Here is a 45,921-nt window from a genome sequence, read left to right as displayed (position 1 = left end):
AACCGAGGTCCACGGATTTGCAATCCGCTGCATAGCCACTCTGCCAAGGCGCCTTTTTTAATTCAACACTTTAGGGACTTAAGTAAGCCGCACCGCTGTGTTCGGGTGCCTACTTTACGGATTGAGGGGAGATAGTCAAACAAAAAAGTGAATTTAAATTCCGTTTGCTGACATTTAAATCAAATTGCTGCATGTTCGATCTCTTTAATCAAAAAACACACAGCAAAATCGAGTTAAACAAGATGTTCTAGCGCTACCACTTCTTCATGAAACGACCGACAAGACTCGGATGATACGCCCAGCAGTGGTCAAACATAGTCATAAGTTGAGGGTTGCCATACTTAGAAAGACTAACCGCATGGAAACGGTTTTTGTGTTCTTTCAACTTTTCAACCTGAGCAATCATTTCGTCTGATTGTTTCGGCGCAATAAAGTCAGAAAGTACGATTAAATCGGCATTCTTGTATTTATCACCAGTCATTAGGTCAATCGACTTCATGAGAACAGGTTCCAAATCCGTACCGCCGTGGAATGAGTAACTTAAGAAGTCGCTCGCTTCACGTAGGCCATCTTGCCTGGTTAACTCATAGGTAATCTGCTCAGAAGAAAAAAGAATCACATAACAGTCTCTCTCTTCTGCAAGAGCAATTTGCATTAAGGCATAAGCCATTGCTTTAGCAGACTGCTCAGGGAAACCACTCATAGAACCCGAAGCGTCCACACAGACGATAAACGGGCCCTTTTCAATATCGATGTTCTTGCTATCTGGTTTTTGCGCCTTCACTTTGCGTAACGTGCGTGATTTACCTTGCGAGCGATAGCTCAGTAAACGCTTGTCGGCCAAGTGCTTGTAAAAGATAACCTCAAGTTCAGGATAAGCTAAGAACATGGTTTCGTTTGGCAGCATCTTGTTAAGGTCATCACTTTCATGAATCCCGACAATATCATCGACCGCTTCATCGCTTTTCTCTTCAACCACCTGCAATTCTTCTACAGGGGCTTTGTGTAGCGAAGGATCATCTTCCTCACCAGCCATACGGCCTAGCTTTTCAGCGATCTCTTGCAAGCCCTTGTGCTTATTCAAGAACTCAGCATGACGTTTCATGATGGTAAGGTCTGTTTTGCTTAATTTGGCAGAAGCCATGTCCCACAAGCGCCCTACACTGCCTTCATCACCCGACTCAGTCACTTTATCCATGTTTTTCATGGTTTCCATGCGCTGATAAAGATCTGCTAAGACTTTTTCTTTGCTTGTTTCAAGTTCAGTTACTTGAGCTTGTTTAATCGCATCAGAAAGTGATTGGTACCATTGGTCGCAAAAGTAGTGTGGAAACATCGCGTTATAAACACCCTTGTTGTTCTCCATAAGGCGTCGAGCTTGTAGATAAAACGCTGAGTGCCACTCCAGCTTTTTGATAACGCTGTCAATCTCATCAAAGAACTGAGGTTCATCCCAGTAAATCACTTCTTGGTAAAGGGCGATTTCCTCTTGGAATCGATCAGTTTCACACACCTTAGTAACGCGTTTTTTAACTTTACCGCGCCATTTAACTAAGTGGTTTTTCACTGATGTTTTCACACCTTTGTTCTCTGCAGCCATCATGACTTGAGAACGAGCGATGAGATCATTCATCGCGGTATCAATGATTCCGGAATCAGCTACCATCAAAGCGAGGTTTAAGCCGTCTGCTCCTAACATATGCTCTCCTCTTACTCGAAGTACTGGCTCATAAACTTAATACGCTGAGCGATCTTGGCACTCTTCACTTTCGTGGTTTCAAGATCTTGCGTTACCGATTGCAAACTTGCTTCCATCGCTTTTGGTAAATCAGGGTCAATATAGTTATGAGGTAATGCATCATGGAATTCAGTACGAACGCGTTTTAACTTGAATTCAGCTTCAGTTAACTGTTCTAAGGCTTTCTCAGCGCCACTCAACCACTTGTTGTACAGTTCTTGGTCTAAACCGTCAGTAGTAACCACACTCACCAATACAGAGCGATTGGCGATGTCTTTAATCACTAATTGGTTTGATGCATCCAAGTCGAGTTTTAAACGGCATAGGTTTTTATTTTCGTTTACGTAACCGTAAATATCACCGTGACCTTCTTTAAGAACACGATCAAAATCGTCTTTGGCTACGTATACCCAACGGCTATCGCCTTTCTCAGATTCAGAAACCGACATGTTGCTTTGCAGCATAACCAGTTTCACTAGATTGTAAGCACTGCCCACGCTGTACATTTTCGCGTTCTTGATGTCATTCTGGTAAACATCTTTACGCAACAAGCCACTGGTTGACTCCATAGAAAGTGACACCGACAACGTTGATTCAACATCGTCTTGAATCTCTTCTAACTCTTCACGAGACATTTCAATTTGAGCTTTCGACTCTTGTTGATCAAACGCTCGGTTCAATGCAAAGTCTTTCACCACGCTACGAACCACATCACGTGATTCTGGGCTATGCCACAAACAATCTTGCAGAAGCATAATATCCAGCGGGTTCACGCTATCGCGACCACTGAAGAACGCACTCGCTTTCAATAGTTTAACGGCCTTCTTCCAGCGTCTGTCTGATACATACAATTCTGACTCTGAAGCAGAGCCTTGCTTCTTAACCGTCTCTTCAAGCATGGTTTTTAGTTCAAACAACTTATCAAACGAATTGTCTGTCAGTTCCAGCTTATCGAGCTCTTTCTGCCATTGATGGTATTCAATGTCCGTAATCGCCAAACCTTTTGGAATTACCGCTTCTTGAGAAGTACCCGTCGTCAGCATCGATTTGAAGTTTTGTTTGTTTTGAATACGGTTCACGAACACGCGTACCAACATACGGTCATAAAGTGCTTCCAAGCCGCTGTCTTCATCTGGAAGTTCGTTGGATGCCGATACTAGTAGACGCATCGGTACACGTTCAATATCACTGCCGTTTTTGAAAGTCTTTTCGTTAACGACAGTAAGTAGCGTGTTTAGGATTGCAGGGCCGGCTTTCCAGATCTCATCAAGGAATACAACTTGTGCTGTTGGTAGGTAACCTTCGGTCAGCCTTACATAACGACCGTTGTCTTTTAATTCTTGGATACTTAGCGGGCCGAACACTTCCTCTGGCGTAGAGAAACGTGTCATCAAATATTCAAAATAACTACTGTTGTCAAAAGCCTGAATAAGACGTTTTGCGATAAGGCTTTTTGCAATGCCCGGAGGGCCTAATAGAAACACGCTTTCACCAGCCAATGCAGCCAGTAAACATAGCTTAATCGTGTCTTCTCTTTCATAGACTCCATCAGAGAGAGCATGCGCTAATTTATTGATTCTTTCAGAGAGTAGCGCCTTGTCAGCATGTGAAGAAATAGAAGGGTTCATGCGTTACTCCGAAAATCTTTGAACAATTGAGAGTGTAGATATGTTTTTATACATTTGTTAGCACTTTGTTACAAGTGTATTTTATTATTGAGTTGCATTTATATCAGATGGTTACGTCGGTAATTTTGGCGCAATCATAGATTCCAATTATGAGAGTAACATCACGAACGGCGTGAAACTAAATCTATTGCTAAGCCTAATTTTTCTTTTATTTTCGACACCATAGACGTTATGGTGGTGCACGTCTTCCGTTATACGAAAAATTGGCAAGGAATGTGGCCAGACTGCATGAGTAAAGTTATCCATAAATGGAAAAGTATTTCTCTCATAGAAGAGAACGTGACGCTCCCTACGAACGTCGTGGTAAAACATACAACAATCAATCACCCTGGCGCGGCAGTTATTCTTCCTATCACTTCGTCTGGAAAAATCATCCTCATTAACCAGTTCCGCCCTTCTCTAAAGAAATGGCTTTTGGAACTACCCGCAGGCACGATGGAAATAGATGAGACACCTCTTCAATGTGCCCAACGCGAACTGGAAGAAGAAACAGGTTACAGTGCAACTTCTTTTCAAAGCTTGGGGCAAGTCACCCCTTTGGCTGGCTTCTGTGATGAGATACAACATCTGTTTGTCGCAAAAGACTTAAGCCTCACTACCCGCTTTGAATGCGATGACGATGAAGTAATAGAAGTGATCGAACTGAGTTTAGAAGAACTGCACGATAAAATACGACACGATCAAATCACTGATACCAAAACTATCGCTTGTTTAAGTAAAGCCCAACTATGTGGCCATCTATAGCCAATTATATGGCTACCTAAAGTACTCTAGGAGAGAAACATGGACTTTCGTTCTGATACCGTAACTAAACCTTCGCAAGCTATGCGTGACGCAATGGCAAACGCAGAAGTGGGCGATGATGTTTATGGCGATGACCCAACCGTCAACGAACTAGAACAGTGGGCAGCAAATGAGACAGGCTTTGAAGCGGCAATGTTTACCTCTTCAGGTACACAAGCCAACCTTCTTGGCTTAATGGCGCATTGTGAGCGTGGTGATGAATATCTGTGTGGCCAGCAGGCGCACAACTACAAATACGAAGCTGGCGGCGCTGCGGTCCTTGGTTCTATCCAACCTCAACCAATCGAGAATAACCCAGACGGTACTTTAGACTTTAAAAAGCTTGCCGCTGCGATTAAGCCCGACGACAGCCACTTTGCTCGTACCAAGATTCTTAGTTTAGAAAACACGATCAATGGTAAAGTGCTGCCAATGTCTTATCTAGCGGAAGCACGTGAGTTCGTAAACCAACACGGCCTGCAAATGCACCTCGACGGCGCGCGCGTATACAATGCAGCAGTAGCACTGGATGTTCACATTAAAGAGATCGCACAACACTTCGATTCAATGACGATCTGTTTATCAAAAGGCTTAGGCGCGCCGATTGGCTCTCTACTTCTTGGTAGTAAAGAGTACATCGCTAAAGCACGCCGCCTACGTAAAATGGTGGGTGGCGGTATGCGTCAGGCAGGTATTCTTGCCGCAGCAGGAAAAATGGCGCTCACGGAGAACGTGGCTCAACTTAAAGCTGACCACGACAATGCAAAAAATCTAGCGATTGGTTTAAACAAGCTAGAAGGTTTTTCTGTTAACCCTGATTTCATTCAAACTAACATTGTATTTGCTAAGTTAGATGAGTCTGTGGATATCAACCGAATCGCACGCGAACTGGGCGAACAAGGCATTACGATGTCACCAGGGAATCCTGTTCGATTTGTTACTCATAGAGATATCAGTTCAGAACACATCGCTACTTTCCTAACTAAGTTGGAAAATGCGCTTTAAGCCATACTAAATGTTCACCCAGAACAAATAAGACTTGAGCTTCCCCTTAGGGGAAGCTTTATGATCATGTTTTTACCGGAGTAAAAACGTGCATTACCCAACCTTCGCTCTAATATTGCTAGCTCTTTCCTCTAACCTTCATGCCTCTGATTTTGGCGACGCTGAACTAGGTAAAGTTAAATCACCAAGCTGCGTTTTTTGTCATAACCCTACCAGTCAATCGACTAATAACTCCTATCCTAAGCTTTCTGGTCAAGATCCAACCTATCTCTTTAATACAATGAAAGCGTATCAAAACGGAGATAGGCAGGGCGATTATGCGGATATGATGCGAGCACAACTGAGTAAGCTTAATGATCAAGACTTGAGAGACATAGCAGCTTTTTACGCTTCACAAGATTAGCGGCTCCCACCTTCATTAGGTCGATCATCAGCTAAATAAACATCACCAAGTCGCCTATACTTCAAGCAAACTCACTGAGCTCGTTGAAGGTCGGGATAGATATACCTTTACACGTATCATCCAACCCTTACAATGTGCAGCAAATATATTTATCAAGGTTTATCTCTATGTCTATTCAATGGTTTCCGGGTCACATGCATAAAGCCCGCAAAGAAATCGAAGAAGTTATCCCACAAGTTGATGTGATCATCGAAGTACTGGACGCTCGTATCCCGTTCAGTAGTGAAAACCCAATGATCTCTTCACTGCGCGGCGATAAGCCTTGTGTAAAAGTGCTGAACAAGCGTGACCTTGCAGATCCTGAACTGACTCAACGTTGGATTGAGCACTTCGAGAAGGAGCAAGGCGTTAAAGCGATTGCGATTACGACTAGCGTAAAAGAAGAAGTTAACCACGTTATGGAGCTGGTACGTAAACTGGCACCGCACCGTGAACAGATGGGCAAGAATATTCGTACAATGATCATGGGCATCCCGAACGTGGGTAAATCGACCATTATCAACTGCTTGGCTGGACGTACGATCGCGGTTACTGGTAACCAACCTGCGGTAACTCGTCGTCAACAACGTATCAACCTGCAGAATGGCGTGATCCTTTCAGACACTCCAGGAATCCTTTGGCCTAAAGTAGAAAACCCACACAGTGGCTTCCGCTTGGCTGCAACAGGTGCTGTAAAAGATACAGCAATGGAATACGATGAAGTGGCATTCTACACAGTAGAATACCTAGCAAAGCAGTACCCTAACCTTTTGCAAGAGCGTTACCAAATTGAAGAGCTGCCAGAGTCTGACATCGAACTGATGGAAGCGATTGGCCGTAAGCGTGGTGCACTTCGTGCCGGTGGTCATATCGACATTCACAAATGTTCAGAAATCCTGCTTCACGAATTGCGTAATGGCACTTTAGGTAAGGTAACGCTTGAGTTGCCAGAAATGATCACACAAGAGCTGATCGAAGTTGAAGAAGCGGCTGCGCTGAAAGCGGAACAACAGATTAAGAAAAAAGAAGAGCGTCGTAAGCGTTACCTGAAGAACAAGCGTTAATCGCGATTAGTTTTTATAATCTGCTTTAATTTCTGTTTACCACTCTTACACCAGCCTCTAGATATTCACGCTCTATCGATAATAGAGCGTGAATATTGCCCGCTACCGTTTGTTGATCTAGCTAACATACTGACAAATCTATAGAAATGGTCGTTTACAATCCCAAAGACTGTGACATACTACGCAAATTATTGTGTATCAATCTCGGCTAATTTCTCAATGCGCTCTTATTCTGGGTTCAAGAATCAAAGATTTAAAACCTATTTCGATAATGAAATTTATTTGCCGTACATAAATTTCATCTACATCCCTATCTCAATATTCTGTGCTTTTATCGTCACCGACTACATCCACTTTGGTAGCGAGTGCATTACGCCTATCATTTTCCGAGTCATACTTTTTTTATTGATGATGGCCGCCGCCAGATACTGTATTACAAACAAACCCAACGTTTTGAAACTCGTAGAAAGTGCCTTCCTTGTAATTAGCTCACTTTTCTTGGTCTATATCGGTCGACTAGCCATCGAGCTGAACAACTTCGATTACCAAGGTGGCATCATTTTAGTGATGATCTACATTGGTACGTTTTCAAGATTGTCAGCCAGATACAGTATATCTACGCTGTCGTTTATCTTTTTGGCTTATCTCATCGGCCTTGCGCCACTGCTTTATGAAGCGGAGCCAGAGCATGAAATAGAAACAATTTCCGTTTATATCTCGGCTTACATCCTAATCTCAGCGGCCTGTGTTAGACGTGACCTGGAAGTACACAAACGTTTCGCTCAATCCGAGCAACTCCGCAAACAAGCGATTCAGCTTCGCAAGCAATCTAATATGTTCGAGGCCCTTTCCTATCAAGACGCACTAACGGGCTGCTACAACCGCCTTTATCTTCATCAGGTGATAGAACCGAGCATAGACCGTCAGCGATCCATTACATCGCTCATGATAGATATTGATCATTTCAAATCGATTAACGACACCTACGGCCATCAAATGGGTGACATGGTGATTAAAGAACTGGCCGATGAGATTCAAAAACGACTACCGACTAGCAGTAACTGCTTTCGATACGGCGGTGAAGAGTTTTTGGTGCTGGTCCAAGGAGAAACCGAGGCTGCAATTGAATCGCTGGTTAATGCCCTTTTAGAATCCCCTACTCGCCTTAGATTAGAAGTAACAATTTCAATCGGTGTGAAACATGCCCATCAAGCCCTTGGTTCTGTCGAGCAGCTTATCGACGACGCTGACCAAGCACTCTACATTTCGAAAAAAGGCGGTAGGAATAAGATCACATGGTGTGATTAATCGCCCAATATTTCACGCATCTTTGCGAATCATTAAAACGACCACTAATTCAATCAAAAAAGCCCCGAGCAACTTAATACTCGGGGCTTTTGTCTTTGTTCTTCTGCTTTAAAATAGCTTCGTTAAGAACCTGCTACTCAGCAAAAAAACAGTATTCAACAAGAATCGACTAAGAATACACAACGCTCGCTGTTTTCTGTTCAAGTTCAACGGGAGAGCTCCAAGAAATCACTTTTTCATTCACTTGGCTGCCACATGGTGCGTTCCAAACTTGCTCTAGTTCTTCTTTGCCACCAATCGCCTGATAAAAAGCAATCGCTTGGTGGTTCTCAGACATCACCTCTAGGTAAAGCCCTGAGTCCGAATAGTATTGCTGCAACCACTTCGACAATTCAGACAACAGACGCTTGCCTACACCTCGTCCACGATAATTATTATCTACATGTAACGCATCGATGAACGTACCACGCTCAAAGTTGTGATTACCGAACGCGCAGACAAAACCAACCAGTAAACCGCCTTCCTCAAGCAATAAAACATGTTGGTTGAAAGGAGGATTAATCAAACGAGTCTGCCAAATAACAGATCTGTCCTCCAAAACATCATGTTCTAGGTAATCATCAGCAAGAATGCCACGGTAATATAGCTTCCAGCTATCCGCGTGTAATTGGGCAATCCGCTCATAATCTTTATATTCAGCTACCTTAATTTCCATTTATTAGCCCTTAGTACTTCCATTTATGACTTGCTACTACATTTCACACTACCTTTATACAATATTTAAGCAAAACATACTAATACACGTTTACACTTTCAATATTGACTTACACGTGTACGCTGATATTCTAGCGCACAGATGTAAGCCCAATGGAAATTTGCTAATGAATAGTGCCGACAAACAATCTACAAAAAAGCCGCCATTAATCTGGCTCAATATTTTTGTGTTCTCTTTTAGTATGCTGCTTGCTGTTGTAGCGGCTCCCGTTTATGGCTACTTTTTTGGCTATGGCATGGAGCACTGGATATGGCTAGCAATCTGCTTTACGTTCTGTAACCTTTCAATCACGACAGGTTATCACCGCTTATGGTCACATAAAGCGTTTGAAGCGCATTCAAGCCTAAGATTCCTGTTTGCATTAGGTGGTGCATTTGCCCTGCAGAACAGCGCGCTACACTGGTCTTCTGATCACCGTGTTCACCACAAGCATGTCGATAACAACGACAAAGACCCATACTCTGCAAAACGTGGATTTTGGTACTCACACATTGGCTGGATGGTTCGTAATTACAGCACCTCAATGTACGAAAACTACGAAAACTGCCGTGACCTTAAAAAAGATAAGATTGTTATGTGGCAGCACAAGCACTATGTTCTGTTAGCATTACTAATGAATTTCGGTGTTCCTATCACTTTAGGCGTGATTTACGGTGACGTGATTGGCATGTTGTTAATCGTAGGTGCAGTTCGTTTGGTACTTAACCACCACACAACATTCTTTATTAACTCTCTTGCTCACATCTGGGGTAGCCAACCTTTTACTGACAAAAACACAGCGCGTGATAACGGTGTGTTAGCAGTACTCACTTTCGGCGAAGGCTACCACAACTTCCACCACATCTTTGAGAACGACTACCGTAACGGCATCTACTGGTGGCAATACGATCCAACAAAATGGTTGATTAAGAGTGCTTCGTTGATGGGACTGGCAAGTAAGCTTAAGAAAACCCCTCAAGCTCGTATTGAGAAAGCTGAAGCGTCAATGTTACTTAAACGCACCCAGCAAAAAATCATGCATCGTGCCGACAAGCAACAAATCGCAGAGAAGCTTCAACAAGAGTTTGATGCTCTAGTATCAAACATGAACGAATATTACGAAGTTAAAAAACAGCTACTTGAAAGCAAGCGCGAAGACGTTGTGAAGAAGTACGAACACTCTGTTCTTAAGGTTCGTTATCAGCAAATCAAAATGAATTTCGAACAACAGAAGAAAAATTGGGCAATGACGGTTGAGCAATACGCTTAAGCTAAAACAGTACGCTTAACACCCCAGTAACAACACAGTTTGATTCTTATTCAAAAGCCCTCATATTGCTATTAGGGCTTTTTTTAATAAGCATAACCTACTCGGCTCTGGCCCTATGCTCTCGAGTTTGAATTGTGGATGGTAAGAACCATAGTTATTGGATTTCAGAACTCTTTCTTCATTCTAAATTTATTCTTATATTACTTAAACTTACCGAGTTTAAAGCGAAGGAATTGAAAATGAGCAAACTGACTATTATTGCAACGATCGTCTCTAAAGAAGACAAAACTGAGCTTGTAAAAGCTGAGATGATTAAATTGATCGATAAAACCCGTGTTGAAGACGGCTGTATTAACTACGATCTGCACCAAGATAACAGTAACCCTGCTCACTTCGTTTTTCATGAGAACTGGGAGTCTGAAGTTCATCTAGAGAAACACTTAGCGAGCCAACACATCGCTGACTACATGGCTGCGACTGAAGGTTGTATTGAAACCTTTGTGCTTAATAAAATGACGCACATTGCCTAACCAGTCACTCAGTACTAATTCAATAAAAAGCCCTGCTCTGATCGCAGGGTTTGTCTTTTCTACAAGCTTATATCTGCTCATTCTAATAATGAAAAAACCCGCCAGAGTAGCGGGTATGGTCAATAATCATGACTGTCAAAGACAGATAGGTAACAACCATCAATCCAATATTGAGTACCACTTTACAGTGGCACTCTGACATTTCTTTTGCTGATCGCTAGCACGGGGGCACTAGTTAAAAGCACGAGCCAAAATGCCATTCCCTTGATATTGGTAAACACTTGAATTACTACTTACAAAGACCGATTCTCCGGGCTTAAGAGAAACTGACCGCCCTTCTGAAGTGACGGTCGCCTCTCCTTCCACACAGAACAAGATCTCCGCGCTACGTAGATACTGTGACTTGCTCTCATCAGTCGCAGACAAGATATCAAAGCCAAAGTCATCCACTGGAATCGGATAACTCATCTTGCCCTCTTTCAATACAGGCTTAAGGCGGATATCTTCTGGCTTAATCGGCTCAAAGATTGTGTTGTCGATAAGCTCAGGGACATCGATATATTTGGGAGTGAGACCGGCACGCAGCACATTGTCTGAGTTTGCCATAATCTCTAAACCCGTACCTTGAACATAAGCATGTGGGGTTTCTGCGAACAGGAACATCGCTTCACCGGGCGCCAGCTCAACCGTGTTAAGCATTAATGGCGCAAATAAGCCAATATCACCTGGATAATGCTGTTTGAATTCGATGCTGTATTGAAGAGCTTCACGCCCCATGACCGTTTTGGCTGGTCGCGCATGTGCAGCATAAAGCTCATTAAGCGCAGACGCTTTGCGGTCACCTTCAAGAGACATAATGGCGCTAAAGAACGACTTCAAAGAATCACTGTCGGCATTGGCTTTTAGTACATTAAGCTCAATCGCTAACGAAGGAATATCCGCTTCTTCGAACAAGGCAATAATGTCGTCGATTGGACGAAAGCCATTCATCGCTTTGTAGAAGGTCAACGCATAAACCAACTCAGGTTTATGGTTTGGATCTTTGTAGTTGCGATTAGACGCATTCAAAGGGATACCAAGTGCATTCTCACGCTCAAAACCTAATTCTGATTTTCGCTTGTTCGGGTGAACCTGAATCGATAACGGTGTTTCAGCGGCCAACACCTTAAACAAGAAAGGCAATTCACCGAAACGAGCCGCCGTGTATCCGCCTAAGACATCGATTTTGTTTTCATCAATCATGTGAGAAAGCGATTCACCGGTATCGCCTACCTTTGAACAACCATTTGGATGAGCACCCATCCAAATTTCTGCTTGAGGTTCCTGGTTTGGGTTCACAATACCAAACAATTGGTTAATGGAGTCTTTGCTTCCCCATGCGTAGTTTTGAATAACGTTGTCGAGTTTAAATAGAGACATAATTACTTCTCATTAAAAATCTGGCTACCAAGCTTGAGCGTGGCGGCGATATTACGGGCAGTGCGAGTCAGGTTTTGATTCGCTTCTGATAAAACTTGGTCTAAAGACTGAGGTGAACGTACGGTTCCAAATAAGCTAGACATTGAGCCGTAAAGTTTTTCAACGTCTTGCCCCAAAGAGCCCGCAATTCCAATGGTTGGAATACTCAACTTTTGAGCTCGCTGAGCGATGCCGAAAGGTGTTTTACCTTGCAGGGTTTGGTTGTCCATCTGCCCCTCTCCGGTCACGACCAGTGAAGCACCTTCAAGAACCTTATCTGCATCCAAGGCATCTAATACCATCTCAATACCCGCTTTAATTTGGATATTGAATGCAAGACTTAACCCCAGAGGTGTACCACCAGCAGCACCAAATCCAGCTGTGTCGCGATGATTAGTACCCGTATGTGCTTGAGCGATATCGGCAAAGTGCCCGATCGCAGTATCAAGTTGTTCAACTTGAGCTTTTGATGCGCCTTTTTGCGGACCAAACACAGTACTGGCTCCGCTTTCGCCACATAATGGATTATTCACATCACACGCGACCACGAACGTCACTTCTTTGCATCTAGGGTGCAGTCCTTCAAGATCGATGCTTGCTAACCGGCTTAATTCGGCGCCGCCACCAGATAGCTCGTTGCCTTGCTTGTCTAATAACTTGCCTCCCAACGCTTGTAAGATGCCAGCACCTGCATCATTGGTTGCGCTGCCGCCCAAACCAATAATGATTTGTTCAACACCTTGATCTAGTGCATCTTTGATCAATAGCCCAGTACCAAACGAAGATGCGGTTAACGGTGCTCTTTCTTCTACGGTTAATAGGTCTAAACCCGATGCTTGAGCAAATTCCACCAAGGCAGTTTTTACGTTGGCGCCATCAACAGTCTGTTCCAACGAAGCCCAATAAGCCGTACATTCACGCCCGATTGGATCCGTCGTGTGCAGCCGTTGCTTCTTACCATTGAGCGCCTCTAGCAACACGTCTACCGTGCCTTCTCCGCCATCGGCGAGTGGCATTTTCACAAACTCTGCGTAAGGGAAAACATCGGCAAATCCACGCTCAATGCAAGACGCAACTTGATGAGCGTCGAGTGATTCTTTAAATGAATCAGGGGCAATTACAATTTTCATTGTCGTTCACCATTCCCGCCCACCAAGGTGAGCGGGTTATCGAAATTAGAATTTGATTTGGAATGTTTTTGCTTGGCAAGGTGCTATCTGGCCGAACTCTTCAGATGCTACATCACCTTCGCGTACGCGCTCGTCCATGCTTGTCTCTTTCCAGCTTGAAACCGCTTGAGTAAAAGAGATTGAATCCGATACTGAACCCGATTCTGCCGGGTTGTAGACACGCATGATCAGTGCATCTTCGTCTTCCGCTTTCTTCAGCACACTCAACACCGCGCCTGATTGTTGCTTAGACAGAAGGCTAAAACTCATAGGTAGGTTCTGCTCACCCACGTTGAGCTTCATCGCGTTGTAAGGGATCTTGTTGTAGCATTCGATTTGAGTGACATTGTCACGTGCTTGCGCCATGATGTTCGCGTCAATATGGTTACCAGAGAAACCGCACAACGTGAATTCACACACTAACTTACCGCGCACTTGCGAATCTGGTGTCGGAATCTTGATGCCTGATGGACGGCCTGGGCGAAGCAATAGCTCTTCTTTACCCAACACGCCGATACCACGGAACAGTGTCAGTGCGAAGGTATCTCGGTTTTCGTCACCTTGAGATGCAATCACCTCAAATTCACGTAGACCATTCGACATAATCGCCATGCCCGCTTTGCCGTTTTCTAATGCAGCGAAGTTCATCAGTTGGTAAACCGGAACCGGTGCTTCTTTCCACTTCTCTTCTTCCCAAACCGCCATTGCTGGGTCATTGGTTGGTCGAGTAATACAACCGAACTGGTTGTCTGCAACCACAGTTTCAGAAACGAATGGCGTTGGTACTAAGACACGTACACGGTGGTCGTCGGCTTGGTTGTCTAGTTCCATACGTACTTCAATGCGGCGAGAACCTTGCTTCAATACCACTTGGCATTGCGCTTCAACGAATCCGTTTTGACCCGTGCGTTCTTCACGCTCTGCAAGGTTTTCAGGTACGTTCATTCGGAAAGCGATGTTCGCTACCGAGTGGAAGCCTTGATGGTCAATCGATGTTTCGACTGGGAACTCGTCTGAATACAGTAACCATTCTTGACGAGATGGAGAGTAATCGTACTCATCACCGTCATCAGAACTGTCTTCCAAACGAAGTACTTGGTCGAATACTTGCTCTGTCTCTTTATCGAAAATAGTCAGAGTACCGTTGTCGTTTACATTGATTCGGTAGTACTCGTTCTCTAGTAAGTAGTCTTTTTGTTCTGCAACTTTTACTGCACCCTTCTCGTTACCTTGGATGTGTAACGTGGTGAAGCCCATCGCTGGCACAATGCGTTTGATTTGAATATCAAACTCCATGAACGGGTCGTAGTTACCGTAGTGAACGATTTGACGGTCTACTTTACCCGGGTCAATTTGGCGCTTGTCTTGGATGAAGTATTCAACTGGGTTTTCGTTTTCATCAAAGATAGAAAATTCTTGAGCACGGATAGTGATGGTTGTGTTCACCACTTCTTCACGCTCATACGGAGAAAGGTTAAACATCGCCAGTTTGTCGCAACCTTCGCGATCCGGCATATGGTCAACGATTTTACGTTTGTAGAAGTGGATTAGGTTTGTCGCCATGTCGTCCGCAAGGATGTAACGGTTTAGGATTTCAGCGTGTACCTTGTCTGAACAACAGCAACCAATAGAGTCATGAGCATGGTTCTTCATGCTCTCTTTCCACATTTTCTCAATCAAACCGTGGTGATATTCGAAACCTAATGTCCAAGCGATAGACGCTAGAGGTTCTAGGATGTTTACAATCTTGTTTTCGATTTCCGCATGGATCAGTTTGATGTCCATACGTGTTGACGAAATCGTGCGGTGAACACGCATGTATTTACCGTCGTTGAATTCGCCTTTGATTGTGTCGAGTTGGTCGCGCGCTGCTTCTACTTTCTCGAATACTTCTTCAAAGCGACTCATTGAGAACTCGCGATCTGGGTAGATTTCGCGAAGCTTGTCCATTACTTCAAAGATGTCTTTTTGAATCGGCATTTGGTCGTGGCCGTTCGGTAGCAAGATATCTTTAGTCACCGATGGCTTTTCTAGCACTGGGAAGTACTTATCTAAACGAGCACGCAAGCCTTCTTCGTCTTGTGGAAGGTATTTACCAATCGCGTAACCCAGCGGAAGCACTTGTGCCGTTACTTCACTGCCGTCATTAGACTGCCATAAGAATTCTGTTTTGTTGGTGCCATGACGCTCTGAACAACCACGCCAGAACATTGCACGCGTGATGTCGAAGCCGTTGTAGATCATTGGCAGCTGTGAGCTCATGCTAAATGAATCTGGTAGGTAACCAATCTTCATTGCATCGCCAAACTTCATACAGTCACGAATACCATACATCATGTTGCGTACAATTGACTCACCAGAAACTTGCATTGTGTCGGTTTGAGAATACCAAGGGCCAATAATTAACTTGCCCGCTTCAACCAATGCTTTTACGCGCTCTGTGTTTTCTGGTTTGATTGCGAAGTAGTCTTCTAAAACGGCGGTTTGACCATCTAGAACGTAGTATTTGTATTCTGGATCGCTCTCCAGACGGTTCATGATTTCTTCCATGTTGTTCACAAGAAGAATACGAGACTCTTCTGTTGTGAAATACCATTCACGATCCCAGTGCATGTGAGGAGTAATATGTACGCGTGATGTAGTCATAATCATTTACCTAAATGTGTCGCTTCGAGTAAAACTAAAGTTCGAACCCAAATACGACTAAATTGAATTTTTTCAAGGGGTTAAAATTGGCTGCCACTAAATTTAGGGTGCAGAAAACCACGCCCAGAATCTGTGTGAATAAAACCGTTAGGAGCACAGGTATTTAGGGCAGCCAGTTGTTTGTTATTTTTTATATATTGATTTCGCAGTGAGTTAGGAGCTAACTCAAAATTCAGTTAGTTCTGTGTTGCAGTACTTGCTTCAAATTTACCCTTTTTTACCGCGTGACCACGCCACATCAGAAGAGTAATGGTTGAAATCACTGTGCCGACAATCGCAGCACCGAACCAGATTGCAGCAGCAGAGAATGCGCCTAAACCAGAATCGTGTAACAAGAAAATAGAGAAGATACCTGCGCCCGGAGTGGATAGACCAATACCTGCCGCACCCACCATTGCACCTGTTACTACAGAGCCTAGTAAGAATGAGCCGATTACACGGATTGGATCTTCAATCGCCATTGGGATTGCACCTTCAGTAATACCCGCAAGACCAAGTAGCCATGTAGATTTACCGGTTTCAATCTCAAAGTCTTTGAATAAGCGTGGAGCAATCATGGTAGAAGCCGTTACCGTGAACGCCGATACCATTTTTACTGAGCCAAAGATTGCGTAAGGACCATAAACACCGTTTGCCATTGCACCTAAACAGAATGCGTAAGCAGCTTTGTTTACCGGACCACCTAAGTCGAATGATACAAACAGACCAAGAATCGCACCCAATAACAGCGCATTGGTGCCTGACATACCGTTCAACCAGTCCGTTAGACCTTGGTTTAGGAACGCTACAGGTTTACCGATAACAAACAGCATCAAGCTACCTGCCACCAAAGTACCGATCACCGGATAAAGGTAGAAAGTAAGGAAGCCGTTAAATGCAGGGCCTAAGCGAACATGCTCTTTTACCCAACGCATCACGTAACCCGCAATCAAACCACCAACAACACCGCCTAGGAAACCAGAGCCAATGATGTTTGCTGCAATACCTGCGGCAAAACCAGGACCAAGTGCCGGTTTATCTGCTAATGAGTAAGCTGTGTAAGCTGCCAGTACTGGCACCATCAATGTACCCAGTAGGCCGCCACCTAGTTTGCGATACATCCATAGCCAAGAATCTTTTGTTGCATAGAGCTCTTGCAGGTCAAAAATTTGCGCGATAAGAACAGCAACCGCAAGAACAGTACCACCAGCAACGATAAGAGGAACTGCGTAAGAAATACCAGAAAGCAGTGCTTGTTTGAGCTCAGTTTTCAGTGGCAGTTTCTTCGGTTTATCATCAGTAGCTACTTTACGCTCTGCACCGTTGCCTTTTTTCGACTCTTCGATCGCTTCGTTTAAAATGCGCTCACCGTGTTTAATCGGTTCTGCGACTGGCGTTTCAATACGAGGAATGCCGTTAAAGCGCTCAGATTCTTTAATCGCCACTTCAGCAGCAAACACACACGCTACAGCATTATTAAGTTGTTCCGCAGTTAAGCGATCTTCAATACCGTTTGCGCCCTGCTTTTCAACATGAACCTTGTAGCCAAGCTTTTTGCCGGCTTTTTCTAGGTATTCTGCCGCCATATAGGTGTGAGCAATGCCTGCAGGGCAAGCAGTAACACATACAATTGTCGGCGCATTTGTATCTAAGTTGTCTTGTTTTTCTTCTTGCTGATTATCGCCATCAAGAAGCGCGAAGATTTCATCAGCGGTTGTTGCTTTTAATACTGCTTCACGAACATCGTCATCAACCAATGTGGTTGTCAGTTCGGTCAGCAGGTGCATGTGGGTAGAACCCGCTTCTGCATTTGGAATGGCAATTAGGAAGATAAGATTCACATCTTCGTCTTCATCTAGGCCTTTCCATTTCATGTCTTCTTTCAATGTTGCAACAGCGAAACCAGCTTCTTTAACCGCGTCAGTCTTGCCGTGCGGTACTGCTAGGCCTTCGCCAAGCGCTGTCGGGCCTTGCTCTTCACGAGCAAATACTGCATCAAGATACTCTTGTTTGTTGTGCAGTTTGCCTTGCTGATTCAGTTGGTCAGCAAGTGCGTAAATCGCTTCTTCTCGACTGCTAAACGTAGTTTGCAGATTTACGAGCGACTTATTCGTTAGAGTAGTAAGTTTCATAACCTTTGTCCCATAGTCACGGATTAGTACGACAGTCGTCCCTGTCGACGAGATGAATAATACAACTTCAAGACACTTAATCCGTGATCACGATCTCATCAATACATATTTGTATTTAATTTGTATTTAAACTGTATTGGTAAATCCTTTAAGAAAGCTTGTTATGTATCGTTTAATTTGTATTATATGTACTACAAAACGCCGATACGATGCTCACACTAACCTTTAAAGCAAAGCTTATATAGAGCAAATTTACGTATTTAAGGTACAGGTTGTTAATCAAAGTCTAGTTGTCCTAGCGCACAAATGAGGCAAAAATGGCAAGACTCCCTATGTATCGCCAAATCGCCGATGCAATAAGAGAAAAGATCAGTTCTGGTGAATATAAAGTTGGAGAAGCACTCCCAACGGAAGCGCAATTGCGTGAAGTATTCTCGGTAAGTCGTGTAACGGTTAGACAGGCGCTGAAACTACTGATCGAAAACGATGAGCTGGAAAGCGTTCAAGGTAGTGGTACTTACGTCAAAGAGAACAAGATCAATTACGACATCTACAAACAGTCGAGCTTTCAAGAAAAGTGGGCGCATTTGGATGTGGTTACACACAGTGAAGTTCTGGCCTTCGAAATGAAGCCGTGTTCTTTGGCGATGTCTGAACATTTAGATATCAAAGAAGGCGAATTGGTTTTCTACGTAAAACGTGTTCGTTTCATAGACAACAATCCAATCACGGTTGAAGAAACTTGGTTACCTGTTGCCCTATTCCCAGATCTCACCTATCAAGTGATGCAGACATCAAAATACGACTTTATTGAGAACACCAAAGGCATGGTGATTGATCGAAGTGAGCAGGAATTGGTACCGATTCTTCCGCCTGAAGACGTTGCTAAACAGTTAGGTATTGACCCAGCTCAGCCTATCATTGAAAAACGTACTCGCGGTTACCTCGCCAATAACACGGTGTTTGAATACAGCCGTAACTACTTCACGTCTAACGATTACCGATTTACTTTGGTCGCCAGACGCCAAAGATCAGGCTGAATCTAGCACCGCATATAGCCAACACAGAGGACGCCTGTTCTCTGTATTGGTGCGCATTCCCTACTCATCACACTGCTTTCAACCACTCCAAATATTCCTAAACCAATATCAAGTAACCTCACGAAAGATCATTCACATTCATTTAAATACTGTTCTGGCGCTTTGAACATAAACTAAGCGCCAAATTACAAGAACAACAGTCGACAGGAATGTAGATGAATACCAAACAACTTGAGGACGCTGTAAGTGAAGTGAGCTTATTCAATCAGCACCTCCACTTAATCCAATCCGTGCATACCATTCCGACCCCAAAAATGAATTGGGAGTCGATTGCGATGGAGCCTGCGCCGACAATACCAACGGTTCGATTCGATCACTGTCTACTCATCAGACTAACACTTAGTTCGTCGTGTTAAATCACTTTATATACAAAACCATTATGTCGAAACACACTATCTCACGAACATCGCACCCATTAGCAAATACAATTTCATACACACGATTCCTACCAAAGCTACCTTTAGTTCTAATCGCTTTCTCTATGCCCCTATTCGCAGAAGAAGTTGAAGAAGTGGTACTCGAGGACGAAGTCGTATTAAATGAAGGTTCTGAGTTAAACGAAGAAGCTGAAGAATCGCCTTATTATAACTTGTGTTTTAGCGCTTACTTATGGGAAGTAAGTAGGCGTTAAACATAAGTAATCTTTAAATGTAAGTAAGCTTAAAAGCTAAGATTCTCACCTCTTTACTCCGATAAACACCCACTTCGTTACACGTTTCCTTCCAAAGTACAAAAAATACTCGCGATTTATAAAATAACACCACCATATGCAAATAGAACAATCAAAGGTGATCCAAGTTATATTCTGACAAGCCACAAAATTTGTTTATTAACATCTAAACAACAGTAGTTATTCACAATTTACAACCACAATTAACATCGAAAAAATGTTTGTCTTAGATCATATCAACCTCAACTATGCCTCGTGCCACAGTGCAGTTTTCTGTACATTCATTGTCATATTCTGAAACACTTTCTTATATTTTTTAAACTTTGTGGAGATTTCTATGTTAGAGCTCTTGATCGGATTAGTGATTACTATTGCTGTTGGTTACTTTATTGTAAAAGGCTATAAAGCGGCGGGTGTATTACTAACTGCTGGCCTTGCCCTACTTCTTATCACCGGCCTTATTGGTCACACAGTCTTACCAGCTAAGGTAGCTTCAACAGGTAACATGGTTACCGACTCACTAGAATTTGTTAAATACATGCTTCAGTACCGCGGGGGCGGCCTAGGCATGCAAATCATGCTTCTTTGTGGTTTTGCTTCTTACATGACGCACATTGGTGCTAACAACGTGGTAGTGAAACAGTTCTCTAAACCGCTTGCTGCGATCAAATCTCCCTATGTACTTCTTGTTGCGGCTTACATCGTAGCGTGTCTGATGTCTCTAGCAGTAAGTTCTGCAACGGGTCTTGGTGTGCTATTGATGGCAACCCTATTCCCAATGATGACGGCAATGGGTATTTCTCGCCCAGCGGCAGTTGCAGTTTGTGCGTCACCTGCAGCCATCATTCTTTCACCAACGTCTGGTGATGTGGTTATCGCGGCAGAAAAATCAGGCATGTCTCTTGATGTGTTTGCTGTTCAAACGGTACTGCCTGTTTCTATCTGTGCGATCATCGTGATGGCGGGTGCGGCTTTCTTCTGGAACAAATACCTAGATAAGAAAGAAAACACACCAATGGAAAAAGTAGACGTTTCTGAAATCGAAACAACGGCGCCGGCTTTCTACGCTGCACTTCCATTCCTACCTATCATCGGCGTTTTCCTATTCAACGGTCGTACGATTCCAGGGCTTTCACTTGATATCTACACTATTGTGGTAGGTTCTATCTTCGTAGGCGCAGTTATCGATTACGTTGTTAAGAAGTTTGACGGCGAGAAAACACTAGAAGATCTAGACTCTTGCTACCAAGGCATGGCTGACGCGTTCAAAGGCGTGGTAATGCTGTTGGTTGCGGCGGGCGTATTTGCTCAAGGTCTAATGTCTATCGGTGCAATTGATAACCTAATCGGTCTTGCCGAATCTGCAGGCGCAGGCGGCATCGCATTGATGCTTATCCTCACAGGTCTAACGGTTGCTGCGGCAATTGCGACAGGTTCAGGTAATGCACCTTTCTATGCATTCGTAGAACTGGCTCCATCATTAGCGGCGAAAATGGGCTTGAACCCAGCGTTCCTAATCATCCCAATGCTTCAAGCATCGAACCTAGGTCGTACAATTTCACCAGTATCTGGCGTAATCGTAGCGACTTCTGGTATGGGTAAAATCAGCCCATTTGAAGTCGTAAAACGTACGTCTGTACCCGTAATCTGTGGTCTTATTACGGTTATCTTCGGTACGCTTGTATTGGTTCCAATGTCGGCGTAAGCCTTAAGTTTCTAATCTCAAAGAACGAAGAACAAACGAACACCAATACTGAATATAAAATGCGTAAACAAAAAGGCGCTGAACTTAATAAGTTCAGCGCCTTTTTTAATGTCACTTTCTCAACATCGTTAAAACTATCGAGACATGTACAAAATGTATAAACAGTCAGGCTTGAAATAGTGTTATCTCAAAGGAACAAGCCCTACTTCATTTCACCATAGCGTTCTAGATACAGAACCGTTGCAGCGGTACGGGAAGGCACTTGCAGCTTTTTCAACAAGCTTTTCATATGTACCTTAACTGTCGATTCAGAAATAAACAGGTGATCGGCGATCTGCTTATTACGGTAACCTTTCGCGACTTCTTGAAGGATCTGCATTTCACGTTCAGTCAGTTGTTCGAAGATATCATTGCGGCTTCCAGCATCATTTAGGTAACGAGCAACCACACTGCTGTAAGCCTTGTCACCGCTGTGTGCTTGCTTAAGCAGTTCAATTAACTCATCGGGTTCAGTGTCTTTCAACAAGTAGCCATCAGCGCCTGCTTTTACAATCGCTTCAATGTCTGCAGGGCTATCAGAAACCGTTAGAATAACAATGTTTGCGCTAGAACCGTCAGTGCGAAGTGCTTTCAAGGTATCTAAACCAGACATGCCCTTCATATTGAGATCCAAAAGGATCAAATCAGGTTCTTCTTCATGAGCAAGAGCAACCGCTTCAGTGCCGTTACTTGCTTCTGCAATCACTTCGAATTCGTCTTCAAAGCTCAGTAATTGGCTTATACCTCTGCGCATCAATGGATGATCATCAACCAGCATTACTTTACAAATCGTCAACTTTAACTTCCTTCAAACTTTTATATTTCAATATGACTGTACAGCCTTCACCTTGCGCCGCTTCAATCGTCAAGTCGCCATTCAGTCTTACCGCACGCTCATGCATAATGCTCATCCCGTAGTGGTTCATCTTAGAACTACTTGAGTCAAAGCCATCTCCATTATCTTTTATCACGACTAATACTTCACCGTCCTCATCGATACAGCATACATCTATCAAGTCGGCATTGGCGTGTTTTATTGCATTTATTGTTGCTTCACGAATCAATTGAAGCAAGTGAACCTGACTATGCGCATCAAGCTCGATCGATGAGAGATTATTAGTGAGGTTAATCTTCGCATCGGTTCTCTCGCTGAGCGCCTCAAGCATGGTACTTAAGGCGTCTCCAAAGTTGCCCTCTTTAATGGTCAACCTAAATGTGGTGAGTAGCTCTCTTAACTGGGTATAAGCGTCGGCTAAGCCGTTTCCGATCTCAGACGCGATTTGTTCAGATTGCTCTCGGTGCTGTTGCTCTGGCAGTTTGCCAATCACACGCTTTAATAGTGTAACTTGAATTTTCAAGTACGACAGTGATTGAGCCAATGAATCGTGGAGTTCACGTGCAATCGTGGCACGCTCTTCCATGATAATAAGCTGTTCAGCTTTCTTTTGAGCACGATTGTAGTAGATCGCTCTCGATAGCAGTTGAATGAAGCTTTCGATCAGAGCTTTAGTTGAGTGCCCGTGGTGATATGAACAGTATAAATAGCCGAGAATAAGTTCGTTATCGTCGAGTTTCATCTCAAACTTTTCGTAGTCTAAATTCGAATCGTAACCTTCATCCATAATCAATGAACGGCCTGAGTTATCGACAATCTCGAGCCTCAGTGATCCAATCCCTTCCAAGCTCACGAGATGCTGCAAGATAGCTCGGAAGTTTTCAGGAGCAATACGCGTCACCGTGAGCTCTTGTGACGAGTTATAAAGTGCCTGCAGCGACTGGTTCGCATTTTGCAGCTCAATCGTCTTTGCATCCACCACATCTTCAAGGTTTCGATAAAGCACGCCTAAATCTTTGGCCATCGAGTTGAAGGTTTTGGTCAAAATGCCCATTTCGTTGTTACTGGTCACCTTGAGTTCTACCTCGAAGTCGCTGTTTTTGATTCTTTGGCTCGCACCGACAAGAGCATGTAGCGGTTTAACAACCTGTTTACGTACAAAGTGAACAACAAAAAGAGATATGACCAGAATCCCACCAAGGCCGATACCACCAGCCCACGCTAACTTTATTAACTTGTCTTCAGAGAACTCTTGCAGCTTATAAACGAAGCCATCGATTTCAGCCACGAAGTTTTCAACCAACACGAGATAGTGATCGCGCTCTTCGCTATTCAAGACCTGTTTTAGCTCATGCCAACGGCCGATAATTAAATAGTAATCTTCTGTGATGTCTGTCGGAACATTCCAACTGACCAAATTAGTCATGGATGGCGAGTAAAGAGAACTTTCGAATTCACGAATATGAGATTCATAATCGACAGATTCTATTTGAATATCATGGGCTAAACGGTAGCTTTGCATTCGCATTGAACCGGCCACGTTAACCGCTTCCGCATCATTCAAACTTGAAGCCAAAGTAAAGATGGCAAAGCCAGTCGTAGCAACCGACAACAGCAGTATAGAGAGCAAAGATTTTGCTATCGTACTTGTTACAGATGAAACCGGTTTTATAAGCAAAAGTGCCTTCCTATTGATAAATGACTTGCCAGCGATATCGTATTGTCACACATCAAAAATCATAGCTCCATTCAATATGTGATCACTCGCTCCGTAATTTATTGATCTAAGACAATATATGCCCCCAATTAGCCCTTAGGGGGTATTTATACAATTGTTTCTAAAACTACACTACTTGTGAGGACTCATTACAAGATATTAATAGAATAATGACCTACAATTACAACATCTTAGTAACATCTATAGGTATCTAGTGGTAGATCTATCAAAACGCCGTCTTTTTTCAAGACGAAAAGTTGACTCAAGCCAGATTCGTTTGCCTTGGATTGACAGCCTAGAAAGCTTTACAGATGACTGTACTCGCTGCGGTAAATGCATCGAGAGTTGTGAGACTAAGATAATCATTGTAGGCGATGGTGGTTTTCCCACTGTAGATTTCTCTATTGATGAGTGTACGTTCTGCTATCAATGTGCAGATGTTTGTCCCGAACCCATTTTTAAGCCAAAGCAAGGAGAGCCTTGGCAAGCAAAAGCACAAATCTCTGATAAGTGTTTAGCGCAACAAAATGTTGAATGCCGAAGCTGTGGTGACATGTGTGAACCTATGGCCATTCAATTTGAACTTAGAGCAGGCAGTGTTGCTCTACCAAAAATCGAGTTAGATGAGTGTAGCGGTTGTGGGGCCTGCGTAGCAATTTGCCCTACTTCGGCTATTCTTGTGAGTAATGCATAAAACAAAAATAACGAGAGCAATTTATGGCACTAAATGAAGTGCATATATCAAGTTTAGTCGTGCATGTGAGCCCTGAGCATCTAAATGAGATCAAAGCGGAGATCGATCAATTCGATAACGCTGAAATCTACGGAGATAGCCCTGAAGGCAAAATCATCGTGGTCCTAGAAACTGAAAACCAAGGTTTTGTAACGGACACCATCGAAGCAATAAACAACATTAAGAACGTTTTGGGGACAGCTTTGGTTTATCACCAAATCGAAACTGGACTCGACGAAACGGATTTAGAAACTGGAAGTAACAATTCTCAACTTGAGGGTGAAGTATGAAAATGACAAGACGTGCGTTTGTGAAAGCAAACGCAGCTGCATCAGCGGCAGCCGTTGCAGGTGTAACTCTACCGGCAACAGCAACCAACCTGATTGCTAGCTCTGATCAAACAAAAATCACGTGGGATAAAGCGCCTTGTCGTTTTTGTGGTACGGGCTGTTCAGTACTAGTAGGTACTCAAAACGGTAAAGTGGTTGCGACTCAAGGCGATCCAGAAGCTCCTGTAAACAAAGGCCTTAACTGTATCAAAGGCTACTTCCTTTCAAAAATCATGTACGGCAAAGACCGTCTAGAACAACCTCTTCTTCGTATGAAAGATGGTGAGTTCCATAAAGATGGTGATTTCGCACCCGTATCTTGGGACAAAGCGTTCGACGTGATGGCTGAGAAATGGAAAGCTTCACTGAAGAAGAACGGTCCAACAGGTGTTGGTATGTTCGGTTCAGGCCAATGGACAGTAATGGAAGGCTACGCAGCCGTTAAGATGATGAAAGCGGGTTTCCGTTCAAACAACATAGATCCAAACGCTCGTCACTGTATGGCTTCTGCTGTAGTAGGCTTCATGCGCACTTTCGGTATTGATGAGCCAATGGGTTGTTACGATGACTTTGAACACGCAGACGCATTCGTACTGTGGGGTTCAAACATGGCAGAAATGCACCCAGTACTATGGACTCGTATTACAGACCGTCGTCTAAGCCACCCACACGTTAAAGTAAACGTACTGTCTACTTACTACCACCGTTCTTTCGAGCTTGCAGACACGGGTTACATCTTCGAACCTCAATCAGATCTAGCAATTGCTAACTTCATTGCTAACTACATCATTCAAAACGATGCCGTTAACTGGGACTTCGTGAACAAGCACACGAACTTCAAGCAAGCAACGACAGACATCGGTTACGGTCTGCGTGACGATGATCCACTACAGAAAGCAGCCGCAAACCCTAACTCAGGCGAAATGACTGCTATCTCTTTCGAAGACTACAAAGCGTCTGTTGCTGAATACACAGTTGAGAAAGCGTCTGAAATGTCAGGTGTATCTCAAGAAGACCTTATCAAGCTGGCTAAGCAATATGCCGATCCAAACATCAAAGTAATGTCACTTTGGACTATGGGTATGAACCAACATACTCGTGGCGTATGGATGAACAGCCTTGTATACAACATCCACCTTCTTACAGGTAAGATTTCTACTCCAGGTAACAGCCCATTCTCACTAACTGGCCAACCGTCAGCGTGTGGTACAGCGCGTGAAGTTGGTACATTCGCTCACCGTTTACCTGCCGATATGGTGGTTGCTAACCCTAAACACCGTAAAATTGCAGAAGATATCTGGAAACTTCCAGAAGGCACCATTCCACCGGTACCCGGCGCTCACGCTGTTCTTCAAGACCGTATGTTGAAAGACGGTAAAATCAACGCTTACTGGGTAATGTGTAACAACAACATGCAAGCGGGTCCAAACATCAACACTGAACGTCTGCCAGGTTACCGTAACCCAGATAACTTCATTGTATGTTCTGACCCGTACCCAACGGCAACAGCTCAAGCGGCTGACCTCATCCTTCCAACAGCAATGTGGATTGAGAAAGAAGGCGCTTACGGTAACGCAGAGCGTCGTACACAAGCATGGTACCAACAAGTGAAAACTGTAGGTGAAGCTAAGTCTGACCTATGGCAAATCATGGAATTCTCTAAGCGCTTCACTATTGAAGAAGTTTGGGGTGAAGAACTGGTTGCGAAAATGCCTGAGTACCGTGGCAAAACCATGTACGACGTGCTTTACAAAAACGGCAACGTTGATGCATTCCCACTGTCTGAAGCTCAAGAGCTTAACGACGATGCACAAGCTCAAGGTTTCTACGTTCAAAAAGGTCTATTCGAAGAATACGCAGCCTTTGGTCGCGGCCACGGTCACGATTTAGCACCATACGATCGCTACCACCAAGTTCGTGGTCTACGTTGGCCTGTTGTTGACGGTAAAGAGACACTATGGCGCTTTAAAGAAGGTTCAGATCCATATGCTAAGAAAGGTTCTGATTGGGACTTCTACGGCAAACCAGATGGTAAAGCACTGATCATCAATGCACCATACGAAGCGCCACCTGAAGTACCAAACGATGAATACGATATGTGGCTATGTACAGGTCGTGTTCTTGAGCACTGGCACACAGGTACTATGACTCGTCGTGTACCAGAACTTTACAAAGCAGTACCGGATGCACTTTGTTACATCCACCCTGCTGATGCTAAAGCTCGTGGTCTTCGCCGTGGTGATGAAGTTCTTATCGAAAACAAACGTGGTGAAGTACGCGTTCGTGTTGAAACTCGTGGTCGTAACCGTCCACCACAAGGCTTGGTATTCGTACCATTCTTTGATGCAAGAATTCTGATCAACAAGTTGATCTTGGATGCAACGGATCCTCTGTCTAAACAGACGGATTACAAGAAGTGTCCAGTTAAGATCACTAAGGTCGCTTAAGGACAATATGTTCTTACCACTTAGCTCGTAGATCTGACGTTTTTAATATTGCGACTGCTTTTTCGTTACTTTTTGAAAGAAGTAGTCCACTCAAAGAATTAGCCTTTAGGCGGAGAAATTAACCATGAAAAAACTGATTACTGCCCTACTATCAGCTGGTCTTTTGCTAGCTGGTGCAGTTCAAGCTGAAGCTGAAGCTGAACTGGATAACCCAGGCGGCATTGGTGGCGTAGAATCTCTACGTGGTGCAAGTGAACTTGAAGCAACTCGCGCAGCAGATGACTTCAAAAAGTTCCCTCGTGACCAAGTACTTGAGAGTGACTACGTATACCAACCACCTCTAGTGCCTCATACTATTCGTAGCTATGAAGTTTCTCTTAACGCTAACAAGTGTCTTTCTTGCCACAGCTGGAAAAACGCAAAAGAAATGGGTGCTACTAAAGTGAGTGTAACTCACTACATGAACCGTGAAGATGCGGTACTTGCAGACGTATCACCTCGTCGTTACTTCTGTCTACAGTGTCACGTACCTCAAGCTAATGCTAAGCCACTAGTTGAGAACGAGTTCAAACCTGTAGATTCACTGCGTTAATCGTAGCCGGACTGTAAGAGAGGCTATATATGATAAAATTACTTAAAGCGTTTTGGAAAAGACTTGCGACACCAAGCAAAGCAGCCGTAGGCGTTGTTTTGTTCTTGGGTTTCTCGGGTGGTCTTTTGTTCTGGGGTGCATTCAACACGGGTATGGAGGCAACCAACACGGAAGAATTCTGTTCTGGCTGTCACGCACCTATCGTTGCTGAAATCCAAGAGACAATTCACTACTCTAACCGTTCTGGTGTTCGTGCTATCTGTTCAGACTGTCACGTTCCTCATGAATGGACAGATAAAATTGTTCGTAAGGTTCAAGCATCTAAAGAGCTATACGCACACTTTATTGCGAAAACCATCAATACTGAAGAAAAGTTCAAAGCACGTCGTGCTCACCTAGCGGAACGCGAATGGGCTCGATTGAAGAAGAACGATTCGCTTGAGTGTCGTAACTGTCACCAGTTCGATTACATGGACTTCTCAGAGCAGAGCCCCCGTAGTGCGAAACAACACTCGACTGCGCTAGCTTCTGGTGAAAAAACGTGTGTAGACTGTCACAAAGGTATTGCACACAAACTACCAGACATGCACGGCGTTGAAGGCTGGCAATAAGGAGCGATTGAATGAGTACTTTAGAAAGCGTAATTTGGCACATCCTAGGTTACAGCGCTATGCCAGTTATCATTCTTGGTGGCTTTGCAGGTGTTGCAGCCGTATCTCTTTGGATTTTATCTATGGGTAAAGACAAAGAAATCGATTAACAATCGAGATTCCATCAACTTCTACCAGATAATTCTGATATGAGTTGATACGAAAAAGCCACTGATTTCAGTGGCTTTTTTATTATCTGACGTTGTGTATCTTTATAATTGAATGTGACTTAACGCCCTAAGCTTCGTTTTCTGGCGCTTCTTTCTCTGCGGTCTCTTTATCAACCTGCTCTTGATCGACAATCGGCAGCACCTGTTTTACATAGTTGCCTGGCGCTTTGCCAATCACAGGATTAAGCTCTGAGCCTTGATTGAAAGGTTCGATTTTTTCGTCAGTTTCAAAACCTTGTAGCCACTGATTCCAGTGTGTCCACCAAGACCCCTCATTATGAGTCGCATTAGTTAGCCACTCATCCGCCGAGTCGTCTAGGTTGTCATTCAGCCAGAACCCGTACTTCTTCTTATCTGGATGGTTAACAATACCCGCGATATGACCAGATTCACCAAGCACGAACGTCTTGTTGCCACCGGTATTCAAGGCACCACGGTAAGTCCCCTGCCAAAGCGCGATATGATCTTCTTTCGCTGAAATGAAGTAGCTTGGTATTTTTATCTTATTGAGATCAATCCAGACACCGCCTACTTTCACGCCTTTGTCTTGAACAAGTTTATTCTCAAGGTAAAGCTCACGCAGCAAGAAATTATGGCATTTAGCTGCAACGTTAGTGCTGTCACTGTTCCAGTACAACAGATCAAACTCCATTGGGCTGCTGCCTTTTAGGTAGTTATCAATGTAGTAGTTCCAGTACAGGCTGTTTTCACGAAGCAAACTGAATGTCACGCTTAATGAACGACCATCCATGAATCCTTTAGCATCGTTCTGTTTCTCAATGGCGTTAATGATCGTTTCATTGATATATGCGCCAACCTCTCCCGGCTGAGAGAAGTCTAATAGAGTCGTAAAAAAGGTCGCAGTTTTAATGCGTTTCTTCATTCTTTTAGCAGCATAGTAAGCGACCGTTGAAGCGAGAACAGTACCACCAATGCAGTAACCTGCAGCATTGATTTGCTCTTTACCCGTGATATCTTCAATTGCCGTCACGGCTTTCGCTACGCCTTCCGTGACATAGTCACCGAACTCTAAGTCTTTTTGCGCTTCACCTGGGTTGCGCCAAGACATCATGAAGACGCTGTGCCCTTGCTCAAGCAACCAACGAACCATTGAGTTCTTTTCACGAAGGTCGAGAATGTAGTACTTATTGATGAATGGAGGAACGATCAACAAAGGCGTGGCGTTCACCTGAGGTGTTTTTGGGTAGTATTGAATAAGCTCGAACAGATCATTTTGAAAAACGACATCACCTTCCGTGTTCGCAACATCAACACCTAATCGGAAGGCATTATTGTTGGTCATACGGATCTTGAGGATATCCGCGCTCGCTTCAACGTCAGCTTGTAGCTGCTCTAGCCCATCTAGCAAGTTCTCACCATTGCGCTCAAGCGTTAGCTTCATCAACTCTGGGTTAGTCGCAATGAAGTTACTAGGAGAAAGAGCATTGATAGCCTGACGTGAAAAGAACGCCACACGTTCCTTGGTTTTCTCGTCTATGCCTTCGATTGAATTAATGGTGTCTATATAGCTTTTGCTGAATAACAAATAAGACTGCTTGATAAAGCTGTAAAACGGGTCATTTTTCCACGCTTCATCAATAAAGCGTTTATCACTGCGCTCTTCAGTAATGACGCTTTCGGTATTACCCATCAGTGCGGCATTTTGCCAAATCTTAAGTTGCTGTTCCCACCACTGGGATTGTAACTGAAGGAGAACGGCGGGTTGGTTAGCGGCTTGCTCGAAGATTTTTGACGCATCATCAAAATTCAACTCTTGCATCGCTTGATTTAGGGGAGATTGCGCGGCTTCCTTGTTTTGTTCAAAGTTTTCCCACCATTGCTGGTTTGTTTGTTGAAGTTTAACAAGGTAGTCCGAAAAGAAGTGTTGAAACATAACATGACTCCAATAATCGGAAAATCGCCACCGAGCCTCACAGTAAACACTGTGCTGACTCGATGGCGATTTTATTTATGCAGGTGTAACTGTTTTCAAGTTTTCAGTTGTTAGTGTTTCAACATCTTCTTTGAACTCTTTTGCAGCAGCTTGCATTTTTGAGCTATCACTCATCATCTGTTGAGACAATTGAGTTAGCGCTGCTAGTTGCTGGCTGTTGAACGCCGTTAGGCTAGTCACGTCTTTGATTTCAGTCACTGCTTTCATTTGCGCAAGACCCATGTTCGTGTAAGTCTGCATTGCATTCATTTGCAGTTCTGTCATCGTTTGGACGTTCTTTGCAACCAACTTGTTGAACTTTAAGTACGGTTCAAATTGCTTTTCAGTTTGGTCAGTAATTGTTTTGAAAATATCCGTGTACATAAGTAACTCCTGATGAATACATAGTTTAATAAATTTGTGTCACTATCGTTTCAGCCAACGCTCATCGATTAACTCGCGATGCTTTGAAAAGCTGATCCGATATTTAAGCTTGCTACCGATATATCAGGCTCTAACCTTCAATACCTTTTAGCAAAACAGCGGTTCCCATTCCCCCACCCACACAGAGTGAAGCAACGCCATAAGTCGTTTTCTGTTCAAGCATTTCATGGATGAGTGCAACAATAATTCGATTGCCTGAAGCACCTAAAGGATGGCCAAGCGCGATTGCACCACCATTCACATTGACCTTTGGCTTGAACTCATCAAGCGGTAAGTCATGCTGCTCTGACAATTGGTACATTACGCCAAGAGCTTGTGCTGCAAACGCTTCATTCAATTCAAACAAATCTACTTCTTCTAGAGTGAGATTCGCCTTATCAAGCGTTTTAGAAACGGCTTCTACTGGGCCTAAACCCATAATCTTTGGATCTAATCCAGACTGTGCGTAGCTCGTTAGCTCTACCAGTGGTGTCAGTCCGTATTTCGCTACTGCACTCTCTGAGGCTAAGATGATTGCACTCGCGCCATCATTGATGCCAGAAGCGTTACCTGCCGTAACAGACCCTTCACGGTCAAAAGCTGGACGAAGCTTTTGCAGACCTTCGAATGTCGCGTCTGACTTCGGATACTCATCGGTATCAAAAGTGACGGTTTGTCTGCGCTGCTTAACTTCTACAGGCACGATTTGCTCGTTAAACTTACCCGCCTCAATCGCAGCAACGGCTTTTTGTTGGCTTTCTAAGGCATAGTTATCTTGAGCTAGGCGCGAAATATTCAACGTGTTCGCGATATTTTCAGCGGTCATGCCCATGTGGTAGTGATTAAACGCATCGGTTAAGCCATCACCAACCAGTAAGTCTTTCATTGAGATGTCACCCATTTTGTGACCATTACGAACGCTCGCTGGTACCACAAAAGGAATTTGTGACATCACTTCAACGCCAGCAGCAATAACCACTTCAGCATCTTGTGCTTTGATGTGCGCCGCTGCGTCCATCACTGATTTCATTCCGCTGCCGCAAATCATGTTCACGCCGTATGCTGGTGTTTCCTCAGGAAGCCCTGCATAGATGGAAGCCTGACGAGCAACCCCCATGCCTTGACCTGCCGAAATCACGTTGCCGACGATTACTTCATCAATCGCATCTAACGAAAGATCGACAGACTCAAGTGCACCTTTGATCGCAACGCCAGCCAGTTCACCCGCAGATACGTTTTTTAGCGACCCGGTAAATGCACCAATAGGAGTGCGCTTAGCCGCAACAATAAATACTTTTTCCATCATTCCAACCCCTTCAGTTTCGCCAATTACTGCATGTACAAGCCGCCATTCACAGACAATGTTTCGCCTGTAATGTACGCGCCAGATTCACTCGCTAAAAAGCCCACTGCGTCTGCAATTTCAACAGGTGTTGCTAAGCGTTTCATCGGAATTTGGTTCTTGATTGAATCCAGTACTTCAGGCTTCATTTGCTCAACCATAGGAGTTGCTGTGTAGCCAGGGGCAATCACGTTCACGGTTACGCCGCTACGAGCGCCTTCTGCAGCCAAAGCTTTAGAAAAACCAATCATTCCAGCTTTCGCTGCTGAGTAGTTAGTCTGTCCAAATTGACCTTTAAGACCATTGACGGAAGATATGTTGATGACACGGCAGTTACCCTTTTCACACATAGGAGCGAACAAAGGTTGAGTCACGTTGAACAGACTGTTTAGGTTTGTTTCAATCACGTCTTTCCACGCTTCGGCATCCATCTTTTTAAAGACGCTATCACGTGTAATACCTGCGTTATTGACTAGTACATCCACCGTGCCTTCTTCTTCTAACAACTTGCTTAAGCTCAGCGCACATTCCGCAGTATTGGTAACATCTAATTCAAACAATCTCACTTGATCTTCGGTGAATTGTTTTTCGTTAAACCAATCCAAGGCACATTGGTAATTTCCAGTAAAATAAGTCGCGATAACACGATAGCCGTCTGCAACTAATTTAGAGGAAATTGCTGAGCCGATACCGCCTTTTGACCCTGTAATTAAAGCAAGCTTTTTCATTAATGGTTCCATCCCTTACAAGCAATTAAATAACAATGATGTTAATAAGATAATGTCTTAGCTGATAATTAAACTTTACGTTTTGCTTTAATTAAACCCTACAACTCAAAATCAAAAAGTATTATTACAAATATAAAATATTTTCGCATTATGATTAAAAACTAGACTTGCATCCCAAAATTAATGAAATGTTACGAATATGTAAATTAACGCAAAACTCTGATATTAATAAGGTTTATTTAATTTTACTTTTACCAACAAGCAGATAAGCCTTTGTTAATACGAGATAAATCTATATCTCCCAGCTTGTTTCAAGAATAATGCAATGTGGGAATTTGAAATGATTGATCACGAGAATAATAACAAAACTATTATTAGAAATTAATAAATGTTTCCTAATGATTCTATATGAGCTTCAATATAATTAACGTTCTAAATGGGGACGATGAGCATTATGAATAGACAAAAAAGCCCACTCAATCTATGAGTGGGCTTAAGTAAATAGCATTAATAAATTGAGCGTGGGATCTTACTTCGTAAATATTTCATTTGTATTTACATCAAGATAAATTTTGTTTTCAAGGGACAACCCACCACAATAAATAAAATATACATCTCGATTGCTGTACTTAAGAGATTTCACCCATCCGCCTAATTCTTCAAAATCACTTGGGGCACACTCCCCCTCAGAGATCAGTTTAGCCACCGAATTACGGAATTTTTCTTGATGGATCTTGAGATCATCAGACTTAACCAAATAGGAATCCAATATCTCTTTGCTTTCTTTTTCCGAAATAATGACTTCATCATTCGATAAGCCTGACATAGAGACCCATTCCGCCGTCTGTGGGCCGCCATCTTTAAGGACAATATAGTCTGAGATACGAGCCCATTCTCCCTGTTTCTCGAGTACCTCCACCTTTTCCCCTTTGTAGAGGTAATCCGTTATCAAGCCATCAATTTCAGGTTGCTCGACCACTTCTAGCTTTCTCTCCAAAACGTAAAATTCCGTCTGCTCTGGTTCAGGCTGAAGATCCATGATGGGTACGAGGTCAGATTCAGATTGCTCGGTAGCTTCTAACGCCGGCTCTTCCGTTTTCTCTTGTGGGATTGGTGCTTTATTCATGACTAAGAAGTAGTATGCCGCTCCTCCCCCTCCGCCCAATATCAACAACACAAGTAAAGCGATCAGCGCTTTTTTCATCAAATCCACCAGCTCTTCCGTTATAGGTATGTCTCAAGTGTACATCAACTCATGCTGCTGCTCATCTATACTCTCAGTAGAGCGCACGGTAAGTAGAGGAAAGTCATGAGTTTTTGGGGGAAAGTTATCATTGTAAGCGTAACTTTGAGTGCCAATGTCGCTCTAGCGAATCATTGTGACCGTGAAAACTGGCAAACACTGTTGGATCGTCAGCTCTCTTTTGAAGGTCGCTATAGTCAGTACACCAAAGAGTTCAACCAAGCTCTTTCAACCTATGAGTCACAGACATTGTTATCTAAACACTTTAATGAAAAGCAGATCATTGAGCTTTGGGCAAAGTACGAAGAAAGGTTTAATGTGCAGCTCAATAGTCATATGAATACCGCGTATGACGTCTCCGAGGTTTTGCTACAACAGGCGTATTTTGTGTCTAGTGAACTTGAAGGCGCTGACTCTCTAGCGTATTCATGGCAAGCCGTCGCCAAACACTGCACCAAAGCAAAACTCCCACGCCAGGCAGAAAGCGCGCAGGTGCACGTCCAAAGCTCACAATCACTCTCCCGAGATCTCCATACACTCAGTGAAAAATTCCGTCAGCTGTCTTCAAAATACCGCAGAGAAGCGACGATGATTGACGAAGCCCGCCACATAAACCAACCAGCAAACGGTGCATCAAACTGAAATCACCATTAGATTCTCTCACTCGTTCGACTGGACTTTTCCGATAAATATGCTTAATCCCATTCATAATATTCTAAGAACTCGTTAATCAAAGCTTTATCAATAGGTTGTGAAAGTAATGTGCTATCTATCAACAATGAAGTTCAATTTCCGACCAATGCAAGCGAGTATGTGAGATATTCATCACAAAATAGATTTACAAACGCCAGAAAATTGTTATCATGAATCTTCATATAACTTAATAACAAGAAACATTTTGGCTAGGTAATATGCAAAAAACTATGGCTTTCAACTGCTTGAGTAACACGGAATGGACTGCAGAGATAAGAGGTAAACTTTTATCTGTAGCTAAACACATGGAAGAGTTCGGTTCAGTAAGTGAGCTAGAGCTATGTAAGATATTTGGAGAGACAATTTGGAATGACGGCGTGGATTATCATTCACATGCTTTTTCATTCAGAATTAATGCACAAACTGGGGATTGTTCAATCTCTAACTTTAAGTATCACTAAGTTTTGCACCTATCATATACGGAGTACCTTTCACGAGGTGCTCCGTTTTTTATTGCCTGAAGCCTGACACTTAATGGATGATTTTTGATATTGACCGCGCTTCTACTTCAGGAGTAAACCATTTCGTTTTCAGCTCATTCTGCCTTCGTGTTACTGCTCAGAGTTTGGCTTAATCGGTATAAATTGGCAGTGGTGCATTGCCTTTTACTTGTCTTATCGCAAGGTGGGTATGAATATCTTTCACGTTAGAGAGCCTTTGAAGTTTTCTTGTAAATGCCTCGTAGGCCATCAAGTTCGGGCTAACCACTTCTAGCAAATAGTCATAAGCCCCAGATACAACATGGCAACTGATCACCTCTTCCATCTCTACAACAGCCGCCTCAAACTTATCTATCGACACTTCTTGGTGGTTGTTTAGGCTCACCTCAACAAACACACTCATTGTGATGCCGACTTGTTCTCGTGACAAGCTCACACGATAACCGTCAATAATGCCCTTTTCTTCTAGCCTTTTGACTCGTCTTGCACAAGGCGAAGGTGATAAACCCACTTCATCAGCAAGTTCAGCCGTGGTTAACCTGCCATCTTTTTGTAGCAGTTCGAGAAGATGCCTATCAATTCTATCCATAGTAAATGCCAAACATTAGTTAAATCCGTTAATTATTTGGTGAATATTAGCAGAAATCATCAACGATAGTTCAAGTTTAGCCAAAACTTGCCAACCTGTGGCACACCAACTGTTCCATAATGAGTCATCACCCACTCTCCTTCTATATTATGAATCTTGGCTACTTATCTATTACTGTCACCCTACTCATTTGGGCGAGCTTTTTTCTTTCTCTTAAAGGCGGCGCAAATTCAGATTTAACACCTGCCGATATCGCTCTCACAAGATTTCTCATACCGGCTTTGGTGTTATTGCCTTTGATGTGGAAAGCACGCAGCGCAATTGCCGTCGTCCCTAAACGGTATCTAACGGGTATGTTCGTAGGTAGCGGATTACCTTATCTGCTTGTTGCCGGAACGGCCATGCAGTTTGTTCCGGTATCTCATGGCAGTGCTCTTGTTCCGGGCACGCTTCCTCTGTTCGTTACAGGAATTGCGGTACTCTTTTTTAAGCAGCCACTCAGCCGACATCGTGTTGTTGGTTTAGGTTTGGTTTTGCTCGGCATACTGTTGTTTTTAGGGAGTAGCTTAAGCAGCTTCAACTTCGAATACACCAAAGGTCATTTGTTGTTTTTATGCGGAAGCTTAATGTGGGCGATGTTCACCATCTCAGCCCGTGTCGCTAATCTTAATGCGTTAGTCAGTGCCGGTTTTATTTCTCTCTGTTCTACTTTGCTTTTACTCGTCCTAATCCTGACTGGAACCCTCCCAAGCCACCTAATGGACACACCAATCGCTAATTGGCCCTTCACGGAGCTTGCCGTTCATTCAACAGTGCAAGGCGTTGGGGCGGGGTTAATCGCTGCGTTCACTTACCTGTATGCGGTTAATACCTTAGGGGCTGAACGCTCTGCCGCTTTTGGCAGTGCAACACCCGCAGTGGCGACCTTGTTGGCGATCCCACTATTCAACGAGATTCCTGATGCGATGACTTGGCTCGCCCTTGGTTCTATTTGCATCGGCAGTTTGGTCGCGAGCAACATATTCATGAGAAACGACCAGTCGATGCAGTACCAACCGCCAAGCCATAGCAAGGCCTGATACTGCGTTCAAACCTAAATACAGTTCCCCTAAGCATCGATTTTAGGGCTTGTAGTACACAGATAAGCCTGCCAACGCAGGCTTATCTAAAATCTGCTTTTTCTAAACTCGCTTCTCCATTAAACTGTCCGACCTTTTTGCAGATCCAAGAGAACACCATGCAACGCGACTACACCTTAAATTGCTTAATCACCATGCCTCGCCATGAACTAGAAGAATTTAGTTTAAGAATGATTCATCGCCTTGTACCTGAAGATGCAATGACGGAATTGTTTACGTTCGAGCAAGAAGAAGTCACCAGCGAAGAACGCATGCAATCAGCGAAATTTGACGCAATGCTTCGAATGACAGCTATCGCGCTTGGTGAAGTAAACCTAGCCTTCTCAGAGTCGGATAACTCGCAACAGAACATCGAGCGAATGACTCGCCTACTGCTTTGGCACTTCTACTCAATTTCTTTCAACCTTGAAGAAGCAATCGCAATCGAAGTGCACTGTGAGAAAGTAGAAAAGATCTTAAAGAACGCACCTAAAGATGCGTTTGGCTGGGTTAAAGAATTAACTGAGCTACTTCACTTCTACGCGAAAGTGAACGAAGGCAACGAAGACAGTAAAGACGCTTAACGTTAGTTCTACGTAAGTATACATCGAGCTAAACGAAGGCAGACAGAGCTATACCGAAGGCAAATAAAAGCTTTGCTGAAAGGAGTTCTCTGCCTTTGTTGTTTCTAGCACGCTGTGATGTAACATCAGTATCGACTGCGCGATTTTGGTGCCAATACCTAACGAACCGTTCGGCGCTTCCTGCTCAACCTCATTATGAATCACCACCTTCACCCGTTTTGAATCCGCTTCAAAATCAACATCTAGCGACACCACGGTTCCACTTGGGCTATGCCTCAATGCATTATCTAACAGATTCAAAATCAACCTCTCAAGCAGATCACTGTCACCCACAGCCTTGATTCCAATAGGCATATTAATGTTCAACTCAACATTTTTATGGCGATATTGGCTTTGTATCGTTTCTAAGCATTCGCTCATCAGCCCATTGAAATCGATTGAAGCGTATTGATATGTGGGTACCGAGTTATCATTCTTGGCGCTATCTAACAGCGAATGGAGCTGTTCAGATAACTTGTTGCCATTGCGATATGCCACATCTATGAGTGGATCCGAATGTGGGTTTTGAATCCTCCACGTTTCTAGATACCCCAATACACTCGACAATGGCGTTTTCAAATCATGACTGAGCTGTAATAAGCTTTGTCTTCGATGTGACGACTGATATTCAAGTTGCAAAAATTGCTGTTGAATGTGCTTCGCCATCAACTGATACGAGCGTGCAATCGGCACCAATTCTGGTACTTGATGAATGAAGTTCGGGTCCAATCGAAAATCTTGCTCTGCTTGTTGTTGCAGCTTGTTGGTTACTGCTTCTATTGGGTTTAACAGGCTACGTTTAACCAATAGATAAGCCCCAACTGCAAAACCCAAGATAGAGATCAGCATGAGCCCCGCGAGCGCAATGTATGGCGTGTCGACCTGCGAATTGGCAATCACGGTGTGACGATTACTGCCAATCAAAACGTACAGATACCCGACGGTCGAACCTAGCTCTTCAATCGCTGCTACGGAAAACACCTTACGAGCCCCGGGATTGATCGGATCTTCCCCCAGAATGGGATAAGGCTCGTCGTTTAAAAACTGTTGAATGGGTGCTAAGTCTATCTGGTTGGCTAACACAGTGCCTTCTGGCGCAGCATGAGTCGTAATCTTGCCCTGACTGTCGAGGAAATAGATATCAAAATCTGGCCCTATCAACATCAAGGTGTGGAAAATGGATTTGAGCGCTTTAGGGTTGTAGTCGGTACCAATCATCAGAGGATTATCATCGCGCATATGAACCGCGAGCTCTTTGTGTAAGCTCTGCTTAGTTCTTTGTTCTATGGTCTCTTTTTGCCAATTATAGGTATAAGCAATCACCACACTCACGAGCAGAAACCACAAACTGGTGAACAACACTAAACGCGATTTGAAACTCATGTTCTCTCCTCGATGGCTCTTAGGTCTTACTGGCCTTTTAGTAAACTTCGGACGCGACACATAGGCCTAAGCTTTCGACTCAAACTTATAACCAACACCCCAAACGGTTTTAATGAAATCATCATCACTATTCGGCATCGCAAGCTTGGTTCTTAGACGGTTGACTGTGCTACACACGGTATGGTGATAGCCAGAGTGATGAGTATTCCAAACATGATCGAGCAGCTCGTCTTTGCTATACACACGCCCCGGGCGGGTTGCTAAGAAATGAAGTAAGGTAAACTCGGTAGCTGTCAGCGGTACGTCTTGGTTATTGAGTGACACCTGATGGCGTTCAGGTTGAATAGTGAGCACACCAAAATTCATAATCGATTCTGCTGTCACAACCTCTTGAGTCGCTGATTCGACATGGCTTAAACGGCGAAGCACGTTCCTCACTCTTGCTTGAAACTCGAGAACGCTGAAAGGTTTCGTTATGTAGTCATCAACACCGGCTTCTAAGCCTGACACCTTATCTAGCTCAGTGTCTCTTGCTGTAAGCATTAGCACAGGCGTCCAGTCTTCTTGCTGGCGTAACAATCGACAAAAATCGAGACCATCGCCGTCAGGTAAGCCTCGATCAAGCACGATCAAATCAAACTGGCTTCCCTGATATAGCGCTTGAGCCATTTCAATTGAGTTGGTCCTTACAACATCATGTCCTTGGAACTTGAGATGCATCTGCACCAGCTCAGCCAAGTCGTCATCGTCTTCGACTAACAATATGTTTGCCATCAAATTTACCGCAGCACTGTTCATTATCCCTGCTCTATTCGGAGTCTGCCCACCTTTCAATTGACCGGAACAGAGCAGGAATTCTTTCATCGTGTGTTACCCAGTTACTCTGTGCGAGTAATCGTGATTCGCGCACCGGGGTTAAGGAAACGATGATTGCCACTTAATGCAGAGGTAGCTAGACCATCATCTTGGCTGATTACGCCAGAGTGAAAACTCACTATATCGGTGTCGTCTCGTGTGGTATTAAAACCTTCACCACCGCCTGCTGGTCCCGGAATGGTTGCAGCAAGCTCATCGTTCAGCTCAGTTCCCGAATCCCAAACATTCATGTTCATGGTAAAGGTATCACCCACCGCTAATGACTTGAGCGATAATCCGGATTCGCCGACAAACGCATCATTGGTGTTCACCAACATCGAAGCAACTGAGATATACCCTTCTTGATTTGGGTCAACACGAATAGACACCGTGTCTTGCTCACCTGAAAGAATCAGCCCATTGCCTGAGATGCCTTGATAAACATTGGCGTCATTGTCACTGAGCGCAAGCAATTGTGCATTACTGCCTCCTTCCGCCAAGTATTCCAGATCGACAGAGGCACTTTGCCCGACTTCAAACAGGTCAAAATTCGTATTGTGAGTCAATACCGCGAGGGGCGACATAGGTTGATTGGGGGTGAGGTTAGTCACACTCACATCATAGCGATAGTAATCGTCGTCATCGTCCGGACAACCTGCTAACACAGCTACTGATGCAGCGATAAATAGAATTCTAGCTTTCATACATCCCCCTTACTTCACAACAATGGTGATAGTTGCCACAGGGTTTAACCAACGATGACTGCTACTATCAAGGTCACTGATGCCGCCAGCCGCGTTACTATCACCGATGTTACCCGGATGAATATGAACCTTAGCGTTTGATACTGCAGTTTCTACACCAGTGCCACCAGCGCCAAAGGTAATGAATGGAGGGTTTGGCATACTACCCGCCAGCTCATCATTGGCTTCTGTTCCTGCGTCATAACCATTTAGAGTCGCTTTGTAGGTGCCCGCTTGAGTTGGGATTTTCCAACTGTCTAAGCCAACAAAGCCGTCGTTGGTTGGCACTAGCATGGCACCCAATGACAAGTAAGCTAAATCACCGGTGTTGATATCAAACGTAGTTGCGACGCCCGGATTAAGAATACCGGTAGCTGGGTTTTCAACCACCACACCGCCCGCGTTTGCAATCAAACTCGATAGACCTGAAATATCGCCACCTTCGGCCATCGATTCCAATTCCGCAGAAGCACTCTCACCCGTTCTAAACATGAACAAGCTGGAGTCATGAGCGGCTGCCAAGATAGGCGTAAAGTAGATCCCTTTCGTTGCGTTGGTAACGGTCACCTCAAGCTCTGCAGCCTGAACCTGAGCCGCTCCGAAGGTCAACATAGCCGAGCTGATCACTAAGCTGATTTGAGTACGTTTGTTCATTTTGATTCCATCCTTTATCGAGTCCTATCGTTGCCAACAAAACGAATAACAGCGATATACCGTTACCTTTGCCAGAACGAACTGTGGTGTTGTTGACTCTAAGAATGGCGATCAAATCTATCAGCAACTTCATTGAATTCTCATAAAACTCTCACAAGTTTATTCAAACTTCTGACTATCCAGAAAGACAGACCTAAAATACCGATATGTAAATAGAAACTCTCGTTCCAGGAATGAGAGGTACAGAAGAAATCATGGTTCAAGAATAGCGCAGACCAAACGCAAAAAGGCCCAATCGATATACCGACTGGGCCTTTCACTGATGTATAAAACTTCTCTCAGGAAAGCTCTATTCGCTTCCAACTGAGCTAGCCGAACAACACCAATTTAGAATGCGTAGTTTGCGTCAACAAGTTCGCTTACTTCTACTTTGCTTACTTCTGCGCGAGCTTCAAGCCACTGCGCTACTTGCAGTTGCTCTGCTTCTGTCACTGAACGGTAGCGCTCAATAGAACATAAGAAACCTTCGAACAGCTCTAAACCACCGCCACCAAAGCACAGGCCGATGCTGTCGATAAAATCGATAAATTCATCGATGAACACATCGTATTGGTCAAAATCAGCAATCGAAGTCGTGCAGCTTACTTCAAAACCTAGAATAGCGAATTCACCTAGGTATAACTTCTTGCGTAGGCGGCGATTTTTGTTTTCGATTTTATCTAATTTCATAACTGCCTCTCTTTTCGTTTGATAAAGCATTTATACACAGTTCCACATCAATCCCCAAGAGTTTTGTATTACACAAGGGTGTTAATGGCAAAAATCGTGCTACAGAAACAAAACCTTAATCAAATCTATAAAAATCTGTCACTTAACTGCTTCACGATTAGTCACACATTGACCCAACTTATTAACCAATTAGTTAGTAGGTGGGTAAGTCATGAATAACGAATAATAAAATCAGCCAATAGGAAGCAGTAAAGATGAGCAAGGAAACATTTGATAGCACTCGTTTTAATAAGAGCAAAAACAAACCCTTCGAAGAAGTTTTAGATGCGAACCTTTCAAGACGAAATGTTCTCAAAGGCGGTTTAGGCATCAGTGCAATGACGGCGTTTGGTGCTTTTGGTTTAGCAGGCCACAGCACAGCGCACGCGGCGACAGCATCATCTAGCGCACCGCAAAAAAGCACTGCTACACTTGCATTCGAATCGGTTAAAGGCTCACTGACAGACAGTGTCGTTGTGCCAAAAGGCTATACAGCACAAGTATTGGTTCCTTGGGGTACTCCACTTAACAAGCAAGGCAATGCTTGGTTAAAAGATGGAACCAACAACGCACAAGATCAAGCAAACTCACTGGGCATGCACCACGACGGCATGCACTTCTTCCCGCTTAATGGCAACAGCAACGACGGTTTGTTGGTGATTAATCACGAATACATCGACCAAAAAGCACTGCACGCTAATGGTCCTACATACGATGAAGGCAACCGCCCTAGCCTTGATGAAGTACGTAAAGAGATCAACGCACACGGCGTGAGTGTGGTTCGTGTAAAACTTGAAGGCAACCAATGGGTGATGGTCGATAACGATCCTCTGAACCGCCGCTACACAGGCGCGACCGTAATGGATCTGTCTGGTCCTGTTGCACACAGTGAATTTACCAAAACCAAGTTCTCACAAGACGGCAGCCAAGCTCGTGGCACGTTGAACAACTGTGGTAATGGCTACACACCATGGGGCACTTACCTAACGTGTGAAGAAAACTGGCCGGGTTATTTCGTTAACAAAGGCGAGACAACACCAGCGCAAGAACGTATTGGTATCGCTACCGACAAAACACGTTACGGTTGGGACACGCTTTCTGGTGACAAACAAGAACGCCTAGACGAATTTGCTCGCTTTGACGTAACACCAACAGGTGAATCAGCAATGGACGATTACCGTAACGAAGCACACGGTCACGGCTACATTGTTGAAATCGACCCATACACAGCAAACTCTCGCGCTAAGAAACGTTCTGCACTGGGTTGTTTCCGTCACGAAGGCTGTACGTTTGGTAAGTTGACCGAAGGCGAGCCAATCGTATTCTACTCTGGTCACGATTCTCGCTTTGAATACCTATACAAATTTGTTTCTGAAGAGAAATGGGACCCGCGTGACGCAGAACCGAGTAATCGCCTAAGTGCGGGTGACAAGTACATGGATAAAGGCACGCTGTATGTGGCTAAGTTCAACGATGACGGTTCAGGTACGTGGCTACCACTGAATCTGAGCAGCAAGACAACAAACGGCGGCAAGCTAGGTGATTCATTTGACTCTCAAGCAGCGCTTATCATCAATACAGCGGGCGCTGCCGACCTTGTTGGTGCAACGCCAATGGATCGCCCTGAATGGTGCTCTGTTGACCCAATGACAGGTACGGCTTACCTAACGCTGACTAATAACAACAAGCGTAAAGAAGCGAACTCTGCAAACCCTCGCGTAGACAACAAGTTCGGTCATGTTATCCGTTGGGATGAAGGCAAAACGGCAGGCGAGTTCGATTGGGATATCTTCGTATTTGGTTCACCAGCAGTGGAAGACAAGTCTATTAACCGCTCTGGTCTAACAGACATGAACCAGTTCGCGAGTCCTGACGGCTTAGCGTTTGATGCTCGTGGTATTTTATGGATTCAGACAGATAATGGCGCAGACGAAGTCACTGGCTACACCAATGACCAAATGCTGGCAGTGGTTCCATCTCAATTAACGGATGACCAAGGCAACAGCGCGGTAATTGATGCAAACAATCAAGCGCAGCTAAAGCGTTTCTTTGTGGGACCAAACGGATGTGAAGTAACAGGCTTTACCATAAGCCCAGATTTCAAGTCACTGTTTGTGAACATTCAACACCCGGCAAACTGGCCATCGTCTGAAGATGCAACCGCACAAACTCAAGGCAAAGTCCGCCCAAGAGCATCTACGGTTGTGATTCGTCGAGAAGACGGCGGTGAAATCGCGGTTTAAATATACAACGCAGGCTAATCAGAAACATTTCTGTTATCTAGTCTCTGTTCGCTAGCTAAGTAAAATCAAAAAGAGCGATAAGGCCAAATGCCCTATCGCTCTTTTTATATTCTATGCATTCTTCGGTTTAAGTAAGAATCCGAATTTTCAAAACTCACCGTAATCCTAAGTCGTCATCATCCCACGTACGCGTCACCCTCGAGAAGGAGGAACGACTGAGTCGGGGATCTCTGCTCGTTGTAGGCTAACCAGAATTAGCTCACGAACAACCAAACACCAACGCCCATCATCAACGTACCTGCAATGCGGTTCATCAACTTAACATTGTCGGCTTTGCCCAGCATATGCTTTAAGCTCTTTCCGCCTGTCGCGTATAAGGTCATGCAAACAAACTCAGAAACCAGAATGATTGACACGAGAATGAACAACTGCGGTGCTAAGTCTTTATTGCTGTTAATAAAAGGAGGCAGCAAAGAAATCATAAACGCCCAGCCTTTTGGGTTCGCAATTGCAGTGACAAAACCTTGAACCACCAAGTCCCAATCATTGCTGACTTTTGTTGTTTGGTTGTCAGTACTGATCGCCAGTTTGCCTCTCGAACGCCACATCTGAACGCCTAAATAAAACAGGTAACCCGCACCAACAAATTTAAAGCCCGTAAATAGCCATGGGTAATTCAACATGATCGAAGCGATACCCAATACCGCGGCAATAGAAACCACAGCGACACCAGCCAGTTCACCGATCATCATCCATAATGTACGCTTGTATCCAACACTCATTCCAAGTGTCAACGCCAAAGTCATACACATACCGGGCGTGATTGACACGAAGAAAAACGTGGGAATAAAAGCCCAAAGTAGTGCGCTATCCATATTATTACCTTATCGACTTGTTTTTATTTATTAGTTCTTGTTTCTTGATCGGGCTTGAAATGAAGCGAGGTTGAAACGAAGCAGTAATGACAATAAACAATATTGCGATCAATACAAACAAAAAGAGCCACATAACAGTGTAATGCCGTTCACTTAAGAGTGAACGGCATTTTTGTTCTTAGCATACCGTTGTGG

At 44.0% G+C, this 45,921-nt stretch carries 42 protein-coding genes; 21 read left to right on the top strand and 21 right to left on the bottom strand.

What is annotated here, in order from left to right:
- Window positions 1–253: 253 nt before the first annotated feature.
- Together viaA and AB6E52_RS15160 are read right to left on the bottom strand one after the other, a co-directional pair.
- Window positions 254–1,699 carry an ATPase RavA stimulator ViaA gene (gene viaA, locus AB6E52_RS15165; protein WP_017064542.1) on the bottom strand — a complete coding sequence of 482 codons (1,446 nt, stop codon included), beginning with the start codon at window positions 1,697–1,699 and terminating at the stop codon, window positions 254–256.
- An 11-nt stretch (window positions 1,700–1,710) separates the two neighbouring features.
- Entirely contained in the window at window positions 1,711–3,366 is a 1,656-nt protein-coding gene (locus AB6E52_RS15160) for an ATPase RavA domain-containing protein (RefSeq protein WP_017067123.1), read from the bottom strand.
- A 288-nt stretch (window positions 3,367–3,654) separates the two neighbouring features.
- On the opposite strand from AB6E52_RS15160, the gene AB6E52_RS15155 reads away from it, so the two are divergent.
- The 5 genes from AB6E52_RS15155 (at window position 3,655) to AB6E52_RS15135 (ending at window position 8,028) form a co-directional block, all read left to right on the top strand.
- Window positions 3,655–4,170, top strand: a complete 516-nt coding sequence (locus AB6E52_RS15155; RefSeq protein WP_017062564.1) for an NUDIX hydrolase — start codon at window positions 3,655–3,657, stop codon at window positions 4,168–4,170.
- 39 nt (window positions 4,171–4,209) lie between these two features.
- Entirely contained in the window at window positions 4,210–5,214 is a 1,005-nt protein-coding gene (gene ltaE, locus AB6E52_RS15150; protein ID WP_102320783.1) for a low-specificity L-threonine aldolase, read from the top strand.
- Between the two features lie 88 nt (window positions 5,215–5,302).
- On the top strand, window positions 5,303–5,617 hold the full coding sequence (locus AB6E52_RS15145) for a cytochrome c (protein ID WP_102320782.1): 315 nt from the start codon (window positions 5,303–5,305) through the stop codon (window positions 5,615–5,617).
- Between the two features lie 167 nt (window positions 5,618–5,784).
- Window positions 5,785–6,720, top strand: a complete 936-nt coding sequence (gene ylqF, locus AB6E52_RS15140) for a ribosome biogenesis GTPase YlqF (protein WP_029405588.1) — start codon at window positions 5,785–5,787, stop codon at window positions 6,718–6,720.
- 282 nt (window positions 6,721–7,002) lie between these two features.
- Window positions 7,003–8,028, top strand: a complete 1,026-nt coding sequence (locus AB6E52_RS15135) for a GGDEF domain-containing protein (RefSeq protein ID WP_198594324.1) — start codon at window positions 7,003–7,005, stop codon at window positions 8,026–8,028.
- A gap of 169 nt (window positions 8,029–8,197) precedes the next feature.
- On the opposite strand, the gene AB6E52_RS15130 is transcribed toward AB6E52_RS15135, so the two are convergent.
- Window positions 8,198–8,743 carry an N-acetyltransferase gene (locus tag AB6E52_RS15130; RefSeq protein WP_017062600.1) on the bottom strand — a complete coding sequence of 182 codons (546 nt, stop codon included), beginning with the start codon at window positions 8,741–8,743 and terminating at the stop codon, window positions 8,198–8,200.
- Between the two features lie 166 nt (window positions 8,744–8,909).
- On the opposite strand from AB6E52_RS15130, the gene AB6E52_RS15125 reads away from it, so the two are divergent.
- Both AB6E52_RS15125 and AB6E52_RS15120 read left to right on the top strand, forming a co-directional pair.
- Window positions 8,910–10,052, top strand: a complete 1,143-nt coding sequence (locus AB6E52_RS15125) for a fatty acid desaturase (protein WP_102320780.1) — start codon at window positions 8,910–8,912, stop codon at window positions 10,050–10,052.
- A 239-nt stretch (window positions 10,053–10,291) separates the two neighbouring features.
- On the top strand, window positions 10,292–10,582 hold the full coding sequence (locus AB6E52_RS15120; protein WP_017062602.1) for a putative quinol monooxygenase: 291 nt from the start codon (window positions 10,292–10,294) through the stop codon (window positions 10,580–10,582).
- Between the two features lie 231 nt (window positions 10,583–10,813).
- Here AB6E52_RS15120 and manA read toward each other — a convergent pair whose 3' ends face one another.
- The 4 genes from manA to mngA all read right to left on the bottom strand — a co-directional run bounded on the left by manA (window position 10,814) and on the right by mngA (window position 18,026).
- A complete protein-coding gene (gene manA, locus AB6E52_RS15115; protein ID WP_017070588.1) occupies window positions 10,814–12,001 on the bottom strand; it encodes a mannose-6-phosphate isomerase, class I in 1,188 nt (395 codons plus the stop codon).
- Window positions 12,002–12,003: 2 nt separating this feature from the next.
- Entirely contained in the window at window positions 12,004–13,170 is a 1,167-nt protein-coding gene (locus tag AB6E52_RS15110) for a glycerate kinase (RefSeq protein ID WP_102320779.1), read from the bottom strand.
- Between the two features lie 45 nt (window positions 13,171–13,215).
- Entirely contained in the window at window positions 13,216–15,855 is a 2,640-nt protein-coding gene (gene mngB / locus AB6E52_RS15105) for a mannosylglycerate hydrolase (RefSeq protein WP_102320778.1), read from the bottom strand.
- A gap of 236 nt (window positions 15,856–16,091) precedes the next feature.
- Entirely contained in the window at window positions 16,092–18,026 is a 1,935-nt protein-coding gene (gene mngA, locus AB6E52_RS15100; RefSeq protein WP_102320777.1) for a PTS 2-O-a-mannosyl-D-glycerate transporter subunit IIABC, read from the bottom strand.
- 317 nt (window positions 18,027–18,343) lie between these two features.
- Here mngA and AB6E52_RS15095 point away from each other — a divergent pair, with 317 nt between their 5' ends.
- From AB6E52_RS15095 to dcuC, 3 genes are all read left to right on the top strand, one after another.
- Entirely contained in the window at window positions 18,344–19,066 is a 723-nt protein-coding gene (locus AB6E52_RS15095; RefSeq protein ID WP_017070592.1) for a GntR family transcriptional regulator, read from the top strand.
- A gap of 439 nt (window positions 19,067–19,505) precedes the next feature.
- On the top strand, window positions 19,506–19,757 hold the full coding sequence (locus tag AB6E52_RS15090) for a hypothetical protein (RefSeq protein WP_133151380.1): 252 nt from the start codon (window positions 19,506–19,508) through the stop codon (window positions 19,755–19,757).
- Window positions 19,758–20,133: 376 nt separating this feature from the next.
- Window positions 20,134–21,501 carry an anaerobic C4-dicarboxylate transporter DcuC gene (dcuC, locus tag AB6E52_RS15085; RefSeq protein WP_017062608.1) on the top strand — a complete coding sequence of 456 codons (1,368 nt, stop codon included), beginning with the start codon at window positions 20,134–20,136 and terminating at the stop codon, window positions 21,499–21,501.
- Window positions 21,502–21,703: 202 nt separating this feature from the next.
- Here the strand turns inward: dcuC and AB6E52_RS15080 are convergent, their stop codons facing one another.
- On the bottom strand, window positions 21,704–22,336 hold the full coding sequence (locus AB6E52_RS15080; RefSeq protein WP_017062609.1) for a response regulator: 633 nt from the start codon (window positions 22,334–22,336) through the stop codon (window positions 21,704–21,706).
- Window positions 22,323–24,053 (bottom strand): nitrate/nitrite two-component system sensor histidine kinase NarQ, encoded by a 1,731-nt coding sequence (gene narQ, locus AB6E52_RS15075; protein ID WP_102320775.1) that lies wholly within the window; start codon window positions 24,051–24,053, stop codon window positions 22,323–22,325. The genes AB6E52_RS15080 and narQ overlap by 14 nt, the downstream gene beginning before the upstream one ends.
- A gap of 253 nt (window positions 24,054–24,306) precedes the next feature.
- Here narQ and napF point away from each other — a divergent pair, with 253 nt between their 5' ends.
- From napF to AB6E52_RS15045, 6 genes are all read left to right on the top strand, one after another.
- Window positions 24,307–24,786 (top strand): ferredoxin-type protein NapF, encoded by a 480-nt coding sequence (gene napF, locus AB6E52_RS15070; protein WP_017062611.1) that lies wholly within the window; start codon window positions 24,307–24,309, stop codon window positions 24,784–24,786.
- 23 nt (window positions 24,787–24,809) lie between these two features.
- A complete protein-coding gene (locus AB6E52_RS15065) occupies window positions 24,810–25,115 on the top strand; it encodes a chaperone NapD (protein WP_017062612.1) in 306 nt (101 codons plus the stop codon).
- A complete protein-coding gene (napA, locus tag AB6E52_RS15060) occupies window positions 25,112–27,601 on the top strand; it encodes a periplasmic nitrate reductase subunit alpha (protein ID WP_102320774.1) in 2,490 nt (829 codons plus the stop codon). The genes AB6E52_RS15065 and napA overlap by 4 nt, the downstream gene beginning before the upstream one ends.
- 124 nt (window positions 27,602–27,725) lie before the next feature.
- Complete coding sequence (locus AB6E52_RS15055; protein WP_102320773.1) at window positions 27,726–28,193, top strand: nitrate reductase cytochrome c-type subunit; 468 nt, start codon at window positions 27,726–27,728, stop codon at window positions 28,191–28,193.
- 29 nt (window positions 28,194–28,222) lie between these two features.
- On the top strand, window positions 28,223–28,804 hold the full coding sequence (locus tag AB6E52_RS15050) for a NapC/NirT family cytochrome c (RefSeq protein ID WP_009845456.1): 582 nt from the start codon (window positions 28,223–28,225) through the stop codon (window positions 28,802–28,804).
- An 11-nt stretch (window positions 28,805–28,815) separates the two neighbouring features.
- Window positions 28,816–28,953 carry a TIGR02808 family protein gene (locus AB6E52_RS15045; RefSeq protein ID WP_010430103.1) on the top strand — a complete coding sequence of 46 codons (138 nt, stop codon included), beginning with the start codon at window positions 28,816–28,818 and terminating at the stop codon, window positions 28,951–28,953.
- Between the two features lie 127 nt (window positions 28,954–29,080).
- Here AB6E52_RS15045 and phaC read toward each other — a convergent pair whose 3' ends face one another.
- The 5 genes from phaC to AB6E52_RS15020 all read right to left on the bottom strand — a co-directional run bounded on the left by phaC (window position 29,081) and on the right by AB6E52_RS15020 (window position 34,652).
- On the bottom strand, window positions 29,081–30,907 hold the full coding sequence (phaC, locus tag AB6E52_RS15040; RefSeq protein WP_017072236.1) for a class I poly(R)-hydroxyalkanoic acid synthase: 1,827 nt from the start codon (window positions 30,905–30,907) through the stop codon (window positions 29,081–29,083).
- Between the two features lie 75 nt (window positions 30,908–30,982).
- The gene (locus AB6E52_RS15035) at window positions 30,983–31,330 is read right to left on the bottom strand and encodes a phasin family protein (RefSeq protein ID WP_017062616.1); all 348 of its coding nucleotides are present in this window, start codon (window positions 31,328–31,330) and stop codon (window positions 30,983–30,985) included.
- A 130-nt stretch (window positions 31,331–31,460) separates the two neighbouring features.
- The gene (locus tag AB6E52_RS15030; protein ID WP_102320772.1) at window positions 31,461–32,672 is read right to left on the bottom strand and encodes an acetyl-CoA C-acetyltransferase; all 1,212 of its coding nucleotides are present in this window, start codon (window positions 32,670–32,672) and stop codon (window positions 31,461–31,463) included.
- Between the two features lie 26 nt (window positions 32,673–32,698).
- Window positions 32,699–33,439 (bottom strand): SDR family oxidoreductase, encoded by a 741-nt coding sequence (locus AB6E52_RS15025; RefSeq protein ID WP_017062618.1) that lies wholly within the window; start codon window positions 33,437–33,439, stop codon window positions 32,699–32,701.
- A 529-nt stretch (window positions 33,440–33,968) separates the two neighbouring features.
- Window positions 33,969–34,652: an SH3 domain-containing protein gene (locus AB6E52_RS15020; RefSeq protein ID WP_102320771.1), complete on the bottom strand. Its 684-nt coding sequence runs from the start codon at window positions 34,650–34,652 to the stop codon at window positions 33,969–33,971.
- A gap of 96 nt (window positions 34,653–34,748) precedes the next feature.
- On the opposite strand from AB6E52_RS15020, the gene AB6E52_RS15015 reads away from it, so the two are divergent.
- Together AB6E52_RS15015 and AB6E52_RS15010 are read left to right on the top strand one after the other, a co-directional pair.
- Window positions 34,749–35,324 carry a hypothetical protein gene (locus AB6E52_RS15015; protein ID WP_102320770.1) on the top strand — a complete coding sequence of 192 codons (576 nt, stop codon included), beginning with the start codon at window positions 34,749–34,751 and terminating at the stop codon, window positions 35,322–35,324.
- A gap of 269 nt (window positions 35,325–35,593) precedes the next feature.
- Window positions 35,594–35,836 carry a hypothetical protein gene (locus tag AB6E52_RS15010; RefSeq protein ID WP_017062621.1) on the top strand — a complete coding sequence of 81 codons (243 nt, stop codon included), beginning with the start codon at window positions 35,594–35,596 and terminating at the stop codon, window positions 35,834–35,836.
- A 169-nt stretch (window positions 35,837–36,005) separates the two neighbouring features.
- Here AB6E52_RS15010 and AB6E52_RS15005 read toward each other — a convergent pair whose 3' ends face one another.
- Window positions 36,006–36,464 carry an Lrp/AsnC family transcriptional regulator gene (locus AB6E52_RS15005; RefSeq protein WP_102320769.1) on the bottom strand — a complete coding sequence of 153 codons (459 nt, stop codon included), beginning with the start codon at window positions 36,462–36,464 and terminating at the stop codon, window positions 36,006–36,008.
- A gap of 149 nt (window positions 36,465–36,613) precedes the next feature.
- Here AB6E52_RS15005 and AB6E52_RS15000 point away from each other — a divergent pair, with 149 nt between their 5' ends.
- Both AB6E52_RS15000 and AB6E52_RS14995 read left to right on the top strand, forming a co-directional pair.
- A complete protein-coding gene (locus AB6E52_RS15000) occupies window positions 36,614–37,543 on the top strand; it encodes a DMT family transporter (protein ID WP_017064490.1) in 930 nt (309 codons plus the stop codon).
- 158 nt (window positions 37,544–37,701) lie between these two features.
- On the top strand, window positions 37,702–38,166 hold the full coding sequence (locus tag AB6E52_RS14995; protein ID WP_017062624.1) for a hypothetical protein: 465 nt from the start codon (window positions 37,702–37,704) through the stop codon (window positions 38,164–38,166).
- Between the two features lie 48 nt (window positions 38,167–38,214).
- Here the strand turns inward: AB6E52_RS14995 and AB6E52_RS14990 are convergent, their stop codons facing one another.
- From AB6E52_RS14990 to AB6E52_RS14970, 5 genes are all read right to left on the bottom strand, one after another.
- Window positions 38,215–39,588 (bottom strand): HAMP domain-containing sensor histidine kinase, encoded by a 1,374-nt coding sequence (locus tag AB6E52_RS14990; protein WP_102320768.1) that lies wholly within the window; start codon window positions 39,586–39,588, stop codon window positions 38,215–38,217.
- Between the two features lie 66 nt (window positions 39,589–39,654).
- Window positions 39,655–40,386, bottom strand: a complete 732-nt coding sequence (locus tag AB6E52_RS14985; protein ID WP_102320767.1) for a response regulator transcription factor — start codon at window positions 40,384–40,386, stop codon at window positions 39,655–39,657.
- Window positions 40,387–40,466: 80 nt separating this feature from the next.
- A complete protein-coding gene (locus AB6E52_RS14980; protein WP_102320766.1) occupies window positions 40,467–41,147 on the bottom strand; it encodes a spondin domain-containing protein in 681 nt (226 codons plus the stop codon).
- A gap of 9 nt (window positions 41,148–41,156) precedes the next feature.
- Complete coding sequence (locus AB6E52_RS14975; protein WP_102320765.1) at window positions 41,157–41,840, bottom strand: spondin domain-containing protein; 684 nt, start codon at window positions 41,838–41,840, stop codon at window positions 41,157–41,159.
- 387 nt (window positions 41,841–42,227) lie between these two features.
- On the bottom strand, window positions 42,228–42,569 hold the full coding sequence (locus AB6E52_RS14970; RefSeq protein WP_004731398.1) for a YggL family protein: 342 nt from the start codon (window positions 42,567–42,569) through the stop codon (window positions 42,228–42,230).
- A gap of 254 nt (window positions 42,570–42,823) precedes the next feature.
- Here AB6E52_RS14970 and AB6E52_RS14965 point away from each other — a divergent pair, with 254 nt between their 5' ends.
- The gene (locus AB6E52_RS14965) at window positions 42,824–44,851 is read left to right on the top strand and encodes a PhoX family phosphatase (protein WP_017072227.1); all 2,028 of its coding nucleotides are present in this window, start codon (window positions 42,824–42,826) and stop codon (window positions 44,849–44,851) included.
- A 254-nt stretch (window positions 44,852–45,105) separates the two neighbouring features.
- On the opposite strand, the gene AB6E52_RS14960 is transcribed toward AB6E52_RS14965, so the two are convergent.
- Entirely contained in the window at window positions 45,106–45,726 is a 621-nt protein-coding gene (locus AB6E52_RS14960) for a LysE family translocator (protein WP_017064486.1), read from the bottom strand.
- Window positions 45,727–45,921: the final 195 nt, after the last annotated feature.

This window comes from Vibrio sp. 10N.247.311.13, from assembly GCF_041467595.1.
GTDB classification, from domain to species: domain Bacteria; phylum Pseudomonadota; class Gammaproteobacteria; order Enterobacterales; family Vibrionaceae; genus Vibrio; species Vibrio crassostreae_C.
The sequence above is the reverse complement of the archived record's forward strand: the minus strand, read 5'-3'. Positions and strand labels throughout refer to the sequence as shown.

Bases quoted from the DNA above. Each gene is read 5' to 3' on its own strand.
- viaA (WP_017064542.1), bottom strand. From the start codon at position 1,699: ATGTTAGGAGCAGACGGCTTAAACCTCGCTTTGATGGTAGCTGATTCC.
- AB6E52_RS15160 (WP_017067123.1), bottom strand. From the start codon at position 3,366: ATGAACCCTTCTATTTCTTCACATGCTGACAAGGCGCTACTCTCTGAA.
- AB6E52_RS15155 (WP_017062564.1), top strand. From the start codon at position 3,655: ATGAGTAAAGTTATCCATAAATGGAAAAGTATTTCTCTCATAGAAGAG.
- ltaE (WP_102320783.1), top strand. From the start codon at position 4,210: ATGGACTTTCGTTCTGATACCGTAACTAAACCTTCGCAAGCTATGCGT.
- ylqF (WP_029405588.1), top strand. From the start codon at position 5,785: ATGTCTATTCAATGGTTTCCGGGTCACATGCATAAAGCCCGCAAAGAA.
- AB6E52_RS15130 (WP_017062600.1), bottom strand. From the start codon at position 8,743: ATGGAAATTAAGGTAGCTGAATATAAAGATTATGAGCGGATTGCCCAA.
- AB6E52_RS15125 (WP_102320780.1), top strand. From the start codon at position 8,910: ATGAATAGTGCCGACAAACAATCTACAAAAAAGCCGCCATTAATCTGG.
- AB6E52_RS15120 (WP_017062602.1), top strand. From the start codon at position 10,292: ATGAGCAAACTGACTATTATTGCAACGATCGTCTCTAAAGAAGACAAA.
- manA (WP_017070588.1), bottom strand. From the start codon at position 12,001: ATGTCTCTATTTAAACTCGACAACGTTATTCAAAACTACGCATGGGGA.
- AB6E52_RS15110 (WP_102320779.1), bottom strand. From the start codon at position 13,170: ATGAAAATTGTAATTGCCCCTGATTCATTTAAAGAATCACTCGACGCT.
- mngB (WP_102320778.1), bottom strand. From the start codon at position 15,855: ATGACTACATCACGCGTACATATTACTCCTCACATGCACTGGGATCGT.
- mngA (WP_102320777.1), bottom strand. From the start codon at position 18,026: ATGAAACTTACTACTCTAACGAATAAGTCGCTCGTAAATCTGCAAACT.
- AB6E52_RS15095 (WP_017070592.1), top strand. From the start codon at position 18,344: ATGGCAAGACTCCCTATGTATCGCCAAATCGCCGATGCAATAAGAGAA.
- AB6E52_RS15090 (WP_133151380.1), top strand. From the start codon at position 19,506: ATGTCGAAACACACTATCTCACGAACATCGCACCCATTAGCAAATACA.
- dcuC (WP_017062608.1), top strand. From the start codon at position 20,134: ATGTTAGAGCTCTTGATCGGATTAGTGATTACTATTGCTGTTGGTTAC.
- AB6E52_RS15065 (WP_017062612.1), top strand. From the start codon at position 24,810: ATGGCACTAAATGAAGTGCATATATCAAGTTTAGTCGTGCATGTGAGC.
- napA (WP_102320774.1), top strand. From the start codon at position 25,112: ATGAAAATGACAAGACGTGCGTTTGTGAAAGCAAACGCAGCTGCATCA.
- AB6E52_RS15055 (WP_102320773.1), top strand. From the start codon at position 27,726: ATGAAAAAACTGATTACTGCCCTACTATCAGCTGGTCTTTTGCTAGCT.
- AB6E52_RS15050 (WP_009845456.1), top strand. From the start codon at position 28,223: ATGATAAAATTACTTAAAGCGTTTTGGAAAAGACTTGCGACACCAAGC.
- AB6E52_RS15045 (WP_010430103.1), top strand. From the start codon at position 28,816: ATGAGTACTTTAGAAAGCGTAATTTGGCACATCCTAGGTTACAGCGCT.
- phaC (WP_017072236.1), bottom strand. From the start codon at position 30,907: ATGTTTCAACACTTCTTTTCGGACTACCTTGTTAAACTTCAACAAACA.
- AB6E52_RS15035 (WP_017062616.1), bottom strand. From the start codon at position 31,330: ATGTACACGGATATTTTCAAAACAATTACTGACCAAACTGAAAAGCAA.
- AB6E52_RS15030 (WP_102320772.1), bottom strand. From the start codon at position 32,672: ATGGAAAAAGTATTTATTGTTGCGGCTAAGCGCACTCCTATTGGTGCA.
- AB6E52_RS15025 (WP_017062618.1), bottom strand. From the start codon at position 33,439: ATGAAAAAGCTTGCTTTAATTACAGGGTCAAAAGGCGGTATCGGCTCA.
- AB6E52_RS15015 (WP_102320770.1), top strand. From the start codon at position 34,749: ATGAGTTTTTGGGGGAAAGTTATCATTGTAAGCGTAACTTTGAGTGCC.
- AB6E52_RS15010 (WP_017062621.1), top strand. From the start codon at position 35,594: ATGCAAAAAACTATGGCTTTCAACTGCTTGAGTAACACGGAATGGACT.
- AB6E52_RS15005 (WP_102320769.1), bottom strand. From the start codon at position 36,464: ATGGATAGAATTGATAGGCATCTTCTCGAACTGCTACAAAAAGATGGC.
- AB6E52_RS15000 (WP_017064490.1), top strand. From the start codon at position 36,614: ATGAATCTTGGCTACTTATCTATTACTGTCACCCTACTCATTTGGGCG.
- AB6E52_RS14995 (WP_017062624.1), top strand. From the start codon at position 37,702: ATGCAACGCGACTACACCTTAAATTGCTTAATCACCATGCCTCGCCAT.
- AB6E52_RS14990 (WP_102320768.1), bottom strand. From the start codon at position 39,588: ATGAGTTTCAAATCGCGTTTAGTGTTGTTCACCAGTTTGTGGTTTCTG.
- AB6E52_RS14985 (WP_102320767.1), bottom strand. From the start codon at position 40,386: ATGAACAGTGCTGCGGTAAATTTGATGGCAAACATATTGTTAGTCGAA.
- AB6E52_RS14980 (WP_102320766.1), bottom strand. From the start codon at position 41,147: ATGAAAGCTAGAATTCTATTTATCGCTGCATCAGTAGCTGTGTTAGCA.
- AB6E52_RS14975 (WP_102320765.1), bottom strand. From the start codon at position 41,840: ATGAACAAACGTACTCAAATCAGCTTAGTGATCAGCTCGGCTATGTTG.
- AB6E52_RS14970 (WP_004731398.1), bottom strand. From the start codon at position 42,569: ATGAAATTAGATAAAATCGAAAACAAAAATCGCCGCCTACGCAAGAAG.
- AB6E52_RS14965 (WP_017072227.1), top strand. From the start codon at position 42,824: ATGAGCAAGGAAACATTTGATAGCACTCGTTTTAATAAGAGCAAAAAC.
- AB6E52_RS14960 (WP_017064486.1), bottom strand. From the start codon at position 45,726: ATGGATAGCGCACTACTTTGGGCTTTTATTCCCACGTTTTTCTTCGTG.